Genomic DNA, 57,671 nt, shown 5'->3' on the forward strand with positions numbered 1-57,671 from the left:
ATGGAGTCCTCGAGGAGTTCGAACAGGAACTGGGGTTGGGCGCGGTGGAGGATGAACAGCTGGTCCCACGGGACGGTTGAGGTGGTTCGAGCGTTGCGCAGATGGTTGAGGAGGCGATGGGTGAGCTTGCGCACGGGGACGGAGCGGCGCGTGTTCCAGCGTGCCAGCACGCCCGGGGGCGGCTCGTTGCGTAGGAGATAGAAATGATGATCGGCCAGGACCAGGGGCGGCTGGATGGGGAAGAAGCTCAAATGCTCCAGTGGATGGTGCTGGCCATCGGGGTCGCGGAGCCGATGGGTGAGGTGAGGTTCGCCACCGAGGGTCTCGATGTGGGGTTCGAGTTCTGCCACGCGTCCTTCGAAGCGGAGTGGTTGTCCGTCCGGGGCCAGCAGGCGGCCGGTGTGCCCCCATCGTGTCAGCCAATGCAGCAGGTCGTGTCCGGAGAGGAGCAGGACCTCTGTTTCCAGCCGGCGCGGTTTGTAGGTTTCGGCCAGCCAGGTGATGAATTCCCAGTCGGCCGGTGAGAAGAGTTCCTCCTCGTGAGCGGCGCGGGTGTGGAGGTCGAGGATTTCCGTCAGGGTCCGGAGACGTTCGCCGGTGCGGGGTCGGGTGAGGGCGAAATCGATGCGGAGCTGGTGCTGGCCGGGTGCGTCCGGGTGGGGACAGGGGGTGGCGAGCACGCGCAGGGTGGCGCGGGGTTGATCCAGCAGGGCGGGCTTGGGCGGGGCGAGCCACTTTTCGAGTTCCTCGACGAGGGCGCGTTCCTGGGCATCCTGCTCGGCACGGGCGAACCTTTCGGTGTCGGCGTGGGGCTGGAGTTCGGGCGGCAGGGACCGTTTGGCGCGGAGAAAGAGGAACGCCAACAGTTCCAGACGCGCCTCTGCGTGGGCCTGGATCATTCGGGGCCACCAGTCGTCGCCGGGGAAATCGCGGCGGCTCAGGCCGAGGCGTTCGAAGTAGTCTTCGAGCAGCAGCCAGGCACGCTGTGCGTCGGTGCAGAGGGCGAACTGCTGGAGCAACTGGCTGCGCTCGGCCACCAGGGCCGGGGTGTCGGAAAGTTCACGGCGGAGATCAGCCAGGGCACCGTAGGCCTGGGAGAGGACGGAATGATGGGCGTCGTACCTGCTGCCCGCCGTGCGGCGGGCTCCGTTTCCGCTCTGAGTGGCGCGTCTCGGCATGGTGCTGCGATTCCCAACCGTATTCTCCTACTGTCCCATCATCTCGGCACAAAACAAACCGCCGGGTCAATCTCAAATGGAGAAGGACCCAACCACCCAACTTTGGAAGGCGGTTTCGCACCCGTGCGCGAGTCCGCCGGTGCGCGGTGCAATCGGTTGGATACGCCCGGGCACGGGACCGCTTCGGCGGCCCGGTTGGGGAGGGTGCCTCCGGTCCGCCGGGGCCGTGAACCGGCTTGCGTTCGGCTTTTCCGGGCCGTGGCGGTGCCGGTTTAGGGGCGGCGCGGGGCCTTCACTCAGGAACCCGTGGATGGGGCGAGGGGTTTGGGGGTGGCGGGCCCGGACTCGATGGTGGCGCGCACACGCGGCAGGGCGGCCGGGTGGTGTTTTTGGAGGTAATCGAGGAGTTTTTCCCGGATCTCGCAGCGCAGGTTCCACGCCTTGGGCGCATCGGCCGCGGTGGCCAGCACACGAAGTTGAACGGCGCGGTCGGTGGCTTCGGTGACCTGCAGGTTCCAGAAGCGTTTGTCCCAGTCGCGGCAGCTGGCGACGATCTCGCCTGCCACGCGCCGGACCTCGTCCACTGGCACGGTGTAATCCACCCAGACGAAAACGGAACCGAGGATCTCGGCTGATGTGCGGGTCCAGTTCTGGAAGGGCCGCTCGATGAAATAGGTCAGGGGTACGATGAGCCGGCGATCGTCCCAGATGCGGACCACCACGTAGGTGAGGGTGATTTCCTCGATCCGTCCCCATTCGCCTTCGACGATCACAACGTCGTCCACGCGGATGGGCTGGGTGAGGGCCAGTTGGAATCCGGCGAACAGGTTGGCCACGGCGCGCTGGGCAGCGAAGCCGAGGATGATGCCGACGACGCCGGCCGATGCGAGCAGGCTGGTGCCCAGTTTCTGCAGTTCGGGGAACATCAGGAGGCAGGCGGCCACGGTGAGGACGCCGATCACGGCGTAGAGGACGCGGGCCAGCACCCTGACCTGGGTGTGCACCTTGCGTGCTTCGAGGTTGTCGGGCCGGTTGACGTCGAACCGGGACAGGAGGATTTGCTGGCCGATGTTGACGATCTGGATGAGCATCCATCCGAAGGTGGCGACCAGTACCAGGCTGGTGCCGGTTCGGAGCCAGTTGTCGAACCGTTCGGGCAGGCCGATGATGGGTGCGATCCACAGCAGGCCCACCACCGGCAGGAATACGCGGGCGGCGCGTCCCAGGATGCGCAGGACGAGATCGTCCCAAACGGTGTGGGTACGACTGGCCACCTCCAGGAAGGCACGTTCCAGCTCCCGGGTCACACCGGCGAGCGTCCAGACCACGACGGCCACCCAGCCGAGTGCCGCCAGCCGGAGGGCCGAGGCCGCCCAGAAGGGCGGGGTTGCCCCCGCCGGCTGGCCTGAGGTGAACAACCAGACGGTCCACTGGAGCCCGAGGATCCAAAGTGCCAGACGCAGCGGTCTGTAGACCGCACTGGACAATCGTCCAAGCCAGCGGCGGCGCAGGTCGGGAACCTCCCGCCACCGGCTCCAGCGCCTGGCGAGCGCTCCGACCACTCCGTGCAGGGCGAACAGGATCGCCACCAGGGTCGCCGCGGTGAGGAGCTCCGCCACTGTGACGCCCGGCAGCAGGGGGCGGTGCACGCCTGACCCGAACACGTATTCCCACAGCCGGTTCAGGCTGTCCGGAAGTGAGCTCTGGCTCGTGGCAAACGTCTCCGACAGGGGGCGTACCTGGTTGGTCATGGGCGTCAGGCTAGCGTTGTGCGGGTGGAACAACAAGGGTCGGCGGCTGGTCAGGACGGAGTTCCGGCGGCGGCCAGGCTCTGGAGAAGGAGCCGCACGGCGCGTGGATGGGGGAGATGGTACCGGGCGGCGGTCTGGACCAGGCCCACCCGGATGCTCACCGCATCGGGTGGCAGGGACTGGAACAGGTCTTCGTCGGTCCAGTCGTCGCCGATGGCCAGGAGGAAATCCGGCTGGATTTCGGGTACCCAGGTGGTGGCCACGATGCCCTTGTGGGCGGCCACGTGGCGGACCTCCACGACCTTGTGGCCGCGAAGGACCTGGACTTCGATGTTGCGGGTGAAGTCTGCCAGGTCGTCGCACAGTTCCTTGGCGCGCTGCGAGGCCAGTTCGGGGTCGGACCGCCGGTAGTGTAACACCAGGGAGAACTCTTTCTCCTCCACGAAGGCGCCGGGGAGTCGGTCGGCGTAGAGTTGGAGGATGGGCCGGATCTGGTCCTTCCAGTCATTCCGGGCCGGCACGAGCATCCTCCAGGGCTCTCCCGGCGGGCGGATCCAGACGCCATGCTCGGCGACGAGGGTCAGGTGGAGGTGCCCCAGCCAACCTTCGAGTTGTGCACGCGGCCGGCCGCTGACGACGGCCACACGGTTGGCAGGGTCGGCGGTGAGTTGTTGCAGCACGGCCAGCAGATCGGGATCCGGTGCCGCTGCTTTCGGGTTGCTCACGAAGTCCACCAGTGTTCCGTCGTAGTCCAACAGCAGGACCCGGCGTCGGGCGTTTTTGTAGCGTTCCAGGAGCTGTTCCCGGGCGGGGCCGGTCAGGGTTCGGGCGCGTTGGGGGGCCAGGGCCTGCTCGGTGTGTTGCAGGGCCTGGAGGAAGTCGCCCGCCCACTGGTGGACGTCGTAGCGCCGGAGCCGTTCCTGGAGGGCGGCCATGCGGGTTTTCTGCTCGTCCTCGGGCATGGTGAGGGCGCGCTCGATGGCCTCCGCGATTTCTTCCGCATGCCAGGGGTTGACCGAGAGAGCCTCGCCCATTTCCCGCGCGGCCCCCGCCAGCTCGCTCAAGATGAGGCAGCCGGTCTGGTCGGTCCGGCAGGCCACGAATTCCTTGGCCACGAGGTTCATGCCGTCGCGGAGCGGGGTGATCAATCCGACGTCGGCCGCCCGGTAACGAACCACCAGCTCCTCGAAGTCCAGCGGGCGGTACTGGTAGATCACCGGCGACCAGTCTTCGCGGGAGAACTGTCCCTGGATGGAGCCGACGAGCTGTTCCAGCTCGCGTTTCATGGCCTGGTAGGCATCCACCCCGGTGCGGGACGGGGCCACGACCAGCATGAAAACCACGCGCCGATGCCACTCGGGGTGCCGGCGGAGGAACAGTTCATAGCCGCGCAGGCGGTTGATCAGCCCCTTGGTGTAGTCGAGGCGATCCACCGAGAAGATGATCTTCTGGTCGGGGAAGGCGGCCCGCAAACGTCGTGCCCGTTCCGCGGTGGTGGCCGAGGCCGCCGCACCTGAGTAACGGGCGTAGTCGATGCCCATCGGGAAGGTGTCCACCTTGACGGTCCACTCCGGCAGGTTGAGCCGGCCCAGATAATGGTCGAGTCCAAGGATCCGCTGGACGCAGCTGAGGAAGTGGCGGGTGTAGTCGTGGGTATGGAAGCCCACCAAGCCGGCTCCCAAGAGTCCTTCCAGGATCTGGGATCGCCAGGCTGTGGGCAACAACCGGAACACCTCGGACGAGGGGAAAGGGATGTGGAGGAAGAACCCGATGGGGAGGTCGGGAAAGCGTTCGCGCAGCAGCCGCGGCAGCAGCATCAGTTGATAGTCGTGAACCCAGACCAGGTCTCCCGGCCGCATCTCCGCACAAACGGCGTCGCAGAAACGCTGGTTCACGCTCCGGTACTCCGCCCAGTACGACTCCTCGAAACGGGCATGGGAAGTGAAGTAGTGGAACAGCGGCCAGATGGTGCGATTGCAGAAGCCCAGATAGAACCGGTCCATCACCTCCGGTTCCCAGAACAGAGGCAGGGCGCGGTATCGGCTGCGGGCTTCCTCCAGGATGGCGGGGCGGTGGGCTTCTGACACGACTCCGCCGGCCCAGCCGATCCACAAGTAGTCGTGCTCAGCCGGGTTTTGCTGGTGCCAACCTTCCACCCAACTGGCCAGGCCCGTGGTGACACCGCCCGGGCTGGGTCGGAACTGGGGTGGGGTGCCGTCCCGCCCGCCGGTGACAGTGAAGGGCAACCGATTGGAAACCAGAATCAGCCTCATAAAAACGTTCGAGCCCGCCGGGCAATGTGCGTTCGGGCGGGCAACCCACATTTATCACGGTGGGCCGGCTGTCCCAAGCTTTTTCGGACCGCGGCGTTGTTGTCCTGTGCGTCCTGCCCGGGCGAGGGTGCGGTGGTGGATCGGCTGCGCAACCGGCCGGTCCCCAAGTTGGAAGGTCCGCCCGCCCTTCTGTGTGGAGGCTCCTGGGAGCTGCCCGGAGGGCAGCGACTCCCGTGAAGTTCTGCAGGGGTGGACGGGACGTGCGCACCGGCCCGGGCCCTGCTCCGACTCAATAACCGCGCCAGAACCGGAGTTCGCGCCTGAGGTTTTCCACCTCCTGGAGGAGGCCAAGGAGGAGTCGGATGGCGGCGGGATTCAGCCCGCACACGCGGTGGAGGTGATCCACCCGCCGGAGGGTCAACAGTCCCTCGTCATTGAAGAACCAGCCTCCCAGTTCGGGGTCGTGAACCGGTGAAACCAAGCCGTACCGGTAGTAGAGGGCGATGCGGCGGCGCGGGATCCGGGTGAGCTGCTCGGCGCGTTCGATGGAATAAAGCAGGTCGGGCTCCGGTTGATAGCACTCCAGGGCCAACGTGGTGGAGGTGAACGACTGCGTGTTCATGGTTGATTTCGAAGAATGGGATGGGGCCGGGAACAAGAGGTTGGGCGAACCGTGCCAACCGGCCGGTTGGCGCATCGGATGGCATCACCAAGGCATGTCCTCGTCCACATAGTTTCGCCGGTAAAAGTGTTTGACCTTCACAATGCTACACAGGAGAGCGCCGAAGACAAACCCGCCGATGTGGGCCCACCAGGCGATGCCCCCGGCCGCCTCAGGGTTGGACAACAAACTGAGCGTGCCGTTGAAGAATTGGAGGATGAACCACCAGCCCAGGAAGATCACGGCCGGCACCACGAAATAGGGCCCAAGAAAGAACGGTGGGATCATCATTTCCACACGGGCACGTGGGAAGAGGCGGAAGTAGGCGCCCATGACGGCGGCGATGGCGCCGCTGGCGCCGATGGTGGGCACGGGCGAAGTGGCGTTGGTGTAGACATGGAGGAGGGCGGCCGCCACCCCGCCGGCCAGGTAAAACCAGAGGAACCGCAGGTGACCGAGGCGGTCCTCCACGTTGTCGCCGAACACCCACAGGGTCCACATGTTGCCGATCAGGTGGGTCCAGCCGCCGTGGAGGAACATGGAGGTCAAAAAGGGCAGGAGTTGTTCCTGCCAGTCGAAGAGGCGGGCGATTTCCGGGATGGTGTACCGGACCGGGACAACGCCGTAGAGAAGGAGGAAATCGCCGAGATGGTGCCCGAGGCTGAGCTCCCAGAGGAACGCAACCGCATTGAGGGCGATGAGCAGCCGGGTCACGATCGGATAGCGGCGGCTGGGGATGTCGTCTCGGAGGGGGAACATGGACGGCTCCTTTGTGTTTGGTTTTTCAGAGGTACGGGGCGAAGAGGCGGGTGACGCCGTCCCGCAACTTCACGAGCAGCGGCCGGCCGTCCACTTCCGCCTTGGTCAGGGCCCGGGCGCCGGCCCGGGCATGGTCGAACAAGCGGGCCAGGCGGGTTCCGAGCCCGGAGTCGTAGCACTCCACGTTGAACTCGAAGTTCAGCCGGAGACTGCGGGCGTCCCAGTTGGCCGAGCCGAAGCAGGCCCATTGTTCGTCCACCAGGAGGAGTTTGCTGTGGTCGAAGGGCGGGGGACGCAGCCAGACGCGGCATCCGTGTTCCAGGACCTGCCAGATGTGGGCCATGCAGGCCCATTGCACAGAGGGATGATCGGACTTTTCCGGCAGGAGGATCTCGACCGAGACATCGCGCAAGGCTGCGGCGTTCAGCGCGGCCACCAGGGCCGGTTCGGGCAGGAAATAGGGTGTCCAGAGGCGGATGGAGCGGGTGGCGGCGTGGATGGCCCCGAGGAAGACCCAGCGCAACCGCTCCAGGTGCTCGTCCGGGCCGGCCTCGATCCCGCGGGCGGGAATGGTCCCGGCGGGTTCCGGGGCGACTTCCCAGGGAGGGCCTTCGAGTCGCTCGCCGGTGGTGAACAGCCAGTCTTCCTGGAACACCGACCACAACTGGGCCACCACCGGTCCCTCCAGGCGGAAGTGCAGGTCTCGCTGGGCCTGGTCCGGTCGGTCCGGACACCAGTAGGGTCGGTGGATGTTCAGTCCGCCGGTGAAACCGATCTGTCCGTCCACGATCAGCAGCTTTCTGTGATTGCGCAGATGCGCCGCGTGGAGACGCGCCGGGACCAGTGGAGGATTGAACACCGCCACGGGCACGCCGGCGCGGAGGAGAGGTTTGTAGGCCGAACCCATGGCGAAGCGGACGTACACGTCATCGATCAGCACCCGCACTTGTACCCCCCGCCGCACCGCGGCCGCGAGGGCTTGGACGAACTCGGTGCCGATGCCGCGGCCGTCGAAGATGTAGCTGGCCAGGGCGATGAAGCGGCGTGCCGAGCGGATGGCCTCCAGCATGGCCGGGAACGCCTCCTGCCCGTTGACCAGGGGCGTCACCGCATTGCAGGGAGTCAACGGTTGGCCGGTGATACGCTCCACCAGCAGGGCCAATCCGCGCAGGCCGTGGGGGACCCCGTATTCGACGGGGTCGGGGCAGGTGCGCGTGGCGGTGGGTGCGGCGGGTGCCTCGCCCAACCGATCCTCGCGCAGGGCGGCGGCCCGGCGCCGGACCCGGTTGATGCCCAGGAGGTAGTAGAGCACCGGACCGGCTGCCGGGATCAGCCAGATGACGATCACCCACAAGGCTGCGGAACGGGCGTCACGCTTGAAGATCACGGCGTGACCGGAGGCCCAGAGTGCACCCGCCAGCGCCAGCGCACTGCCTGGAGCGGAGAGCAGTCCCCACGGCGTGGTTTCCGGCCATGCGAGTCCGATCGTCATGACAGTCTGTACAAGCGCCGGGCGCGCGGCGCCCGCGGGGTGGCGTCCGCGTCCGGTCTTCTTGCGGCCCTTGACCGCGGGTGCCGCGTGCGGCAACCAGCGTGCTTCATGAGCGGCAGCCGGGGCACGAGCGATCGCGTGGGATCCCTTTCAGGACGTGCGCGGTTTTCACCCCGAGGTGCGCGGTTGAAAGCGCGAGATGTCGCGCAACCGTTCCCACAAGCGTCGTTCCTCGGGTGTGAGGCTCGCAGGATCGGGCACCTGGATGTGGATGACGGCATAAAGATCTCCGCGCTCGCCGGAGCTGCCCTTGGGCAGGCCACGGCCGCGGACGCGCAGTTGACGTCCCGACCCGGAACCCGGCGGCACGCGAATGGTGACGGAGCCGTCCGGCAGCGGGATGGCCACCTGACAACCGAGCACGGCCTCCCAAGGGGCCAGGGTCAGGTCGTAGTAGAGATCCGCCCCGCGCACGCGGAAATCGGGGTGGGCCGCCAGGCGGACCCGGAGATAGAGATCGCCCGATGGCCCGCCTGCGCGGCCTTCGCCGCCCTTGCCGGGCACGCGGATTCGCTGGCCCTCCTGTACGCCGGGCGGGATGCGCACCTTGAAGGTGTGGGTTTCGGTCTGACCGGTACGCGGATTGACCCGCTGGAGTGTGACGGTCCGGACCGACCCGTGGAACACCTCGTCCAAGGTGACCAGTATGTCTCCCTCGATGTCGGCGCCCCGGCGGGAGAACATTCGGTCTGCGAAGCCTTCTCCGGCTGCGCCGAGTTCCTCTTCCATCCAGGGTTCGAACCCGTGGAAGCGGCCACCGCCGAAATAGCGCTCGAAGAAGTCGCTGAAGCCTGTTCCACCGAAGTGGAACTCGAAATGCGAGGTGTCGTCGGGGCTGGTCCAGCGGCGCGCTTCCCAGCCCGGCGGCGCGGTGAAGGGTTCGCCGGCACGGCCGCCGTAAGCCCGGAGGGCATCGTACCGGCGCCGTTTCTCCGGGTCGCTCAGGACCTCGTAGGCCTCATTGATCTCCTTGAATTTTTCCTCGGCGGCCTTTTTGTCCGTGGCCACGTCCGGATGGTACTGGCGCGCCAGCTTCCGGAAGGCCTTCTTGATTTCTTCCTCGGAGGCATTTTCCGGCACGCCGAGGATGGCGTAATAGTCCTTGAATTCGACCGGCATGAGTTCAAATGAATGGCTGTGACCGCCGCCCTGGTCCCCGTCGAGCCCGCTGCGCGCTCGGCGGGGAGCGGTCCGGCCTGCGCCCCTCACGATGGCGCAAACGGCCGACCGCTGCAATGTTCCGCACTCGGCCTGTCAATGACGGGAGATTCCCGGTTGCGACGCCCGTGTTCAGAGGGCGGCCAGTTCGAGCAGGGCGTCGCGGATTTTGTCCTGGATCTGCTGAATCAAGGCCCGGCCTTGCGGGGCGGTCAAACCGAGGATCATGGCCACCTCGTCGGGTTCGAACCCCTCGACGAAGTGCAGTTCGAACGCCTCGCGCTCGAGCCGTGGCCAGCGGTTGACCAGCCGGCGCAGTTCGCCCAACAACTCCCGCCGAACCACCCACTGGTCGGGCGGCACGGCGGAGGGATCGGGCACGAGATCCGCCGTGGTCGCCACCGGCGGCTCGATCTCCCGTTCGATGAGATCGAGCGGCTGATCCGGATCGTACCCTTCGGCCAGCAATTGCTCGGGCACCTCGGTTTCCACTTCCAAGGGGACCGTTTCCTTCTGGCGCTTCTGGATTTCTTTTCGTCGCCGATTCAGCTCCTGCCGGGCCAGGAGGAACAGCCACAAGACCCAGCTGATTCCGGCTGGTTTCCTGCCGGGTTGACGCAGGGCGCGCCGGGCCACTTCGTCCACCACGGCGCGCGGATCGATCGCTCCGGCGGGCAGGTCACCCGCCCTGATGTCATGCCAGAGCTGACGGCGAACGAAGCGCAGGAGCCGGTCGTGATGCTCGGCCAGAAGGGCCCGGATGACGTCGCCCAGGTTTTGCGGGCCTTCGCCCTCGGGCTGGGGTTCTGCGGCGAATCCGCTGGCCTTCATCTGATGCAGGGCCGCTCGACGGGCCTTGCGCCTGTAGAAGGTCTCCCGGCGCAGCTCGGCCTTCAGCGACTCCAGCTCGCGCAGCAGGGTCTTCACCGCCGCATCCAGGGCCTGGATGACGTCTCTGCAGGTCTTCTCCGCCCGGAGGATGTTCGAAGGGACACGCAGGGTCAGTCCGGCGGTGTATTCCTCCTTCTTGGGGTTTTTCTCCAGGGCGACCAGCAGATGAACCGTGCCGGGTGGAAACCGACGCAGGTGGCGGGAGAGTTTCTGGATCTTCTGCAGCAGCTTTTTTCGCAACAACTCGTGGCCGTGCAGGTTTTTCGTGACGAGATTCCAGGGAATCGTGAACGGTTGTTTTGTCTCGGTTTTCATGGAATGGGGGTTTCTTGGGATGGATGGCCTCATGACCCCATGGGGGCCACGCGCCGCCACGCGGGCCGCGCGCCCGCGGGCCGCAAGGATTGCACCAGCATCAGCTCGCCCACGTTTTCGGGTGTGATCAGCCCGACGAACCTTCCGGACGCGTCCACGACCGGGAGGGCGGGGCATCCACACTCTTCCATTCTGCGAAACGCCTCCTCGAAGGGCTCGTAGGCGTACACCACGGGCAGGTCGCGCCGCATGACTTCGACAACCGGCACCTGGGGCCCGTGGCGTTTGAGCGCTGCGATGAGGTCGTCGCGGGTGAGAACTCCCAAGACCCGGCCGTCGGCATCGAGGACCGGGAATTCGTGCTGGGAGGTGCGGAGCAGGGCCTCGACCGCATCGTCCAGCACGGCATGGGGTGGCAGGGGTACCAGGTGCGTGACCATGGCCTCGGCCACCGGCAGGCCGGTGCTGATGTCACGGATCTGCGCGGCCGCCGCCTCCTGTTGGGCGCCCAGGAAGACGAAAAAGGCAATGAAGATCAGCATGGGATTGGTGAACAGGCCGATGAATCCGAGGACGAACGCCAGTCCTTGTCCCACCGTGGCCGCGATTTGTGTGGCCCGGCTGTAGGGCAGGGCCATGGCCAGGAGCGCTCGCAACACCCGGCCGCCGTCCATCGGAAAGGCCGGGATCAGGTTGAAGAGCACGAGCATGATGTTGACGGTGGCGAGCTTGGCCAGCAGGGCCGCCCCCGGCACGTTGAGCCGCTCCAGATGCTCCATGGAGAGGCGCTGGCCCAGCAGGAACACCAGCACGGCGGCGATGATCACGTTCACAAGGGGTCCGGCCACTGCCACCACCAGTTCCTGCCAGGGTTTGTCCGGGATCCGCTGGAGTCGGGCCACCCCGCCGATGGGCAGCAGGGTGATGTCCGGCGTGCGGATGCCGAAGGCCATGGCTGCGAAAGCGTGGCCGAACTCGTGGAGAAGGACACAGCCGAACAACGCCAGCATGAAGACCACGCCCCGCACGGCTGCCCCGGGCCCGCCGAGATGATAGTAGCTGAATCCGATCCAGGCCAGGAACAGGAGGAAGGTGATGTGCAGCCGGACCTCGATTCCGGCCACGCGAGCGATGCGAAGGGACCAGCGCATGAGAGAAGATCAGTGGGTTGGGGACGCCCGCTCCCGGCGGACAGGGCCCGGTTGATCGGCCCGGCTCCGCATGGCGTCAACTGTTCCGGAGTCTCGGGAAGGACGAGAGCACTTCCCGCTGGCCTGCCTTGGTCAGGTCCCGGGCCAGGTTGGCCTCCACGCGCGTGCGCAACGTGTGGGGCAGTTCATCCAGGATCAGGTGGTTGATCTCGGAGGGGGCGGCCAGCCAGAGGGGCATTTCCGGATGGGCGCGCATCAGTCTGGCGATGCGGTTGGCGATGTTTTTGACGATGCGGCGCTTGGTTTCGAGTTTCAGGTTGTGAGCGTCGGCCATGGGGGCGCCCCAGTGTTTGTTGCCCGGGGCGGCATGGCGTCCGGCCAGATCCGTGACCTTGTCCACCACACGGTTGGGGTACGTTTCCAGACGGACGTCCTCGAGCCATTCCAACCGCGGGGTCCCGCGCAGCGTGGTTTCCAGCCGCGCCACCTTGAAATGGCCCAAGTCCGTCAACACCACCAATCGAGGCATTTTCATACGTGGGCAGGGTGCGACAACCTCCGGGGGGTTGGCAAGGGCCGCGTGGGCGGCGGTGGCGGCCGGGGCGGAACGGCCGGCCGGTGTTCAGCCGCGCTGTTCGATCGGCACGTAGTGTCGCAGAGTGGGGCCGGTGTAGACCTGCCGGGGCCGGTAAATCTTGGCCTTCGGCGCGAACAGGATTTCGCGGAAGTTGGCGATCCAGCCCGGCATGCGGCCGATGGCGAAGATGACGGGGAACATCTCCTTGGGCAATCCGATGGCGCGCATGATGATCCCGCTGTAGAAGTCCACGTTCGGATAGAGTTTTCGCTCGATGAAGTACGGATCGTTCAGCGCCGCCTCCTCCAGCCGCCGGGCGATGTCCAGCAGGGGATCGTGCAGTTGGAGGGCCTGGAGGAGGTCGTCGCAGGCCTTTTTGATGATCCTGGCACGTGGATCATAGTTTTTGTAGACGCGGTGGCCGAAACCCATCAGGCGGCGCCCGCCCTTTTTGCTTTTGACGGCCTCGATCAGCTCCCGGCCGTCCCCGCCGGAAGCGTGGATTTCCTCCAGCATTTCGATGACGGCCTGGTTTGCCCCGCCGTGCAGGGGGCCCCAGAGGGCGCAGACCCCGGCGGAGGCACTGGCGAACAGGTTGGCCTGACTCGAGGCCACCATGCGCACGGTGGAGGTGGAACAGTTCTGCTCATGATCGGCGTGCAGGAGGAAGATGAGGTCGAGGGCCCGCACGACCTCGGGCCGCATCGGATAGTCCTCGTACACGTCCGAGAACAGCATGTGCAGAAAGTTGGCGGTGTACTTGTACTTGCGCCTGGGATAGATGATGGGCAGGCCGCGGGACTTGCGGTAGGCGAAGGCGGCGATGGTCCGGACCTGCGAGATGAGTCGGGCCGCGTGCACGTCGAACCGTTCACGGTTGGCCGGCCCCATGAGGCCGGGGTAGAAACAACTGCTGGCGTTGATCATGGAGGAGAGGATGGCCATGGGATGGGCCGTGGCCGGGAACCCTTCGAAGTGGTGTTTGAGGTCCTCGTGCAGCTCCTGGTTCTCCGTCAGGAGATCGGAAAACCTCTGGAGTTGCTGGCGGGTGGGCAGTTCGCCGTAGATGAGCAACCAGGCCGTTTCGATGAAGGTGGACTTTTCCGCCAGTTCCTCGATGGGATAGCCGCGATAACGCAGGATCCCCTTTTCGCCGTCGATGTACGTGATGGCGCTGGCGCAGGAGCCGGTGTTGGCGTAGCCGTCGTCGAGGGTGATGTAGCCGGTCATTTCACGGAGCCGGCTGATATCGATGGCCTTTTCGCCCTCCGATCCGATGACGATGGGCAGTTCATACACCCGGCCCTCCAGTTCCAGTCGGGCCACCTGTGCGCCTGGTATGGTTTCCGTGCCGTTGGACATAAGTATGATTTCGTTTTGGCCGACCTGTCGGGTCCGGCGGTTGCGCGCGGGGGGACCGGAACTTGTCACCGGTTTCCCCGGCGGGGCGGCCCCGGCGGGCACTCTCGTTTCGGAACGCTCCCCGGTGCTCCGCTGGCCGCGATGTCGGCGGCGGGTCGGGGCCGTGGTACAGGTGTTCCCCGTGGGATCCGGCACCGGCCGCGGGCCGCCTGCAACGGGGCCCCAGAGTAGGCCGCGCGGTTGCGATGTCAAACGGCTGTTGGAGGATACCGGCGGGCGCGGCGGACGGGCGATCGGGGCAGAACCCGGACGAACCGGCGGACGCCGAGGCGGCCGTGCGTGAGGGCGGGCGCGGGTGGTTTACGGATACACTCTGCGCCCGGCCACGATGGTCATGACGACCTGTCCCTTGAGCGGCCAACCGTAGAACGGGCTGTTGCGCGATTTGCTGCGCGTGTCCTCAGGGGTGAACACCCATTCGCGATCCGGGTCGAACACGGTGATGTCCGCGTCCGCGCCGGGACGCAACGTGCCCTTGTCGAGTCGCAACACGCGTGCCGGTCCCACGGTGAAGCGCGCGATCAGGTCCGGCAGACTCATCCGGCCGCTGTGGTAGAGTTGCATGAGCGCCAGGGGCAGGGCCGTTTCGAGCCCGGTGATGCCGAACGGGGCATAGTCGAACTCGACCTCTTTTTCGAAGCTGCAGTGGGGTGCGTGGTCGGTGGCCAGGACCTCGATGGTTCCGTCGGCGATGCCCTCGAGGATGGCCTCGCGATCCCGTGCCGAGCGGACCGGGGGGTTCATTTTGAAACGGGTGTCGTAGGCCGGCCAGTGGGGCAGGTCGGTTCGTCCGGCCAGCCCCCAGACGCCGGCCCCGTCGTGTGCCCAGAACTTTTCGCTGCCGGCCAGCGCGGCGTCGGTGAGGACGAAATGATGGGGGCAGGCCTCGGCGGAGACGGGCACGCCGCGGCGGCGGGCCTCCCGGATCAGGGCCACGCTGCCGGCGGCGCTGAGGTGCTGGCAGTGGACATGGCATCCGGTGAGTTCGGCCAGCAGGATGTTGCGGGCCACGATGAGGGTTTCACCCACGGAGGGCCAGCCGCGCAGGCCCAGGAGGACGCTCCAGAGCCCTTCATGGGCCACGCCGTCGTTGACCAGGGAGTAGTCCTGACAATGGTCGAGCACCGGCAGATCGAACATGCGCGCGTATTCGAGGGCCCGGCGCATGAGCTCGTGGTTTTGGACGCAGTGGCCGTCGTCGGTGATGGCCACCACGCCGGCCCGTTTGAGCGCGCCGATGGGCGCCAGTTCTTCGCCGGCCAGGCTTTTGGTGATGGCACCGGCCACGAACAGGTGGACATGCGCCTGCTCGGCGGCCCGTTGTTTGATCCAGGCCACCGTGCCGGCGTTGTCCACGGCCGGCGAGGTGTTGGGCATGCAGACGACGGAAGTGAACCCGCCCCGGGCGGCCGCGGCCGTGCCTGTGGCGATGGTTTCCTTGGCGGTCTGGCCCGGATCACGCAGGTGGACGTGGATGTCAATCCAACCCGGGCTGACCACGCAGCCGTGCACGTCCACCCGCTCGGCATCCGGCGGGCAGAGGGCGGCGGCTTCGTTTCCGATGGCCCTGATTTTGCCCTCCTGAATCAGCACGTCGGCCGGACCGTCCCTGCCCTCGGCCGGGTCCACCACCCGTCCCCCGGTCAACAACCACGCCTTCATCCGGCTCCCGAGCCTAGGGTTGCCCCGTTGACAAAGCAAGCGTCGGGGTTACGATGACGGCGGTAACTGGATGCGGGCGTAGTTCAGTGGTAGAACGGGAGCCTTCCAAGCTCCATGCGAGGGTTCGATTCCCTTCGCCCGCTCCATTCTTCTTTTCGTCCGTCCCGGCTGGCATGTGCGCCGGCCGGCGCGGCCCCGGACGGCCGCGCAGGCCGGGCTCAGATCTGCACGTCGGGTTCCTGCCTCGTGTGTTCGCCCTTGCTCATCACCCGGATGTTGGCGTCTTTCTGGACGACCAGGGAGCGCGGCGGCACGCTGGTGGTCAGGAAGACGTTGGCGCCGATGGTGCTGCCGGCGCCCACCACCGTGTCGCCGCCCATGATGGTGGCCCCGGCGTAGATGGTGACGTGATCTTCGATCGTCGGGTGGCGTTTTTGTCCCCTCAGGGCCTGGCCGGCGGCCAGTGAGCGCGCGACCAGGCCGACGCCCTGGTACATCTTGACGTGGTTGCCGATGATGGCGGTTTCGCCCACGACCGTGCCGGTGCAGTGGTCCACGAAGAAGTGGGTGCCGATCTGGGCGCCGGGGTGGAGGTCCATGCCGCTGCGGCTGTGGGCCCATTCGGTCATCATGCGCGGGATCAGCGGCACCTTGGCCAGGTAGAGTTCGTGCGCCAGCCTTTGCACGGCGATGGTCTCCACGAAGGGGTAGGCCAGGATGACCTCTTCCCGGCTCAGGGCTGCCGGGTCACCGTTGTAGGCGGCTTCGATGTCCGTTTGCAGGATTTCGCGCAACCGCGGGAGGCTCTCCAGCAGTCCCAGGGTGATGGACCGGGCGGCGGGGCGCAGGCTCTTTTTCGGGTATTCGGGCGGTGGCAGGTAGACCAGGCTGCGGTGGATCTCGCGTTCCAGCGCCGTGGCCACGCTGCGGAGCCGCCTGGCGGTGACGGCACGGACCTCATCCGTCCGCAGCGGTCGTTCTTCGAAGAATCCCGGAAACAGCAGACACAACAATTCCTGGGTGATGCGGACGATGACCCGTTTGGATGGCAGGTTCTGGCCGTCCAGGTGGTTGATGGCACCCACCTCCTTGTAAGAGGTGAGCAGTTTGTCCGTCAGTTGTGCGATGCTGTTTTCCACGGGCGCAGTATCTGGCGGGGCGGCTGTTCCTGGCAAGATGCGCATCGGCCGTGCGGAAGAGAGGACGAGGGCCGCCGCTCACCGCCCTGCATGGGCCCTGCCGGGGGTTCGGGGAGGCCGACCGGGGCGGGGCCGGCGAAGGTTGCGCGGGGATGAGGGCCGATTAATGTAAACGGCATGCCGATCTACGAGTTTCATTGCGAGGATTGCCAGCGCGACAGCGAGGTGCTGGTACGGTCCACGGACTGGACCGGCACGAAGTGTCCGCACTGCGGGTCCACGAGGTTGACCAAGCAGTTTTCGGTGTTTGCGTCCGGTTCCGGCAGTGGCGCAGGGGAGGACGCGTGCTGTTCTACCTCGAGCCGTCCGCGCGGGGGCGGTTGCGGCTGCGGCTGCGGTTGCGGTCACTGACCGGGCAGCCCGGCCCTTACCCGGGCACGGGCAATCCGGTCTTTTGGGCCGGTCATGTGTCGGTTGGCTGTCCGGGCCCGTGGAAGGCAATGGCGGGCTGGGGCGGCCGGTGGCGGGGGGAGATTTCAGTTGTCGGGCAGGGGGGTGAGTGTGCCGGACTCGACCCTCCATCGCCGCAGGCGGGGTGCCAGTTCGCGTGGCCAGTTCTCCTCGGTCGCGGTCATGAAGACCTGCGAACGCGCCTGATGGGCCCGTTCCAGCAGGGGCAGGAAGGCTGCGCGGCGTGACCGGTCCAGCTCGCCCATGACGTCGTCCAACAGCAGGACCGGCGGAACGCCATGGACCTCGGTGAGGTATTCGGCCTGTGCCATTTTGAGCGCCAGGGCGAGGGACCGTTTCTGTCCTTCGCTGGCGAAAGCCGCGGCCGGCCGGTCTGCGAGCAGGATATCCAGGTCGTCGAGATGCGGGCCCACCAGCGTGACCTTGCGAGCCAGTTCGCGCGGCCGGACGCGTGCCAGTTCGGAGGCCAGGTCGCTGTTGACGGTGGATTGGTACCGGAGCCGGACCTCTTCGGCGCCGCCAGCGATGCGGTGGTAGGCCTCTTGCACCCGTTCGGCTACGCGCGGGACGAGGCGCCTACGCCGGTCCAGCAGGATCTGGCCGGCGGTCACCAGTTCCCGGGTGAACCCCTCGAGGGCGGTGGCGTCCACGGCAGCCTGTTTGAGCAATGCGTTTCGGGCGCGGAGGGCTCGCCAGTAACGCTGCCACCAGGCCAGGTAGTCCGGTTCGGTCTGGGTGAGCAGCAGATCCAGGAAGCGGCGGCGGTGCCGGGCGGTTCCTTTGATCAGGAACAGGTCCTCGGTGCAGAAGACCGTCACCCGGAAGGTCCCCAGGAAATCGGCCAACCGCCGGACCGGCTGGCCGTCGAGGGTGATTTGACGTTCCCGGCGCGACCAGTAGATGCGGATCTCGTGGGTCACGTCGCTCACCACCCCGGCGGCCACCAGATAACCGGATTGACCGAATCGGACCAGGTCTGGGTTCCCCACTCCGCGAAACGAGCGGAGTGTGGCCAGTAGATAGATGGCTTCGAGGATGTTGGTTTTACCCTGTGCATTCCGGCCCAGCAGCAGGTGAAAGCCCGGCTCGAACGTGGCGTCCAACCGGGCGTAATTCCGAAAATTCCGCAGCCGCAGGCGGGCCAGATGCACATGCCCAGTCTGAAAACGGCCCTGCTGTCAGACCAGACTTTTTCACCTGACCGGACGGCGGCGGGATTGCGGTTTTTCTCCACCAGTCAGGGCCACCGGAATGGGATGGACCTGCGAGGTCGGCATGGGAACGGTTTTCCTCCGGCGGACCCAGGGTGGGAACAAAGGAGTGGTGTCCTTTGACGGCTCGATCTGGTTGGGACAGAGTTGCCGCAACAAGGAGAGACAAGATGACCACTAGAAGACAGGAACGGGTGCGGGGAATGCTCGCGCGCCGGAGGACCGGATTCGGGTTTTCTTTGGCGTTTTGTTTCGGAGTCCTGGCTGCGGAACCGGACATTCGAACCTTCCATGGGATGTGCGAGGCCTCGGCGGTGGAGGGTCTGGACGCGACCACGTTCGTCGTGGCCAACGACGAGGACAATCGGCTGCGTGTATATGACTGGACGCGGCCGGGACCGCCCGTGCGGGTGGTGAACCTGAACCCGCACTTGCCTGCCGGGCACGGGAAAGGAGAGCTCGACCTCGAAGGCGTGGCGCGGGTGGGTCAGGAGTTGTACTGGGTCACTTCCCATGGGAGGAACGCGGCGGGCGAGCCGGCACCCCGCCGGCAGGCGCTCTTGCGGACGCCGCTCTCGTGGTTTCTGGGTGGTGACCAGCCGGGTGGCAGGGTGGAGGTGTGCCCCGGCCTGCTCGATGCACTTTTGGCCGATCCACGGTATGCGCGGTTGGGATTGGCGGGTGCCGCGACGCGCGCGCCCAAGGCCCCGGGCGGGTTCAACATCGAGGCGTTGGCGGCGGGTGCGGATGGCTCGCTCTGGATCGGTCTGCGCAACCCGTTGTTCGAGGGGCGGGCATTGTTGGTCCCGCTCTTGAACCCCGACGGGGCCGTGCGCGGTATGCCACCGCGGTTCGGCGATCCGGTGTTTTTGGACCTGAACGGTCGCGGATTGCGCGGTGCGGTGGAGTGGGCCGGGGGTTATCTGTTGCTGGCCGGCTCAACGGACGGGGGAGGATCGCCTGCGTTGTACTTTTGGAGCGGTCGTGAATCAGACCCGCCGCGTTTGCTGGCCGGGTATGATTTTGCCGGGTTGAACCCCGAAGGCCTGACCATCTGGCCGGGGATGAATCCGCCCAGGCTGTGGGTGGTGAGCGACGACGGGACGGAGCAGGTTGCGGGGGAAGACTGCAAAGACGCGCCGGCACGCGAGCGCCGGTTTCGGGTCCTGAGTCTTCCGGCGCCGGGGCTCTAACACTTGGGGCTTGTCACGGGAAAGGGCAGGACCGTCGGAGGGGAAGCAACGGCGGAATGTGTTCACTGTGGCCAACGATAGAGCCTGACGTCGGCCGGGCGATGCCGTTCCCGTGGTGCCGCCACGTACAAGGTGCCGGTCCGGCCATCGTAGGCTGCGGTGGTACGTCGGGAGACCAAGGGCAGGGTGCCGCGGAGGGTGTGGCGGCCGTCCTCTCCCGCCTGCCAGACACGGGCCTCGCCTGCGTCCGTGCCGGCCACCAGGCGGCGCCGCGCGGGATCCACGAACAACCACCGTACGCTGCCGTTTGTGGGCAGGCGCAGCACTTCCCGAATCTTTTGTGTGTCCCACACGAGGATCCCGGTGGGTGACTCACATGCGACGTACAGTCGCGCGCCTTCCTCGTCCAGGGCCAGCAGGCCGGGCCCGCTGACGCCCTCGAGCTTCCAAAGTGCGGACATCTCGCGTGTCAAGCGGTCCACCATGGCCAGTGCGTTGGATCGGGGCAGACTCACGAAGATGCGCGAGCCCACCCGTTCGAGGACCAGGTCGGCCGCCCGGTCCGGCAGGAGAATCGAAAGGGTGTGAACCCCGGTGTCGGCGTGGATGACTGCCAGGGCACCCTCCCCGTAAGCGGCGTAGATTCGAAACGAGGACAAATCCCGGCGAATCCGCACGACATCAGGCAGGCGGCCGATGGTTTTCAGGGGCCGCTCCGTTTCCACGTCCAGGATCTTGATCTGACCGCCCGAGGCATCCGTGCCCACGTAGAGGAGTTTGGGCCGTTCCTCGTACCACAACGCCCGCGGGCGCGGTACCGACAATTGACGCGGCGCCGAACCTCCGGGCACGTCCCACACGGCCACGCTGTCTTGATCCGGCAGCGCAACGAAAAGACGGGCTCCGGCCGTGTCCACCGCCACCTCACCCACCTCGGTCGTTCGGGCGGGCAACGACAGGGTTCCCACCTCTTCGAGCTCCGCCGGCCGGGGAGCCGTCTGACCCCATGCGTTCACAGCCCACAGGGCCAGGACTGCTGTTGCGCTCAACGATCGGAGAGTCTTCACAAGCCAAACTTAACCGCCTTTTCCGGGGCCGTCATCCCCGAAGTGTGCGGTTCCCCGCTCCCGGCGATCGTCCGGGGTTACCGTGCCGCCACCGTTTCCAAGGCGCGTTGCAAGAGGGGGGCGGTTGCTTCGATGGTGTAGGTGGATTCGACCTTGGCCCGTGCCTGACGCGCCAGTGCCCGGGCTTCGGCCGGGTTCTGCAACAGGCGCATGATGGCGCGGCCCAGGGCGACCGGGTCGCCCCTGGGCACCACCAGACCGGTGCGCTCGTGCTCGACGATTTGTCGCGGCCCCTCGCTGTCGGTCACCACCAAGGGAACCTCATGGGCCATGGCCTCCAGCATGACCCGCGCAAACGCCTCGTGGTGGGAGGTGAGGCAAAACACGCCCAGCGAATGAAAAAACGCGGCTTTGTCGTCCACCCAGCCCGGGAACGTAACGTCGGTTTCGAGTCCCCATTCGCGGGTCCATCGCTGCAGCGGCTCACGCAGTTCGCCGTCGCCTGCGAGGACGGCCTGGAAGGGCACCCCCTGATCTTTGAGCCAGCGCAGGGCGCGCAGGAACACGTCGAGACCCTTGACCGGGTGAAAACGGCCCATGGCCCCGACCCGGGCGGGCAGGGGGCCTTCCACACGGCGGGCAGGGAGCCGGGGCAACATGCTGGGGATGGTGAAGATCCGCTCCTCCGGAACGCCGGCACGCACCAGGGCGGTTCGCTGGTCCGGCAGGATGGCGATGAACCCGTCGCATCGCAGCAGGCGTTGGAACCGGTAGTTGGGCAGGCGGGCGATGACCGGCCAGCGACCGCGGGCCGCCCGCAGCAGGAGCCGTCCCGCGCGGTTTCCATGGACCAGGATCACATCCGGGTTCCACCGCCGCAGGATGCGGCGGACCCGCCACACGGTCAGCGGGTCCCATCGGGTCCAGGTGCGGACCGGCAGCAGGGGCACCTCGAGGCGCCGGACGTCATCCAGCACCGCTGCGCGTGGGTCGAGCAGGGAAGCCACCTCGTGCCCGGCCGCCCGCAGGGCCTCGTGATAAACCACGAAGCTCTCCTCCAGTCCGCCCCTTCCCAGGCCCAGCATGGCATTGACGACCCGCATGTTCAGGTTTGCTGCAGCGTAGGGGAGCGCATCGCCCGCTTGCAACCTCGTGCAACCGGCCCCGGCCAGGACACGTGCCACGCCGGTTCCCGCGACCTTGGCCGGTGCAAGCAGGTTCGCCCCAACCCGGGTGAAATGAACTGGCTTTCCCATCCGGACCGACGGTAAGAAATGCGGCCATGGAAGAGCGCCCCGACCAGTCCCGGCCCTGCTCGCGCAGGGATTTCCTTCGAGCCACCCTGGCCGCCACCGCCGCCGGATGGATCGTCCCTCGTTCCCATCTGTCGGCAGGTGCGGCGGAGCGGCCGCGCCTGAAGCTTGGATTCGACAACTTCGCCGTACGCGCCATGGGGTGGAAGGCGCCGCAACTGCTGGACTACGCGGCGAAGTTGAAGGTGGACTCGCTGTTCATCAGCGATCTCGACGCCTTTGAAAGTCACGACTCCCCGTATCTGCGGGAGCTGCGTGCCCGCGCGCGGGATCTGGGGATCGAATTGTATCTGGGTACCTGGAGCATCTGTCCCAGCTCGCGCGTCTTTCGCGATCGGTGGGGAACGGCCGAGGAACACCTGGCCCTGGGCATCCGCATGGCACGGGATCTGGGCTCGCCGGTCCTGCGGGTGGTGTTGGGCACTCTGGAAGACCGGCGCACGCCCGGCGGCATCGAGGCCCGGATGGCCGATACCGTCCGGGTGCTGCAGAGCTGCCGGAGCCGTGCGCTCGATGCCGGCATTCGCATCGCGGTGGAGAATCATGCGGGCGACATGCAGGCACGTGAACTGGCCGATTTGGTGGAGGCCGCCGGGACGGACTACGTGGGCGTGAACTTCGACTCGGGCAATGCGTGCTGGACGCTCGAGGATCCGCTCCGCAGCTTCGAGGTGCTGGGGCGCCACACCGTGTGCACCAGCCTGCGCGACGCAATGGTGTGGGAATCGGAAAAAGGGGCCAAGGTCCAATGGACCGCCATGGGAGAGGGATGTCTGGATCTGAAGACGTTCTTTGAGCGGTTTGCACAAACCTGCCCCGAGGTGCCGGTACACATCGAAACCATTTCAGGCTTCGCGCGAGAGTTTCCCTACCTGGAGGCCGACTTTTGGGACGCCTATCCGAAGGCGCGCGCGTCCGATTTTGCCGCGTTCCTGGCCCTGGCCAAACGCGGCAGGCCCCTGCCGACACGGCGGTTCGCCCGACCCGATGAGGAACAGGCCTATCAGCGAGAGGAGCTGGAACGCAGTCTCCGGTATTGCCGTGAGGTGCTCGGGATGGGCCGGCGGTCTTGACATTTGACCGGACTGACCCGCCTGGCCGCCCGGCTCGGATGCCCGCCCAGGTCTTGCGGCTGCGGTCGGGAAGGCCGACCGGACACGCCTATCGCTTCGAAAGACCTTCGAGCAACTCGTCCACGGCCTGCACCACCTCTTCCACGGGGAGCGACCGGATGCCGCGCGGTGACCGGACCAGTCGGACCTGCTCGCCCTGCGGTCGCCAGACCGCCTCGGGTGTGTCGGGCCACAGGACCACCACCGGCAATCCGACAGCGGCAGCCAGGTGTGTGATGCCGGAGTCGTGTCCCACGAATGCCGCGCAGCCCTTCAGCCGCCGCGCCAGTTCGGTCAGCGGGCGACTCTGGCACACCTCGCGGCGTGCCGGCGGCGCCGCGGCGGCCAGGTGTTGGAGCCGCTCCCCCTCGGCCTCGCCGCCCACCAGGAGGAAGCGGCGTGGCGTGGCGTGGAGCAGGTACTGGAAAAGATCGGCCCAACGGGCCTGCGGCCAGTTCTTGCGTTCGCTGCCGCTGCCTGGATGAAGGGCCACCGGGGCGTCGGGACCCGGCTCGGGATCGGGCAGGTGGAGGCGCGGTACGGGATCGGCATCGAAAATGGCCAGCCGCTCCAGCGGTTGGAGGAAGACCCGTGTGGCGTGGATGCCGGCCGAGTCGTCCGGCCGGTGCGGGCCGGCGATGAACTGGGCCGGCGAGCAACGCCGGACGTTGCTTTCGAAGATCCGGTCGGGATCGTACAGGTAGGACAGGATGAGATCGAACTCGGAGAAGTAGTCGCACCAGTTCTCGGCCAGCGGCCCGTTCCGCGCGAAGAAGCCGGCCAATGCCCGTGCCTCGATGGGCCGGACGGCGTCCACCCAGCCACCGGCGAGGGCCAGTTGGGCAATATGCGGGTACCCCAGGACCTCCAGATGAGCCCGCGGAAAATGCTGCCGCAGCGCCGCAATGGCCGGCAGGGTCAGGATGAAATCCCCGATTGCTCCGCCTCGAATGACGAGGATCTTGCCCTGTGCACCGTTCACGTGCGTGCGTCTCGTTGGGTCACAGTCCGCGATAGGCGGTTTCTGCCAGGACCATCAGCAGGAGGCCGACGGCCAGCAACCCGATGCTGACGATTCGGAAACGGGTGGTCCCGGCGGTGCACCAGCCGATTCCATCCCGCAACCGAAAGGGCGAGATGGTGAGCCACATCCCGGCCAGTACGAGCGCATAGGCCAGGGTCTGATTGACCAGGACCCAGGGGGTTTCGCTCAGGTGGGGCCGGCCGGTGTCCACCATGCATTTTGCCAGCAGCAGCCACACCACGGCCAGGCCGCGGGCGCCGAGGTAATCCTTGACAAACAGGCAGGTGCCCACCCCCACCGCGCCGAACGCCAGCATCAGATGCGGCTTGATGGGCGCAAAATCGGCGATGTTTTCCTGCGCGACGTAGTACAGGAACCAACCGGTGGCCAGCAGCATCAGGAGCGTCCCCCAGCCCACAGACCGCGGAAACCGCTGCCAGGCCCGGGCCGCCTGTTGCGGTCGAGCCAGGCTCCACCCGCCCAGCAGGGCCAGAAGCAGCCCCAGTCCCAGTGACAACCATGCCAGTTTCATGAGTCGCCCGAGTTCCAAGCCCGTCGAGCATGCCGCATCCCGGCGCCGATGCAAGCTGCAAGCTCCTGCAGGCTGCACGTCAACGGTGTCGAACCGTCGCCCGAGCGTTGCGGGCGCTTGGGGATCCCCGGACCTGCAGGCGCCCTTCTGCCGCCAAAGCCGCCCAGTCGAACAGGGGCCGCCCCGTCGGCACCGGCCCGGTGCAAGCAGCAAGCAGTGGCTCGGCGTGCGCAGCGGCAACGTGGGCTTTTCGATGTGGCGGAGCGGGTGCGATCGGACGGCGGGCGGGGGGGTGAGTCGCTCCGGCGGGGATCTCAGCGCTCTTGCCGGGCGGAGTCTTCGCGCGGCAGGAGGTAGGACAGCAGGTCGGCCAGGTCGGCCGGGGTGAGCACCTGGTCCCAGCCCTCGGGCATGGCGGAGCGATCGAGCGAACTGAGGGAACGCAGGTTGGACCTCGTGACGGTGAGCGTCTCGCCGTCGGTGGTTCGGATCCAGATGCCGGCGGGGTTTTCCGAAACCACCGCGCCCAGCAGGTAGCCGCGGTCGGTTGTGTCCACCCAGCGCAACATGGCCCGGGTGGAGACGTGTCGGTTCGGCTGGAGGACGCGGTTCAGGAGGTGGTCCCGCCCGCGCATTGCGGCGGCTTCCAAGTCCGGGCCGAAAGCCTCGCCCGAACCTTGGAACCGATGACAGGCTGCGCAGTGTTGTTGGAACAGGAGCCGACCGCGGGTGGCGATTCCCTGGGAGGGCAGGTTGGTCCGGACGGATTCGAGGCGCTCCACCCGGTTGGTGTCCAGGGCGGGGCCGAAGAGTTTCTCGACCCGGCTGTGCACGGCGAGGGATGGATAACGGCGGAGCGCATCCACTTCCCAGGGGCGGAAGAGGGTGATCGGCAGCCGGCCGCTGCCGAGGGCGTCCAAGAGGACCAGGACGGACTCGGGCCGCTCCAGCCACACCCTCCAGGTGACGGGCCGGGCGGAGGGTGCCAGTCCGGGCCAGGCCTGTACAGCCAGCCTGGCCGCATCGGTGCCCTCGTAGCGGCCCAGCGTAAGGAGCGCGGCGGCCTGGAGCGGGGCGGGTTCGGCCGGCAGGAGGCGCGCGGCCAACACCTCATGGGTCAGGGCATAGGGGAGCGCCGAGAGGAGTTGGACAGCCTCCAGCCGGAGGGGGATCGGCAGGCTGCGATCGTCGGCGATCAACAGGGCGCGTTGCCAGGCGGCGTCGAACACGTTGGAAGCGGCGTGGCGGGCCAGGGTGTCGCCGCGTTCCTGGAGTCCGTCGTTGAGTGCGCGGAGCAGGCCCAGCCCGAGCGCCAGGTCCTCGCTCTGCTGGACGAATTGGAGGGCTTGTTGGATGCCCGGCGCGTATGCCAAGCGAGCCAGCAGCTGCGCCAACTCCAGGAGGAAAAGGCGGCCGCCGGGATGGCGGGTCAGCACCGGATCCAGCGCGGCCAGTGCCATGCAATCGCCCGGCTCACGCGACAGCGCCAGCAGGACAGCCGCCCGGGTGTACGGACTGTCCGGCTGTCGGCGCACGATGTCCATCAGAGGCAGTTCGCGGTGTGGCACCACATACCGCGCCAGCAACAGGGCCAGTTCGTAGCGCACACGGGGCGAGGGATCGGAGCTGAGCCGGCGCAGCGGGACCCAGAGGTTTTCCGGCACGCGCGAGCCGGTTTGGCCCATGACGGAGAGCCATCGCACGGCTTGAAGGCGGACGCCCGGGTTGGTGTCTTGCAGGGCGCGGCTGAGGATCGCGGGGTGCAGGGCGTTCAAACCGGCCAGTGCCTGGAGGGCATGTTCACGGGCCAGCGGGCTGCGGGCCACCACGACCATGTTACTCAGCAGGGGGACGGCGGAGCGATCCTGTCGCTGATAAACGATCCGGGCGGCGGTTTCGCGCTGCCAGACATTCGGGTGGGCCAGCGCGCGCAGCACCTCCACCAGGCCGGCGTCCTCCAGCCGGGGGGCGGGCGGGTTTTGGAATTTTTCCGGGACGATCCGAAAGATCCGCCCCCGATCGGCGCCGCGCCGCAAACGGGCCCGGTCTTGCGCGTCGCCGGAAAGTTTCGCCGGGTCGTCCAGCGATTCGCGGTGCAGGTCCACCACGTACAGGGCGCCTTCGGGTCCCACACCCAGGTGCATCGGCCGGAACCATGGATTCGTGCAGACGAGGAATTCCACACGGTCGGCGGGCGGACGGACTGCCTGGCGTTCGGGTCCCGCGCCCACCAATTTGTAGCGGCGGATGATCCCGGCGCGCGCGTCGGCCACGAAGACATCGTTGCTGTAGGCGGGTGGAAACAGGGCGCCGCGATACACCGTCAGGGCCGTGATGTCCGAAAGCCAGTGCCGGACCGGACCGGCCTCGGACTTGCGGCCCTGACGGGCCTCGGTGTGGCGGGGGATCAACAGCGGTTGATCAGCGAGGGGACCGGTCAGGTCGTGGAGCGGCGGCGGCAGGACGTAACCGCGCGCCAGATCCGCGTGCACGGCCCGCCAAAGTTCTTCCAGCAGCGGGCGCTCCGGTTGGGCCACCAGCTTGCACCCTTCTGCGTCAAAGGCCACGGCGCTGGATCCGTGGGCACTCTCGACGGCGGCCACACCCGAGAGCGGATCGAGTGCAAGATCGTGTTCGTCCAGCCCGGCGCTCAAGGGATCCTGCGAAGGGTCCGGCAGAAAGGTCAACCCGAGGTTCCTGGCGGCGGCGTGCAGGCGATTGTCCCAGCCCCAGGCCCAACCCCGGATCACCATGCCGCCCGGAACCGAGCGGTCCGGCCTTGCCGGCCCGGTGTAAACGACTTCCCGGGTGTCGGCCCGGCCGTCGTGGTTCGTGTCCTGACAGGAGATCACTTGGTGACCGGCCGCCACGAGCACGCCGTCGCGCCAGCAGAAGACCGCCGAAGGCGCCGGAAGATCGTCGGCGAAGTCGTGACTGACGTCCATCCGGCCGTCAGCGTCGGTGTCGGTGAGCAGGCGGACCCGGCCGAGGTGCGGGGGTGCCTGATCGGTTTCGGGGAACGCGCGGTGTTCGGCCACGAACATGCGGCCGTTACCGTCGAACGCGAGGGCCACCGGATCGAAGACCAGCGGCTCGGCGGCCACCAGTTGGATGCGGAAGCCCGGTGCCAGCCGGAACTCGGCCTCGATTTCGGCGGCGTTGGTCGGTTGGGCGGCGGCCGTTCGGGCGGCAAGCGCGAGCACCAGGGAGGCGGTTCCGAGAACCCTCCCAGCCGGCGGGGAGGTACCGGAGCTGTGCCCGGATCGCTGGCGGGGCCCCCGCGCGATGGTCCTGTGGAAGGTGCGGGGAATCATGACGGCTGAAGGAAACGGTCGCCAGCGGAGCCGGGGTGTGTCAGCGGGCAAACCCGCGCTGTTTCAGCCACGCTGCGCACGCCACCGTCCACGGATGGCGGCGGGCCGGATCCCACTCGCGGCTGCCCAGGCCCATGCCGTGCGGACCTTTCTCAAACAGGTGCAGTTCGAAGGGCACGCCGGCCTGGCGCAGCGCGCGGGCGAAGGCGAGGCTGTTCTCGGGCGGGACGGCGTGGTCTTCAACCGTGTGCCAGAGAAAACAGGGCGGGGTGTTGCTGGTGACGTTGCGGTCGTTGGAAAGGGCCCGTGCGGCCTCCTCGGTCGCGTCCTGTCCGAGCAGATTGTCACGGGAACCGCGGTGGGCATGCGGGCCGGTCAACAGAATCACCGGATAACACAGGATGCCCAGGTCGGGGCGCGAGCTCTGGCGTTCGACCGGATCGGCGGCGTTCGGCTGGCCCTGGTCGAAATGGGTCAGGAGGGTGGAGGCCAGGTGTCCGCCGGCGGACGAGCCCATGATGCCCACCCGCTGCGGATCGAGATGGTACTCGGCGGCGTGGGCGCGGACCCAGCGGAGGGCCCGGGCGGCATCCTGAAGCATGGCCGGGTGATGGTACCCGTCCGATCCGAGCCGGTATTTGAGCACAAACCCGGCGATGCCGAGTTCGTTGAGCCAGCGGGCGTAATGACTCCCCTCATGGTCGGCGAGGCGGGCATAACCGCCGCCGGGACAGATCACGATGGCCGCTCCCGTGGCGTGCCCGGGGTCGGGCAGCCAGGGCGTCAGCGTGGGAACATCCTGCGGTGCGTTTCCCCGCGCGCCTGGTGCGCCTTCCGGCCACAGCGGGATGGGTTCAACCGTTTGCGCCAACGCGGAGGTGACCGCGGCCAACAACCAGAGGCACAGGATCGACTTCATACGAGCCGAATGTAGGAGGCGGAACGACTCCCAGCAACGCAGGAACCGGGACCGGGGGCAGGACAGCCGCTGCGCGGATTCCCCACTTGGCGGATCGGGGGAACTGCAAAAGGAACGCGCGGAGGGAAGCCTGGTGTCCCTCCGCGCATTCGCGTGGCGTGGGATGGGCGGTTCGGTTTACGGAGAAATCCGGAAACGCGGCACCGGATTCGGATCGGGCGGCGGCATGGGGATGGGATCATCCACGAAACTGCCGGCCAGATCGTCTGTCGTGACCGTCACAGGCTCCCTGTCAACGGCCGGTCTCGTGGCCAAGCCATTGGACGCGCCGCCCTGTTTCCACCGCTTCAGAGCCGTGATCAGCTCAGCGGAACAGCGAGCGTACGATCCGCCGTGCTCGAGGCTTTGCTGGGCCTCCGCCCGCCGACCGGCGAGTGCCAGTTCGAGGACTCTCGCGGCTTCCTTGTGGAACTCGGCGTGCAGAGATCGGACCTGTTGCCAGTGCTCGGTCTGACGAAGTTCGGCCGGTGCGCTGTAAAGCCATTTGCCAAACTCGCACTGGTTGTCCTTGGCGACCTGGGCAGGATCGAAATCAGACCGGCCGGTTCGGATGGCCTCCGCCAGACGTTGCTTCCACGCGTTGTGTGCGGCCATGGCCCTGGTGACTTGGCGATTCAGATCGTTCTCCCCACCGTTGTGCGTGGGGCAGGTGGGTGCGGCAGCCGTTGTGCGCCCGGAGAGAGAGGGATGCACAGGCTGGTCTTCCGTCTCCCGGGTCGGAGTGGAGGCCGGCAGGGACCGGAGGCCGGAGGCGCCGACCATGGCCTGCAGTTGGACCACGGCTTCCCGGAGTGCATCGGCCTGGGATTGGAGCTCCCGCGCGGCCGCGGCGCTTTGTTCGGCGGCGGCGGCGTTGGCCTGGGTGACCTTGTCCATTTGGCTGACGGCGGCATTGATTTGGCCGATGCCCTGACTTTGTTCTTGGGAGGCGGCGGCGATTTCGGCCACCAGTTCGTCTACGTGCCGTGCTTTGGTGAGGATGTCCTGCAGATGCTGGGCCACGCGCTGGCTGATGTCGGCGCCGGCTCGGCTTTTGGCCACGGAGTTTTCGATTTTCTCTGCGGTTTCGCGGGCGGCAGCGGCGGCGCGTTGGGCCAGGGCGCGGACCTCGTCGGCCACGACGGCGAAGCCCATGCCGGCTTCGCCGGCGCGGGCGGCTTCGACGGCGGCGTTGAGGGCCAGCAGGTTGGTTTGGAAGGCGATTTCGTCGATGGTTTTGATGATTTTGGAGATTTCGGCGCTGGCGGTTTGGATGTCGTCCATGGCGCGGGTCAGTTGGGACATTTCGGACTGGCCGGCTTCGACGGCGGTGCGGGTTTGGGAGGCCAACTGACGGGCCTGTTGGGCGTTGGCGGCGTTGCGCTGGGTCATGGCGGTCAGTTCTTCCAGCGAGGCGCTGGTCTCTTCCAACGAAGCCGCCTGCTCACTGGCCCCCTGCGCCAAGGACTGACTCGAGCTCGAAACGTGATCGGCCGCCACGGCGGTGGCCTCACTGGCCAGGTGCAGATTTTGCGCTAGGGCCTTCAACTGGCCGGCCAGGCGATTCTTGAGCCGCCAGGCCAGAGCAGCAACACCCACAACGAGCACGGCCATGATGGTCAGGCTCCAGAGGGCAGTCTGTCGTGCGGCACGGGATTGCGCGGTAATCCGGGCCTCGATCGCGGCCTGCAAGCGCCCCATTTGAGAGTCCACTTCCTTCAAAAGGGCTTCGTAGTTCGGGGTGTAGTCGGTGAGGAAGATCTCGTAGGCACCGCCGTTGTTGCCCCGCAGAAGGGGGTCCAGAACCCGCTTTTGCGCAGTTTCAAACCCTTGAAGCGCTTCGCGAAGTGCGGGGTTGGCGGAGCCGGTGTCGCTCGAGCCGGTCATGGTGTTCACCTGCTCGGCCACTGCGGCAGCGACTTTCTGAAGGGATTCCAATCCCTGTTCCAGTCGGTCGAGATCTTTTTCGCGCAGCAACGCCTGCAAGAGTGAATGTTCGCGGGCCAGATCGGCGATGAGCTGCTGGCCGCGCTGCATTTCTGTCATGGCGGTCTGACTAAGGGATCGCGATTGGTGCAGGAGATGCTGGATGGTGACGAAAAAAACGGCTGTGCCGAGCACGGTCACACTCAAAGCTAGACCGATCAGGGTGAGCAACTGCCTGGGAATGCTGGATTGACGGGCCATGGTCACTTCTCAAAGAGGCACGGTTTTCAATGGGGGGCGAATGACTGTTCAGGAGCGGGGGCCGGGAGGCGGCTGGGAGCCGCCTCCCGGGCCGGCGATGGCATCTAGGAGCCGAGCTTGTTGAGGCTCAGGCCGACCACCAGGGAGCCGATGGGTTTGCCTCCGTCCAGGACCGGCACGGCCACCTGTACCTGTTGCAGGCCGGTGGACTCATCCACTTCCGGCTCCCCCTGCCAGGTTTTCCCGCTCATGGGAACCTCGTGTTTGTCCTTGCCTTTGTGGCTCCAGTTGGAGGGCTTGCTCAGGAACGCCACCTTGGTGCCGTCGGCGCCAGAGATGAAGGCCTCGGTGACGGTGTCATCCTTTTTGGCCTTCAGTCGTTCGGTCGCGGCATGCTTGGTGAAGGAACGCACGAACGGATCCAGCACCGGCAGGGTTTTCCACTTTTCCTGGGTCATCGCTTTGGCCTCCGGCGAGGGATTAGCGTTGTGTTCGCGTACCGCCTGAACGATGACCTCATCCGCGGCCCAGGTCTGGATCTGCTTGATTTTGGCGTCGATCTTGGCCTGGATCTCGGGAGTGATTCCCTGGGCTTGGAGGAGCGCCGCGGTCCCCACAAGAGCCCCCGTGGAGACCAACCAACGAGCGATGCGGTTCGTAGCTTTCATGGTCATAGGTTCCCCAGTATGGTTTCGGTTGTGAACAGTTCTGCTTTAGCTCTCAGAACACCGCCGTGACCTGGACGTAGGCCCAGTCGGCGTCGGCGGCGCCACCAACGGACTGTTTCGACTGGTCAATGTAATCGCCAGCAAAGAAGTGGCTGTAGCCGGCGCGCAGGTTCAGCCATTTGTTGGCTGACCAAACCACTTCCAGGTCAAGTTCGGATCCGAGGTAGTTGTCATAGGACGGGTTGCGGCCGTAACCCAGGCCGTTGCGGCCGGCGCCCGATTGCGGATAGAAGAAGTCGGCAGTGTCTGCCAGCCAGAAGAGGTGATAGTCCAGGCTGACGGTGAGGGTGGCTGCCGGATGGAGCCGGAGTCGGGCCATGAGATTGTGGATGTTGCGCCAGCCTACCACGTCCAGGATCCCGTAGAGCTTGTGGTTAGTCGGAAACAAGTTGTCCAAGGTTTGGCTCTTGTCATCGTTGGGGTCGCTGTCCCCGGTGGAGAAGTTGTACTCGAAACCGAGACGCGGCCTGCCCCAGAAGTGCTTCCAGGTGTAACCTGCGGCAATGCTGGTGGCCCAGGCGTCCTGCTGGAGCTGGCGGCCGCCCTGGGTGACGTTGCCGAACTGGTGGAGCGCTTCGACCGCATAGTCCCAGTTGCCGAGTGAGTTCCTGGGCGAGGTCGCCCGGAACCCGACGGTGTAGATGTCCCGGGACCCTATGTTGCCGCGATTCGGGGCATCTGTGTTGCGACCCAAAAAGTAGAGCTCAAGGTCCTGCCAGGGAAAGAGCTTGTATACCCCGCCATACAAGCCCCAGAAATGGTCTTTCTCATTGGACTGATTGAATTTGCCATCTGCCGGGACTACCACCCGACTGACGAAGGTGTCAGCCCACAACGGATTGTGTTGAAAGCGCAGACGCACTGTATCGAAGGAACGGGGTACGTTGCCCCAGTCTGACCGACCGATGAGTCGCTCATCCGCGTACACGAATTCCATGCGTCCTACCTGCAGCTGCACGGGAAAAGACCGTAAATCACCGAGGGATACATAGGCCTGCTGAAGGTCCAGGCGGTCTTCCTCGGGACGACCGGCTCGGTCTTCCCCAGAGCTATTGCTATTTCGCAGCTGTGCATAGACCTGGAGCCAGGAATGTCTGTAGCCCACGTGTAGTTTTTCGCGGGTGAGGATGTAGGTGTCGTCGTTGTCCACCCCTGACTTCTGGAAATGCCGATTGGCAGAGGCCGGGGAGGAGTTGTGGAAGGTTTCCACGCGCGTGCGGAACTCGCCGCCGAGATCCCAGGCGTTCCAAGCCGGTGACTGTTCGCGCAGCCATTGGTTGAGCAGAGTTGTGGATTTGGCGGCGGACCCCTGGCCGAATACTGTCAGGGGCAGCAACAGGCCCACACAAGCCGGCCAGAAAGCCTGTGCAGAACATTGCCGGCTCGATGTCCGCTCCGCAGGGGGGGTCTGCGTTGTGCCGTTCGTACTATGTGTGTGTCGCTTCATGGCTCAGTGGGTTCGTTTCTCGATCCTGGTGGACCGATGCATTGCCTTGGTTGGTTTTCACGCGAGAGAGGTCAGGCAGTGCGCCCGACCAGGGCCGGCTCGGGATCAGACCGTTGAGCCGGAGAGTTGACTCCGAGGCTTCCACCGGGTGTGTGGGTTTCGTGGTTCTGCCGGTGGGAGCGCTGGGAAAGGGAGGCTCTCGGTTCCTGGAACGGGGAGGTATCCGAGCAGTTGCCCACCAAGAGGAGCAAGGCCTGGACCGCCTGCCGGAGGGAGGCTGCCTGGGCATTCAGTTCCTGGGCCGCCGCGGCGCTTTGTTCGGCGGCGGCGGCGTTGGCCTGGGTGACCTTGTCCATTTGGCTGACGGCGGCATTGATTTGGCCGATGCCCTGACTTTGTTCTTGGGAGGCGGCGGCGATTTCGGCCACCAGTTCGTCTACGTGCCGTGCTTTGGTGAGGATGTCCTGCAGATGCTGGGCCACGCGCTGGCTGATGTCGGCGCCGGCTCGGCTTTTGGCCACGGAGTTTTCGATTTTCTCTGCGGTTTCGCGGGCGGCAGCGGCGGCGCGTTGGGCCAGGGCGCGGACCTCGTCGGCCACGACGGCGAAGCCCATGCCGGCTTCGCCGGCGCGGGCGGCTTCGACGGCGGCGTTGAGGGCCAGCAGGTTGGTTTGGAAGGCGATTTCGTCGATGGTTTTGATGATTTTGGAGATTTCGGCGCTGGCGGTTTGGATGTCGTCCATGGCGCGGGTCAGTTGGGACATTTCGGACTGGCCGGCTTCGACGGCGGTGCGGGTTTGGGAGGCCAACTGACGGGCCTGTTGGGCGTTGGCGGCGTTGCGCTGGGTCATGGCGGTCAGTTCTTCCAGCGAGGCGCTGGTCTCTTCCAACGAAGCCGCCTGCTCACTGGCCCCCTGCGCCAAGGACTGACTGGTGGAGGTGACCTGCGCGGCTGCGGAGGCGACCTGGGTCGCGCTTTCCTGCAACACACCGACCATCGGCGCGGTCAGGCGGAGCACCTTCCGGTGCGTGTACAAACCCAGTCCTGCGGCGGCTCCCAAAGTCAGTAACGCGAAAACCGACGCCGCCAACAAACCTTGACGACTGGCCCTTTGGTGGTCTTGAGCCGCAGTGATCATATCCTGGGTGGCCATGTCGACAATCGCTCGAACCGAAGCGAGATAGGCATCCAGTTGGGGACGCACGTTGCGGGCCTTGAATGTGAAGGCTTCGTCCCGGCCGCTGTTGCGACTAACCTCCAGGAGCTGTTTGCGCGCTGCCACATAGGAGTTTCGTTTTTCCATCACTTCTGTGAGGAGTCGTTTGTCCTGATCGGTCTTTACGAGTGCATTCAGCCGGGCTGCGGCGTCCGCCGCCCGAGCGGTCAGCGCCTCGATTTGCTGTTCGATCTGCTGTTTCGAAGCGACATCGGATGTCAGCAGGTGGGTGATGACGAGTTCTTCGATTTCGAATGTCAGGCGATAAAGTTGGTTGGCCTCCTCGTTGACTGGTATGGCATGTTCGGCCAAGTTGGTGCCCTGTTGATGGATGCTGAGCAGAGTCAGGGCGACGATGCCTGAGAACACAAGAACAATGGAAACAACCGTTGCGAACGCAACGGCCAGGCGTTTGCCCAGAGTGAGCGTCCCGTAGGGTGCGTGTTTGTGGAGGTTCGTTTTCATGGTCAGGTCAGTGTTGTTGTTTGGCATCATAGCCGTTCAGGCAATGCCCGGGTGTGCGGGGGATCTCAGGATTACAACGTGTTGGGCATCTGTTGAACCAGCTCACTGAGCACGACCCGCCGTGTGTCCAGGAGCGTCACCACCCGTTTGTCAGATTTAGCCATGGCCAGCAGGCCGTCGGTCAGCAGGCCGATGCCGAATTCGGGCGGGGGTTCCAGGTCGCGGGCATGGATCTGGACCACGGCCTCCACGGCGTCCACGATCAGGCCCATGAGAACCGGTTGTCCGGCCGTGGTGCTGACCTGGACGACGATGATGCAGGTGAGGTCGGTGACCTCCGTTTCCGGCATGCCGAAGCGCAGCCGCAGATCGCTGATGGGAATGATCTTGCCCCGCAGGTTGATGACGCCTTTGACGTGCGGCGGCATCTGCGGCACGGGGGTGATGTCCGTGTGCCGGATGATTTCCCGCACGTCGAGCACGGGGATGGCGTACCATTCGTTGGCTAGGCGGAAGGTCAGATACTTGCCGGCCAGGCTTTCGAGTTTGGGTTCCCTGGATTCGTGTGTGGCGATGCTCATGTTGGTAACGGACTTGATGGTTGAACGATTTCAGTTCCAGGCGCGTGCTGCGGCGGCCGCGTGCGGCCGGACCAGCGCGTCCACGTTGAGAATGAGTCCCACACGGCCATCGCCGAGGACGGCGCCGCCGGCGAGCATGGGATTTTCGCGGAGGGCGGCGCCCAGGCTTTTGATGACCACTTCCTGCTTGCCCAGCAGTTGGTCCACCAGCAGGCAACTGGTGTGTGGCCCGGACTCGACCACAACCACGATGCCCCGCGTGGGGTCGGTGCATCCGGAGGGTTCACCGAACAGGGCGTGGAGCCGGACCAGGGGCGTGAGACGGCCGCGGACGTTGATCATTTCGCCGCGTTGCTGGATGGTGGCGATCATGTCGGGCCGCGGTCGCAAGGACTCGCGCACGGTCAGGGTGGGGATGATGTAGCGTTTTTCACCCACGCTGACGATGAGGCCGTCTATGATGGCCAGGGTCAGGGGGAGGTAGATGGTGAATGTGGTGCCCTGTCCGGGCCGGGTTTGGATTTCGATTTTGCCCCGCAGTTTTTCGATGTTTTTTCGCACGACGTCCATGCCCACGCCGCGCCCGGAGATCTCGGTGACCTGCTCGGCCGTGGAGAACCCGGGCGCAAAGATCAGTTCGTACGCCTCCTTGTCGGTCAGGGTTTCATCGGGCTTGAGCAGGCCTTTGGCCCGTGCCTTTTCGATGAGCTTTTCCTTGTTCAGCCCGCGGCCGTCGTCCTCGATCTGGATGACGATGTTGCCACCCTGATGGAAGGCCCGGAGATGGATCGTGCCGTGGGCAGGCTTGCCTGCGGCAGTGCGGACGTCCGGAGGTTCGATGCCGTGGTCCACGGCGTTGCGGATCATGTGAACCAGGGGATCGTACAGGGCTTCGACGATGTTGCGGTCCAGTTCGGTGTCCTCGCCGCTGAGGAGGAGCTGGACCTGTTTGTTTTGTTTGGTGGCCAGGTCACGGACCAGGCGATGCATTTTTTGGAAGGTGGCCCGGATGGGGACCATGCGGAGGGACATGGCGGTGCGCTGCAGTTCGCTGGTGATACGTCGCAGTTGGGCCAGATTGCGTGCCAGGGTGCGCGAGGCCATGGTCTGGAGCTGGGGATCCTGGACCACCATGGATTCTGCGATGACCAGTTCGCCCACCAGGTCGATGAGGGTGTCGAGTTTGACGGTGTCGACCTTGACATAGCCGGTGGCCGAGGCGGTGAGGCCGCCTGTGGGTGGCCGAGCCCCGGCCGGGGTGGGAGCGGGCTGGCGGGCCTGTTCCCGAGCGGTCAGAGCGGGTGGCGATCCGGCCGGGGACGGAACGGGTGCTGGTTCGGGTGCCGGAGCTGCCGCACCGGTCGGACCGGACGGTGCAGAGGCGTCTGTGACCGATTCAGGCCTGCCGGCAGAGGCCGGGGAGGTCGGGACGGTGGCCGCACTGTTTTGCAGAAAGGCGCGAACCCTGCTGATGATGTGGCGGATGGGCACCACGATGGGAGATGCGTGGGCCAGGTCGTCCAGGCGGGCGGTGATCTCCTGCACGTAGGTTTTGAGTGCGTCGCCCCCTTCCAAGATGAGTTCGATGGCGGTGCGGTCGAGGATCCGTTCGCCGCGGCGGGCGGCGTCCAGGAGCGATTCCAGCTCATGGGCCAGTTCCTTGACGGGCTGGAGGTCCAGGAACCCGGCGCCGCCTTTGAAGGTGTGGAAGGCACGGAAGATCGCGTTGAGGGTGTCTCGGTCTTCGGGGTTTTCCTCGAGGACGAGCACGCCCTGTTCGATGTTCTGAAGATGCTCGGCCGACTCGGCGAGGAACTCGCGCAGCAGACCGGCGTCTGCATCGGCCGGCAGTTGCAGGACCGGCTCTTCCACGTCTGCGCCCTCCCAGGCGGCGCCGTTTGCTGAAGGAGTGGGTGCGGTTTGGGTGGGGACTGGTGTCTGGGGCTCCGGCTCGGGCGGGATGGGCCGGGCCTCGGCAGCCTCCGGATTCAGGATCGCATCGAGGCGTTTGGCCCATTGTTGGAACCAGGCCACGCTCTCGGGAGTGAACAGGCCGCCCTGTTCGAAGACCTTGTCGATCTGCCGGGACGCTTCATCGAGGGCGGCGCGCAGGGAGTCGGGTGTGCCGCTTTCGCCGAGTGCCTCGCGAGCTTCCATGAGGAGGCTGTTGAGGGGCAGGAGCCCCTCGTCGGAACCGGGCCGGAGGAAGGCGGCTTCGAAGGCCAGTTTGTGACCCAGTTCGATCCACCTGGGTGGCTGGTCCTGGGGATGGTTCGTGGGTGTGGGAGATGGGGTTTCCATGGCAGACTCAGACGGATCGGCATGCGAACCGCGGGCCCCGGACGGGACCTGCTGCTGGCCGGCCGGATCCGGTGGGGCCCGGCCGGCAAAACCTGCCCGGGGATGGGTGTCCGCCTGGCAGGGTTTGCCGGGGAGGCCGGTTCCGGTTCGGTTGCTTCATACGGGGTCCGTTCATGCACGGGGTGGGTTTGCGGGAGCGTGTGCTCCAACATTCAATCCGCCCATGGGTTGACGACCATGGTGACGAAGACCTCCACGCCCTGACCCCGAAAGGCCATGCGTTCGAGGCCGCCGACAGGCCCGGACAGGGGGGTCACCTCGGAGGCGATGGTGACCTTGGGCGGCTGGATGCGGCAGTCGAGACCGGCGTCGCAGAGGTTGGACTTGAAGTTGCCGGTGACGATGTTGAGCAACTCGCCGATGGTGTCGGAGACGGCATGCGGGTCCTGGAGTTCCTGCGGATCCACACCGAGGACGGCTCCGGCCACGCGCCGTGCCACGGGCAGTGCCATGCGGAGTTCGACCCTTCCTTCGGCCTTGCCGGAAAATCCGATGCTCCCGCAGACGTGCTCGCCCTTGAGGGGCGCCACAGAGCGCGGATGCACGCTTTGGAGCTGGATTCCGGCCATGGTTTTGAAGGTCTTGATGATGGCGGTGGTCAGCGGCACTCCCATGGCCAGCAACAGGACGCAACCGACCCCGGTCCGCATCAGGGCCTCTTCCACGGTTTCGATGGCGAACTCCTCGTCACTGGTCGCCCGCGGGTTGGCCACCCGCAACAGACGGACGGTGAGTTCAGGATCCGCGGTGACCACCCGCGCAATGGCTTCCAGCTCGGCGTCCTGTTTGGCCAGCAGCTGGGTGAGGCGGGTGACGCTGTCCGGGATGGGTTCCAGCCCGTATTTTGCGGCCAGTTCCTTGTAATCGAGCGTAGTCATGCTTCAGGGATCAGGATGCGGGTGCCGGTGTACCGGCCCTGGGTTGCAGGGAAACAATCCGTGTAACCTTGCCGATGAGCTGGTCTTCTTTGAACGGTTTGACCAGGTAGTCGCGCGCGCCCAGGCGGGCGATATGAATGACGTTGTCACGGCCCGACTCCGCCGTCAGCATCACCACGGGAATGTGTTTGAGCTCTGGATTCTCCTTGAGTTTGGTGAGCATGGTTACGCCGTCCATCACGGGCATGGTCACGTCGAGGATGATGAGATCCGGTTTTTCGCGTGCCGCCACCGCTAGGCCCTCCTCGCCGTTGCCGGCCTCTAAAACGGTCGCGTCGTAGGGTCGGAACGCCTTGGCCACGAGCATTCGGATGGTTTTGCTGTCGTCCACGCTGAGGATCTTCAAAGGCATAAGCGTCGTTCTGGGATGCTGGTTGTCAGTTGAGCTTGAGATGGACTTCCACCAGGACGGGTTGATCCGCGGCGCGCAACGGCAGACAGGTCCGTTGCACGTCCGGCATGACCTCGATTTCGTAGGCGTTTCCCCGGATGATGGTGGGGGTACTGACGGCGCAGGGCAGGCCGCGGTCGCACAGTGTGGATTTGAGCCCGCCGGCCAGCATGTTGGTGAGTTCGCCGGTTACGTCGTTGACCGCGGTTTCCTCCAATGGGTCGCCCGGTTCCATGCCGAGCATTTGCCGCGTGATTTGCTCGGCCAGGGCCAGCGGCAGGTGGAGATACACGGCGCCGGTGACCTGTTCGCCTCCGATGCCGACCACGCCGGTGATGCGTTCACTCTGAAAGAGACCGTTGGTGCCCGGGGCGGTTGCGACGTCCAACGAGGCCATGGTGGCAAACACGTCCTTGGCCTGTTGTTGCAGGAAGGCCGTCATGTCGAACTGTTCCAGGATCGGGCTCATAAAGCTCTTGGGTTTCCGGCAGTTTCCGGTGCCGTCGGGGTGGCAGATGTGGCTCCACTGCAGGGCCGCGGAGGTCGGGCCACCGCTTGGAGGATTGCCTCCGGGATTTGCGACAGAGACAGCACGTGATCCACCATGCCGAGCTTGATCGCAGCACGGGGCATGCCAAAAACCACGCAGGTTTCTTCGTTCTGTGCGATAGTGATGCCGCCGGCGCGTTTGATGGCCTGCATTCCTTCCGCGCCGTCGGAGCCCATGCCGGTCAGCAGGACGGCCGTGGCGTGGCGCCCCACGGCTGCTGCGGCAGAACGAAATAGGTGGTCCACCGCAGGCCGCGTGTGATGCAACGGCGGAGCTTGGTCGAGTCGGACGCGCAATTGTCCGGCCGACTGGGTGAGGTACATGTGATAATCGCCGGGGGCCACGAGTGCGGTGCCGGGCCGGACCAGGTCATTTTGTGCCGCTTCCCGCACCGGGAAGGCGCTACACTGGGCAAGACGTTCCGCGAACGCCCGGGAAAAGACGGGTGGAATGTGTTGCACGATGAGGATGGGAGGCAGGCCGGCTGGCAGGCGGCTGAGCACTTCGCGGATGGCTTCGGTGCCGCCGGTGGAAGCGCCGATGAGGATCACCTGCCACGGGTGGATGTGCGCACCCGACGGGGGGGCGAGCCTGGGAGGCCCCGCCGGAGCGGCGCGCAAGGCCGTGCGAGGCAGCCGGAATCGCGCCTGGGCGGCGGCCTTGACCCGTTGGATGAGCTGGGGACCGAGGTTGCCGATGGACCAGGCCGAGGTGGGCTTGCCCAGCACATCCACGGCACCGGCTTCCAGTGCGGCCAGCGCAGCCTGCGATCCGGTCTGGGTCAGGGAACTGACCACGATCACGGGCAGGGGATGATGCTGCTGGAGGATGCGGAGGAAGGTGAGCCCGTCCATGCGCGGCATTTCCAGGTCAAGGGTCAGGACGTCGGGCTTGAGTTGGAGGATCTTTTCGCGGGCGACGTAGGGGTCGGACGCGGCGCCGACGACCTCGATCTCCGGGTCCCGGGCGAGGGCGTCGGCGAGGGCCTTCCGGACCACGGCGGAGTCGTCCACAATGAGGACACGGATGGGCTTGGCAGAGGGGGTCATGGTACCTCCAGGGATGCTTCCACTTTGGCGATATGCCCGGCCAGTTCGGCCACGAGACCTTCCAGCTCTCTGGTTTGCAGTTGCCAGTGCTCGGCTGCGCCGGTGTCCACACATTGCGCCAGGGCGTGCATGCCGGCGTCGGCGCCGACGACGTGGGCGAGGCAGTCGGCCAGATGAATCAGTTCACACAGCGGCGGGTGGCAGGTGCGACACGGCTGATGGTGGGCGGCCACCGCATGGATGAGGGGTCGGGGCAGTTCCCAGCGTTCCAGCAGGGCGGCGCCCACTTCGGCGTGATCGGTTTGGAGGGCCTGACGCTCGGCCTCGATCCACGGCCGGCCTTCCACTTCGAGTGCATGGCGGATGGCGGCACAGGCGGGTCCGTCCATGACCTGGGCCAGGACGAGCTTGCCGATGTCATGGAGCAGGGCGGCCGTGAAGGCGAGGTCGGGCGGCGGCGCCTCATTCGGGCATTTTTCGGCGAGCAACTCGGCGGCGCGGGCGGTCACGACGGAGTGTCGCCACAGGGTGCGAGGTTCGATGGCATAGGGAGGCAGGGCGGCGCTGAGCGCGTCGCCCAGTGCCGCCTGCACGGCCAGTTCGTGGAGTGTTCGGTACCCGAGCAGGAAAAGGGCCTGGTCCACGGAGACCACTTCTTGCGGCAGGCCAAGGGCGGCCGAATTGCACAGGCGGAGGAGCCGGGCGGTCAAGGAGGGATCGTGCTTGAGGCAGCGAAGCACGTCGGTGGCGTCGGCGTCTCCACGACCCAGCAGCCGCATGAGTTGGAGCGCCGCCGGGGAGACGGCGGGCAAGGCCGGGACAGCTTGCAAGACTTTCTGGGCGGTCATAGGCGTCGGGTGGGTTGGCCCGGGCTTTGGATGGTGACCTCGCCCGTGGCGATATTGAGGCGCAGGGTGCGGGAGAGGACGCCGCCGACCTCCCAGGCCGCGACCGCGAGGGAGTGCGCGGCCAGGACCCGCTGGAGGGCCTGGACGTTGCGCTCACCGATGCGGAACACGCCCTTTTCATCCAGCATTTGGGCACCTCCGGCCACTTTGATGCGGGCGTGTCCCGCCACACCGCCGACGCGTGCGAACATTTGGAGGAGACGGACGAAACCGGTATCGACGAAGAGGCACGGGTTCTGGCGCGCGCGAGCCGGGTCGATGGACGAGTCCGGCAACATCACGTGGAGCAGGGCACCGACGCGGGTGACCGGGTCGTAGAGCGTGACGCCGAGGCAGGAGCCGAGGGAGTGGGTGACCAGGTCGGCTCCGGTGTCGTTGGAGGCGGCCGCGTCGGCGACCTTGACCACCACCGTCTTGCGCGGGGGCGCAATGACCCATTGTGTCGAGATGGCCATCAGTCGGAGGACGTTGCAAAGTTTGTGGTTTCATGGGTGACGAGACCGGGCAGGCCCGGCCACCCCGGGCTTCCTCGAATGGGTCGTTCAACCGGGTTCATGTCGGTACACACTGGGTTTCAGCGGTCGCAGGTGCGGGTGCATGCCCAGGAGGCTCTCCGAGTGGCCCACGAAGAGGTAACCGCCGGGGCGGAGTTGTCCGAGCAGGTTCCGGAGCACGGTTTCCTGCACCTTGCGGTCGAAGTAGATCATGACGTTGCGGCAAAAGATCAGGTCCATGGGTGCCGGGAAGGGATAGGGGGTCTCCAGCAGGTTCCAGCGTTGGAAGCGGACGTGGTTTTGGATTTCGGGTTTGACGCGCCAGTAACCTTTCCACGGGCCGATGCCCCGTTGGAAGTAGCGAGAGCGCCATGTGGGCTCGGGCAGGTGCAGATCCTCCTCGGCGTACACGGCGGCGCGGGCCTTCTGGAGGACGCGGTTGCTGATGTCCGTGGCTTCCACGCGCCACCGGAAGCCGGGATGACGCCGCTCGTGTTCGGCCAGGATGAGTGCGATGGAGTAGGGTTCTTCACCCGAGGAACAGGCGGCGCTCCAGCTGACGAACTCCCGTACCGGCCGGTGTGGGCCGGCCCATTCCTTCCCGAGGATCTCACGGGCGAGGAACTCGAAATGCGCGGGTTCGCGAAAGAAGTGCGTGACGTTGGTGGTCAGCAGGTCCAACATGACCCCGCGTTCCTCCTCGGCTTCGGGGCGCCGCAGCAGGGCGCAGTACTCGGGCAGGCCGGTCAGGCCCAGCTGGCGGACACGTTTCAGCAACCGGTGGACCACCAGGGACCGTTTTTCTGGGCCGAGGGTGATGCCCGCCGCATGAAAGACCCAGCGGCGGATGAACTCGAAATCTTCCGCGCTCAACGAGTCACCCGCTGCTGTTGCCACGCTGGTGGATCGCACGCTCTTCATGAACGTTGTCTCGAACAGGCTCGCGTTTTCTTATCGGCAATCTGGTCCCCTTCTTGAGTGGGATTTTGGCAACGGTTGGTGACGAGGGTGCTGCGCTCAGGGGGCGGACAGCCGGCTGGCAGGGGTGGTCGGGGTCCGGCACACGGGGGAAGGGCCGGCTCACCAAAACCGTTGCCCGCGGAGGCCGGATTGCGTATGGTGAGGGCGGGTGCGCGAGTAGCTCAATTGGATAGAGCGTCGGCCTCCGGAGCCGAAGGTTGTGGGTTCGACCCCCGCCTCGCGCACCATGCTGTTTCAGGTTGCCACGGTGGTCTGAGCAGAGGTGGCGGGCAGGGGGTGCAGCGGGCGGTTCTCCGCTTCCCTTCGGATCTGGGCGGGTGTTTTACCCGTCCGCTTTTTCAAGACGGCGCCGAGGTATTCCTGATGATGGAACCCTGCCTCTTCGGCCACTTGCGCGATCGGCAGGTCGGTCTCCCGCAGCAGCTGGCAGGCGCGTTGGATGCGCACCTCGAGGATGGCCTGATGGACGGTGCGGCCCAGGACCGCCCGGAAACGCCGCTGCAAGACGCTGCGGGACAGGCCGGCGGCGCGGGCTACTTCGTCCACACCCAGGCCCTGACAGGCGCGCTCCCGGATGATCTGCAAGGCACGCGCCAACCGGGGGTCGGAGACGGCCAGGACGTCCGTGGACCTGCGGGTGACGACGGCAAGTGGCGGCACCAGCACGGGTTGGGGCGGGGGCGGTTCGCCGGCCATCAAACGATCCAACAAGGCCGCTGCTTCATAGCCCACCCGTTGGTGCGCGGGCCAGACACTGGAAAGAGGGGGGTAAGCGATTTCACAAAGGGCGTCGTCGTTGTCCACACCCACCACGGCAATCTCCTCCGGTACGGCCACGCCCGCCTGGCGGCAGGCCTCGAGGAACCCCAGACCCAGCTGGTCACTGCAGACCATCACGCCTGCCGGTTTGGGAAGGGCACGCAACCACCGGAGAAGCTCCTGTTCCCGTTCCGCCCAGCGGGCGCCGTCCCCCTCCAACCTGGGCCGTTCGTAGACGGAGACGGTGCCGCCCCGGCCGGTCACATACTGGCAGAAGGCGTCTCGCCTGCGCAGCGACCAGTTTTCGCTGCTCAGCCCGTAGAAACCGAAATGGCGAAAGCCACGCTCCAGAAGATGCTCGGCGGCCAGGCGGGCGATGGCGCGGTCGTCCACGTGAACCAGCGGCAGGCCGGCGCCCGGCACCAGGCCCAACACGTCCACTGCCGGCACACCGATCGCGCGCACGGCCTCTGCCAGGGCGGCTGATTGGATCCGCGCGATGATGCCGTCGCCCCTCCATTCGGCCAGCCAACGGGGCGGTCGCGTGTCGAGTCCACGCGGTTCATGAAAGAGCACCCATTGGCCACGTTCTCTCACGTAGCGTGCGATGCCGCGCAAGATGTCGCGGCCGGAGGCGAGGGAGGTTTCCACCAGCAGAAGCACGCGGCGGCCGGGAGAAGGTCCGAGCGTGACCGTGGCCGTCCCGTCCTGCTTGGACGGCCGGCGTTCCGGCTTGGCAGATGAGGTTCTCGGTTTCATTGCAGGCGCGGGCGTTCTCTTCATGAGCATGCCTGTTCCCGATGCGGCCGGTTTCCGGCGGCGGTCCCTGCGCGGTACCCGGACCGGGCCACCGACGCCCTCCCAAGTTGCTTGGTAGCAGCAGGTCGCGTCCAGTTTTTTGACCGGCCTCTTCGGCCGGCCGCCCGGGGCGCTTCCCCTCCCGGCCGCCGGGTTCGGTCCCTGCCGGCCGGGTTGCAAGGATCTGCCGGTAGACGGGTTCCAATCGAATGGGCATTGTCCGGGAAACTCGATGTTGTCATGGTGCAGGCCATGGCGTTGCCGGTGCACAAGACCAAGATTGTGGCCACGATCGGCCCGGCTTCGGCGCGATCGGACGTATTGGAGGCGATGTTGCGGGCGGGCATGGCGGTGGCGCGCCTGAACTTTTCGCACGGAGACCTGGAGGAGAAGGCCGGGAAAGTGGCGATGCTTCGCGCGGCGGCCCGGGCTGCCGGCCGGCGGTTGGCCCTTCTGGCCGATCTGCCCGGCCCGAAACTGCGGATCGGTCAACTGGCGCGGGAACCGATCGAGCTGCAAAGCGGCCAGCCGTTTGTGCTGAGCACGGATGGTCGGGTGGGGGACGAGCATGGGGCCAGCGTGGACTACCCGGCGCTGCCGCGGCTGGTGCGCCCCGGCCAGTGGTTGTTCCTCAACGACGGCCTGGTGCAGATCGAAGTGGTGGAGGTGGCGGGCGACCGGATCATGGGGCGCGTGCGGGTCGGCGGGGAACTCCGGTCGCGAAAGGGGTTGAACGTGCCGGGGCTGGATTTGGGCGGGTCGGCCTTCACAGAGCAGGACCGCGCATGTTTGGAAGCGGCGGCGGGCCTGGGGATCGAGATCGTCAGCCAGTCGTTCGTGCAGCGGGCGGCCGACGTGCGCGCGGTCCGTGCGGCGGCCCGTGCGCTGGATTACGAACCCATGGTGATTGCAAAGATCGAACGGGCCCTGGCGCTGGAACACTTGGACGAGATCCTCGATGAGGCCGACGGCGTGATGGTGGCGCGGGGCGATCTGGGCGTGGAGGTGCCGATCGAACAAATCGCGCTGGTCCAAAAGCGGATCATCCGCGAGGCCAACCGCAGAGGCAAGCCGGTCATTACCGCCACCCAAATGTTGGAATCCATGGTGCACAGCCGCCTGCCCACTCGTGCGGAGGCCACGGACGTGGCCAACGCGATCCTGGACGGCACGGACGCCGTGATGTTGTCGGCCGAATCAGCCGTGGGCCGTCATCCTGTGGAGGCGGTGGCGATGCTCGCGCGGATTGCCGCCGCGGTGGAACCGGTTGCCCCCCGGCCGGCCGGGTCGCCTGCCGACTGTCCGGCGGGGCCCGACGGTGTGCCGGACTTCCGCCAGGTGGTGGCCCGGGCCGTGGCAGAGACCTTCGACTGCACCGGCGCCGTGGCGGTGTTGGTGCCGACCCTGAGCGGGGTCACGGCACGCAGCGTGGCACGCTACCGGTTGCCCGGATGGGTGGTGGCCGTCAGCCCCAACGAGTCCACCTGCCAGCGGCTTTTGCTCAGCCGCGGTGTCTGGCCGGAACACGAACCGGTGCGACCGGCGGATTGGCGCGTGTACGCCCGCAACTGGCTGGACCGTCACGGTCTGCAAGGGCGGACCCTGTTGCTCACCGAGGGCCCTTCACGCGCGCATCCGCATGCCCGTCACAGGATGGAAATTCTGGACCTGGGCTCGAACGGAGCGGCTGGAACGTGAAACGCCGCTGACGGATCCGCCGCCCTGGCGGGGAGAGATCAGCGTGCCAGTTCCTGCCAGAGCCAGGCGCTCATCCGCTGGCCGCGGGCGAAGACCTCCAGGTCGAACTTCTCATTTGGCGAATGAGCATTGTCGTCCGGCAGTGCCAGTCCGAGCAACAAGGTCTCCGCACGCAGGATTTCCTTGAACCGGATCACGATGGGGATGGAACCGCCCTCGCGCATCAGGACCGGTTTCCGGCCGAACGCGCGTTCCAGGGCACTCCGCGCGGCCCGCGCCCACGGATGGGCCGGGTCCAGCCGGTAGGGCGCGCAGCCATGGCCGGGTATGAACTCCATGCGCACCGAGCGCGGGCAGTGTTTGCGGAAAAAGGCACGGACCCGCCGGAGAATGGTCGCTGGTCGCTGTCTGGGTACCAGGCGCATCGTGACCTTCGCACGGGCCCAGGCCGGGATGATGGTCTTGCTGCCCTCGCCCTGGTAGCCGCTGGTCAGGCCGTTGATCTCAAAGGTGGGGCGGGCCATGCGCTGTTCATTGGGGGTGTACCCGGCTTCGCCGAACAGGGCGGGCACACCCAGCAGCTTCCGATAGGCTCGCTCCGAAAAAGGCAGGCGGCGCAGTTGTTGCCTTTCCCCGGCGGTCAGGGGCTCCACCTCGTTGTAAAATCCGGGGATGGTTACCCGACCCCTTGAATCGTGAACCCGGCCCAGCAATTGACACAGCACGACCGCCGGGTTGTGGACCGAGCCGCCGAAGATGCCGGAGTGCAGGTCGCGGTCGGGCCCGTGGATCACCAGTTCGAATGCGGCGATGCCGCGAAGCGCGTAGGTCAGTGCGGGCAGGTCGCGAGCGGGCAGGCCGGTGTCCGAGACGACCACCGCCTCACAGGCCAGTTCCTTCCGATGCCGGTGCAGAAAGGATTCAAGCGACACGCTGCCCACCTCTTCTTCACCCTCGATGAGAAAGGTCAGGTCGCACGGCAGCTCCGTGCCGGTCCGTAGGTAGGCCTCCACGGCCTTCAGATGGGCCCAGTGCTGGCCCTTGTTGTCGCTGGCGCCCCGGCCGTAGAGCGCGCCGGCCCGGATCTGTGGCTGGAACGGCGGTGTGCTCCACAGCTCGAGTGGTTCGGGCGGTTGCACGTCGTAGTGGCCGTACACGAGGAAATGGCGGCGGCCGCGTCGCCGCGGCGTGCGCGCCACCACGATCGGGTGCCCCGGCGTGTCGTGGACGCGCACCTGCAGACCGAGGTCGCGACAGTGTGCAGCCAGCCAATCGGCGCAGCGCTGCATGTCGGCGCGGTGATCGCTCTGGGCGGACACGCTGGGATGGCTCACATACTCGCGGAGTTCTTCCACGAACTGTTGCTGACGGCTCTCCAGGTAGTTCAGTACAACCTGCATGGCGGGGAGTATCCGCAATGCGCCGCGAGGGCCAAGCCGGAACCTCAGGCGCGAACGACACGGCCGCTCAAGTCCAACCGACGCCTCGCCGCGGGTTTTCCGCCGCACTCGCGAGCCTTGCAGGCGAAAACGGTTCCGGACGTGGACCACAGGCCCGTTGCTCGCGCGCGCCTCCTGCTTTCTTGGACTCGTGCATCAGGAACCTGCCCCGGCACGAAAAGGGGGTACGGGCCACCAAGGTTGTGAAGGATCCACGGTGCCGGGAGCAGGTGACCGCTCCGGGGCGGGATGCGAATCCGCCCGATGCACGAAGCCCCCCGCGGCTTCGAAAAAACACCATTACGAAGGGCAGGGCCGCCCTGATGCGCAGTGGCGGGCCCTGTCTCTCGCAGACCGAGGACTTCCTGATGCACTGGCCGGAGACGGGAGACGCTGCCAGGAGCTGCGCATGGTCGGAGGTAGGGACCCACACCGCCGATCCCCGGCACCATCCGTGGAACAACCACGGGCCCCGGTGGGTCATTTCATGGTGCATCTGCCGGACCACACCAAGTACCCAAGCAACATACGCATCTGACAAGATCGGTCAGCTTCCGCCCATCTCCACCGATCTGGCCCTGACTCTGGTCGTATTGACCCGGCGGGTGGGGGATTCGTACGGGAGCGACCGACCTGCGGTCCGGGATGGCGCACACCTCTTGTAGCTGGAGTTATCTGTGAATGATCCGCAGCTGATCCGGTTCATGTCAGCCTCGTACCGGGCAGTCCCTCTGGCCTCGCACCGCCGGCAGAGGGAATGCTCGTCCGAAACTCGGGCTGATGCGGCAGACGATGGCGCTCCTGCCTCGGGGGAGCCGGGAGTTGCGATGGTTTCTGCGACCCAGAACAGTTCGTTGGAGCCGTGTGTTTTGCGGCCGCTGCCATCCGGGGGCCCGAACCTCTTTGCCCGGAGCTGCATCCCGGTTTCATTCGAGGGTTCTGTCGAACGCCCGAGCGACTGCTGGTTCTGGAGCTTCACCTTTTCTACCATGCGATGTGGGGCCCACTTGGGCCGGGGCCCCTGGACCGTGAAGAAACCGGACCTCCCCCGCATGGACGTGGGGGCGTGGACGCCCTCATCACTGCAGATTTTGGTTACAAGCTGTGGGAGGAACGTCTCATCAGCTTTTATCGGGACTTTCATTTCCAGGGCCGCTTTCCGGACTGTTGGCTGTAGCCCCCGCCCGGTTGGTCCGTCCGGCGGATCGAGCATCCGCTCTACTTGGGCCCGGTGGGACGGAAGGCTCTGGAGCTGCTCCACGGTTCACACGCGCCGGCTTGCACGTACCGAGGCTTGAAGAAGGCGGTGATGGAGGCCCGTAGAGGAAAGTCGCCCATCCGGTCCTGAGGTCTCAGCCTCCAATTGGCCTGTCGGGCAGTTCGTCGCGCTTGGCGGCGTCGGGACGCCTCATCCGGGGTGGACAGGTTGGGCGGTGGGAGACAGTGGTGGCGCTGGTGGGTTTCACGGCTTGCGAAGGTCAACCCGCCGGCTGGGTCATGTTACACCGGGCGAAGTCGCAGGCCCTTTTCACATCAGGCGCGGGCCGAAGCGATCCTGGCCCTGCAGCGCCGGCCTCAGGGCCCGGATTTGGGCTTGCACACGAGCCCTTTCGTGGGGATTTTTCTTCGACCCAGCGGAAGGGTGGCTGAGTGGTTTAAGGCACCTGACTCGAAATCAGGCGTAGCCGCAAGGCTACCGTGGGTTCGAATCCCACCCCTTCCGCCAGTTTTCGTTGCCGGACAGGCCCGCCGCACCGGGGTCTGGCGGTGGTCGGACGGACCCGGCCTTCACGGAAGTTTTGGGGACTGCGACGTGGAACGTCCGCCGTGGCCGGGCGCCCCGGGGACAAGCGGTGAAGGCTGGACGACTGGCGGGTGCGGAACGGGCCGGGACCCATGCACGGCCGGATCGAAGGCGGATGCCCTCCTGAGCGTGTTTCTTCCGAACCTTGGCGGTAGCGGGTGGGTCAACTATGATGGCGGCGTGAAGCTGCTTGTCTTCGCACACACGCCGCCCCCGCACCATGGCCAGAGCTACATGGTGGAGTTGATGCTGCGGGGATTCGGTGGCGACTGCCGCCGCCGGCGCCGGTCCGAAGGACCCCACCCGTTGGGAATCGAGTGTTACCATGTCAATGCACGGGTGTCCAAAGACCTCCAGGACATCGGCGAGTTCCGGCCGGGCAAGCTCCTCCTGTTGCTTTTTTATTGCCTGCAGGCGCTGTGGATTCGGTTCCGCTACGGGGTGGAAAACCTCTACTACGTGCCGGCGCCGGGAAAGTACTCGGCGCTGTATCGGGACTGGTTGGTCCTGGGATTGTGCCGGCCGTTTTTCAAGAGAGTGATCCTGCACTGGCACGCCGCCGGGTTGGGAAGATGGCTGGAGACCGTGGGGCGCATGCCGGCCCGGGTCTTGACGTGGCGCGCCTTTCGCAACGCAGACCTGTTCGTGGTGCTGTCGCGCTTCAATCGCGGTGACGTGCAGAAGTTCTGGCCCCGACGGGTTGCGGTGGTGCCCAACGGGATTCCCGATCCCTGCCCGGCGTTCGAACAGGAGGTCCTGCCGCGCCGGCGGGCGCGTCTGGCCGTGCGCCGCGCGCTGGTCGAAGGGGCCCGGCCTGCGGCCGCCGACCAGGCCGCGGCCGGGGCGGACCCCGACGAGGTGAAAATCCTCTTTCTGGGACACTGTCTGAGGGAAAAGGGACTCTTCGATGCGATCGAAGGGGTGGTGGGCCTGCAGCGCCGACTGAAACGGGAGGGCAGTCCCCTTCGGGTCCGGCTCCTCGTGGCCGGCAGCTTTCCCCGTGTGGACGAAGAGGCCGAGTTCCGCGCACTTCAAGCCGATGCCGAGGTCGGGCCGTTGCTGACCTATCTCGGGTTCGTGAGCGGGGAACGCAAGGAACGTGCCCTGCGCGAGGCGGATCTCATGTGCTTTCCCACGTTTTATCCGGCGGAAAGCTTCGGCCTCGTGATCGTGGAGGCGTTGGCCTTCGGACTGCCGGTCGTGACCACCCGCTACCGGAGCATCGCCGAGGTGTTGCCGCCCGACTATCCCGGTGTGGTGCCGAGTCGCAACCCGGCCGCAGTGACCGAGGCGCTGGCGCGTCAAATGTGGGCCGGCGATTTTACCGCGCTCCGGCGGCATTTCCTGGAGCAGTTCACCATGGAAAAACACTTGGAACGGTTGGCGGCTGCGTTTCATCGGCTGGAAAACGGCGATCCGGCCGATCTCACCGAGTTCGCCGTGAACTGGGCCGCGGGGACCCGGCCAGACTGAAGACCGGCGGACGTTCGGCCTCCGTTCGAGTCCCCTCTGGCAGTGACGACCGCCGGGGCGTGACCTTGAAGACGGACATGCACAACGCCACGCCCGCTGCAGACCCACACCCGGTGGGCGCCCACCCCGGGGTGCTTTCGGCCGCCGCCTGACACGGGAGATGTCCGTCGTCGGCGCTGCCATCCCGCGCGACCGCGTGGTGAACTCGACGGTTTTCGGGCCGGTTTGCGGTGCCGAATGGACCTGGTGCGTGAGCCGATCCCGGGCCGTTCCCAGACCGGGCGCAAGTTCGCGCCGGCGAGCCGCCAAATGGCCGTCCGCGGGGTGACCTCATGCGAATGGCCACCCTGCTCGAAAAGTAGGGAATCCGTGGACCTTGGTCTGGGGGCAATCAGGCGTTCCCTGGCGCTGCAGCACGGCTGTAGATCCGCGACTTACTTGTGGCCTGAGCCCGGCGTCGTTGGCCTGCTCCGACACTTCTCGGGTGGCCACTCCAGACGCAATGCCAATCGTGCGAAAACCTCGTGGAACGGTCACGGGGCTTCGCCTGGTTGCGTCTCCCGGCCCGAAGGTGCGAAACGACCGTTCGTGCGCGGACCTCGCAAAGCTGTGCCGGCGCGTCTTTTGCGTCCGTGTTCACACGAAAGGCGGTTTCGAGATCCCGGTTTTGTTTCAGAAGGTTCGGGGAAGTGGCCGAAGCGGTCATGTGGCGGCAGCAGCTCCACTGGTTCGGCGCAGAAGGTTTCTCGAAAGGACCGGAACCGCCACTGAGTTGGTGGAGGGCCGGACGGGGGCTAACAGGTCGTTACCGGGGCGGTGCCCGTCGGCGCGCCATGAGACATCGGCCCCGGCATTGTCCGGGCCCGGGCGGTGGGGCAGCTTGGAGGCTGTGATGCATCTGAGATGGTCTGGCATGCCGTACCCCGGGTGGGATCCACGCACCGGGGCCCGCTCCAAACGTGACGTCAGGACGTGGCGAGTCCTGCTCCTGGTCGGTCTGGCAGCCCTGGCCGGATCGGGTCGGGCAGCCACGAAACCTTTTGGCGTGCAGGTGGTGGAGGAGGGGACCGGCTGGCCGGTGCCGCTGGTGGAACTGCGGACCACGCATCAATTGCGCTGGATCAGCGACAACGGCGGTTGGGTCGCATTGGACGCACCGGAGTTGATGGGCCGGGAAGTTTGGTTGGAAATCCGCACCCCGGGTTACGGAGTTCGACCGGATGGTTTCGGTATGCGCGGTGTGCGGGTCCGGCCGGTGCCCGGGGGCCGGACCACCGTGCGGGTTCGCCGCGAGATCCTGGCGCGCCGGCTCGGCCGCCTCACCGGTGCCGGCCTGTTCGCCGAAAGCCGCAAGCTCGGCATCGGACCGGACGAACCAGAGACGGGTGTGTGGGGATGTGACAGTGTGCAGATCGCCGCCCATGGCGGTCGGCTCTACTGGTTCTGGGGCGACACCACCCTGTCACGGTATCCGCTGGGGATTTTCCACGCCACCGGAGCGACGACCCCATCGGAACCGCTCATGAAGCCGGAGCCGCCGTTGATCGTCCGCTATCGGATGTTCACCAATGCGGAAGGTCAACCGCGTCCGGTGGCGGAGATGCCGGGCGAGGGGCCCACCTGGCTCTCGGGGTTGGTCAGCCTTCCAGACCGGAGCGGCCGGGCACGGCTGGTCTCGGCCTATGCGAAAATCAAACCGCCCTTGGAGGTTTACCAGTGGGGCTTGTGCGTCTGGAACGACGAGGCCCAGCGGTTCGAGCCTCTCAAGGTCGTCTGGACCCGGAAGGGCCCTGGTGAACATCCGCCCCGCGTGCCGGAGGGCCATGCCGTGCAGTGGACGGACGGCGCGGGGCGGCACTGGGTCTTGTTCGGCAATCCCTTTCCGTTCCTGCGCTGTCCGGCCACGTTTGAGACCTGGCAGGACCCCACCACCTGGGAACCGCTGTCTCCGCCCGAATCCTTGGAGTCGGTTCAAGGAGAGCGGGTTCGACCGCACAGTGGCTCGATCGCCTGGCATCCGTGGCGAAGGCGCTGGGTGGCGGTTTTCATGGAAAAGTTCGGGAAACCGTCGCCATTTGGCGAGGTGTGGTACGCAGAGGCACGTTCCCCCCTCGGCCCGTGGGGGAAGGCCGTCAAGGTCCTGACGCACGAGAACTACACCTTCTACAACCCGCGCATCCACGCGGAAACACTCCGCGAGGATTCGCCCGTGCTGCTGTTCGAGGGAACATACAGCCGAGAGTTTGCGAACCGGCCCGAACCGACACCCCGCTACGACTACAACCAGCTGCTTTACCGGCTGGACTTGGACGATCCCGACCTGCAGCCGGCCCGGGTTCCCTGACCGGTCGCAGCTGCGGCCGGTTGCGCCCGGCGAGCCGGACGATCCGGGCTGGGGAGAACCCTTGGGGGAGGCGGCCTGTTTGAGAGGTCCGTACCTCCGGGGATTCGTCAGGACGCGTCACCCAGGGCGGTTCCTCCGGCAGAGACGAGCCTCCTCAGAATGGTGAAGAAAAAGGTGGTGGGTTGGCAGGGACTCGAACCCTGGACCAACGGCTTAAAAGGCCGCTGCTCTACCGACTGAGCTACCAACCCACGGAACATCCGCAGCAACAGCGGAGGCCGAGCTCCTGTATTACCCACACCAATATGAACATGCCCCGAGGCTTGGCAAGCCGGCATGCAGTTCCTGTGGCGATTCGTTGTGCCCCTGATGACCCTGTTCCCTGCGGTGTGGTCCTTGCCGTGGACCATCCAGAGGGCCCGGGGTGGTCCCCGAGGCCCTTGGGGGCGTCAAGCTGCGCGGTTGGGCACTGAACACAGAACGAATGTCCCGTGGACGGGAAGATGCCCATCCCATGTGCTCCGGGAGGCTGGCAGATGGACCATCCGCATCAATCGAACCGTAGCCCGGCCGGAATCATCTGGCCGAAACGCTGCCGCACTGCAGCCAAGGGATGTATTTGAATCAAGGGACTTCGAAACACCGCGGCATACGCCACACCGCCCCGATGCGCGCTGTCGGCCCCGGTCAGCCGCCGCGGGCAAGGGCCCTCGCTTCACCAAGTTCCCATCCAAAAACCAAGAGCCGGGGGAGGTCCCCCGGCTCCGGGGTGATGAGGTTTCCACGCCGTCACCCGCGGCGCTCAGAAGGGTGGTGCGGCCAACTCGGAGGGTCGCTGTTCGCACCGCACCACGGTAAAACCTCTATACCAACCCTTAGCGAACAGCGAAGCCCTTGCGCAGCTCCAAAAGTTTAGACGGTATGGAAGACCTTTTGTTCAATGCTGGAGCCTGCTGGTTGAACGCTTACTCCCCTAGCAACACAACAGGTTGAGGCCGAGGATGTTGGCCTGTGAACGAAGGCTCCCTGACCGCATACAGGTGCCGGGCGGTTTGTCCACGCGCCTGCATCGGAGGGCCCTGGCCCATAAGCCGCCAGCATCCACCTCCGACCGGCCGACCCAAAGCGGGGATGGCATAGGTTTTCCAGAGAACAGATCTGGTTCCGGCCCGTGCGACCGACCGGGTCCAGCAGCTCGTAGGTCTCGGATGCCCGCCCGGCCGGGTCCCAAAGAAAGATGCGTGTTCCCCCGGGTGCCTGAGGGGACCGGGGAAATCCGGTGACTCTTGGGTGCCTGCGCGATTGAACAAGGCCGACCCCAACTACCGAGGAGCATCGCCAGATCGCGCAGGCATGAGTCGTCCCCCGGATCAGACGCCCTTGCTGCACTTACTGCGCGGAGGGCTGCCACGGTTGACCCTCCTCTGCAGGACCTCGGCAAACCCGGAGCGGAGCGGTCGTGGGGCACTCTTTTGAACACAGTTGCAGGAGGTGGAGTCGAGGCCCCACCCAGGGCGCTTCCGGATACTCACCAAATGCAGAGCGCCTTCGGTGGGACAGGCCGAGCGCGAAGCGATGGAACCGATGGCCCTTACGCGGGGTGGGTTGGGCGCGTGGCAAGCCATTGGCGTACCCAATACTCATCCGAGGGGCGGCCGTCGGGGTGTGTAGAGCATGACCTACCCGGACGAATCCCGTAGGTCCAAGGGGTCTGCAACACGGTGGGTTCGAACAGACCCCTGATGCGGGGTGACTCTGACCGCCCAGTCCGAGTATTCGGCTCGTACGGTTCCGCAAAGCCGCCGTTACCATGCCAGGGACGAGGCGCGGCCGCCCCGGGCTCGCTCCTGGTTCCTCAAGGGTCCTCGGGCACACGGTCGCGACAGGGCCGGGCCTCCACGAGACAACAGGTCCGTGGGAATCTCGTTTGTGCATGCCGCGGCACGCCGGTTGTGGGGTCCGCTGAATCGGAATCAGCGCGTGGAGAAAGCCTCGTTTTTCGGCGGTTATCCCGTTGCCACGGTGCACGCTTCCCTGTTCTTCGTTTCTTCAAACGGCAACCGTTTTTGAGGCGATTGCCGGTAGCTCTGGTCCCCTCGAGGACGGCTGCATGCCAGGTTGTCCGCGCGGAAAAGGTTGGCCGTGAGCCCTTGAGGGGATAGTGTCGTGCGCAAAGTGGCGATCGGCCTGCGCGAAATTCCCGCGAAAAATTGTTGACAGAGTGGTCACATGCGCTCACATTTGGGACGTGAACAGAAGTCCCGGGTCAGGTGAAAGCGTGCCGTGCGTGCGAGCCGCACGTGCTTCATAGCGCCTCTCTCCGGCTTCTGTTCCGAGCCTGAACCCATCAGGAGAACCGAACCCTGACGGTACAAATGAAAACCAACCACTCAGCGAACCACTGCATTATGAAACCCATGCGCAGTCTCCTGGCACTCTCTTCCCTGGCCATCGCGAGCCAGGTTGCCGCCCAGACGTGGACGGGCCGAGACGTCGGCACACCTGCTTTGCCCGGCTCTCACACCGGTTCGCCCCCCGGCACCATGACCATCATCGGTGGGGGCAACGACATCTGGAATCAGAGCGATAATTTCTATTTCTTCTACACCACGGTCGAGGGGCATTCGTGGGATGCGAAAGTACGCGTTCACGATCTTCAAGGTCCGGACTGGTGGACCAAATGCGAACTAATGGTGCGTGTGCCCGACGCCAGTGGTCTGCCGCAGGGGCCGGATCCCTTCATTGCGGCCATGACCACTCGGAGCGCAGGGCAGAACCAGGTAGCGCCTCAGTGGCGTGCCACCCGAGGAGGGAATGCCGATTGGAATACGTTCAACCGATCGGTGGCGCCCAGTTACCCCAACACCTGGTTGCGGCTGACCCGCCAGGGCAGCGTGATCACCATGTGGTACGGGACGGACGGGGTGAACTGGACGAAATACGCGGACATTGACACCGCCAGCACGCAGTTTGGGTTCGGCCAGGCCTTCCCGGCCAAGGTGCTTGTGGGAGTGGCGGTCACGGCCCACAATGACGCCGACCCCAACGGTGGCGTGGCCACCGTTTCAGACCTCAGCGTGACCGTCTCTCCGCAGGCTCCTAATCTGCAAGTTCTCACCGACCTGCAGAACCGCACGGTTTATTCCCACACGGCGGTGACGTTGAGTTTTGTAGTGACCAACGCAGCCGTCGCCAATGGTTCTCTGGGCGTGGGTGACTACCAGTGGTACAAGAACGGCCAGCCCATTCCCAACGCAAACGGGCCGACGTACACTTTCGTAGTGGCGCCTGAGGATAACAATGCGCAGTTCATGTGCCGGGTCACAGTCGGAAGCACCTCGGTGAACAGCGCCACGGCCACGTTGACGGTGCAGGCGCCTGTGGAAATTGCCGATCACCTCAAGTGGGAGTATTACCCGGGGGTGAGCCTGGCCGGGATTCGAACGGGTAACCACGGTCCGGCTGCTCAGGTGCGGGCGCTTCAGGCGTTCGATTCCCCGCAGAACTTCGCCGACAACTACGCCAGTCGCGTCAGCGGCATGTTCGTCCCTCCCGTTACGGGCAACTACGTCTTCTGGATTGCTGCCGACGATGATGCTGACCTGTACCTGGGGACCAATGCCAGTCCGGCCAGCAAACGCCTGATCGCCCAACAGGAAGGTTGGTCCGGCCGCAACAACTGGATGACCCACGGGGGTGGTGGTGGACCGCTTGCTTCTACACAGAGGCGATCGGATCTGTGGACGCCGGACAATGGAGCCACTCAACCCTACGCCCTCGGCATCCCGTTGGTGGCCGGGCAGAAGTACTGGATCGAAGCGATCCACCGCGAGGGCGGTGGTGGGGATAACCTGGGGGTTTACTTCCTCACGACCGACAGTGCCGAGTACCTGAGTGGCGGGCCTGTGGATGGCACGCCTTCGAACCTGACCAACGGGTTGATCCGGTTGCTGACCTGGCAGCCGACCACGTTGACGATTGTGGAGCAGCCGCAGTCGGTCACTCAGTGGGAGGGTCTGGATGTGACCTTCCGGGTGCGGGTGCAGACCGATTCGGAGCTGAGCCCGGTGTACCAGTGGCAGCGGAACGGCGTGGACCTGCCGGGGCGGAACTCCGATACACTGAGCTTCGTGGCCTCCATGGCCGACAACGGAGCCAACTATCGTTGTGTCGTCACCATTCCGGGTTCGACGCTCAGTGTAACCAGCGACGCGGCTACGTTGACGGTGCAGCAGTCGGTCTTTGTCACGGGCATTGTTCGCCGGGAGGTCTGGGGACCCGACCGGCCCGGGGTCACCCGGGTCATGGTCGAGCAGGGCACTGCCGGTCCGCCGGACATTCGGGACTTCATCACAGCAATGGACGTGACGGACTG

At 65.9% G+C, this 57,671-nt stretch carries 43 protein-coding genes and 4 tRNA genes (2 of these 47 running past the window's edge); 11 read left to right on the plus strand and 36 right to left on the minus strand.

Annotation, left to right across the window (positions count from 1 at the left end; translation table 11 throughout):
- The 12 genes from ACPDIX_RS07835 to ACPDIX_RS07890 form a co-directional block, all read right to left on the minus strand.
- On the minus strand, positions 1–1,178 hold the beginning of the coding sequence (locus tag ACPDIX_RS07835) for an SNF2-related protein (RefSeq protein ID WP_423431230.1). 2,089 nt of this gene lie to the left of the window's left edge; 1,178 of the gene's 3,267 nt are visible here — the first part of the coding sequence; its start codon is at positions 1,176–1,178; the stop codon falls past the left edge of the window.
- A gap of 296 nt (positions 1,179–1,474) precedes the next feature.
- Positions 1,475–2,929, minus strand: a complete 1,455-nt coding sequence (locus ACPDIX_RS07840; RefSeq protein WP_423431231.1) for a mechanosensitive ion channel family protein — start codon at positions 2,927–2,929, stop codon at positions 1,475–1,477.
- A gap of 50 nt (positions 2,930–2,979) precedes the next feature.
- Entirely contained in the window at positions 2,980–5,202 is a 2,223-nt protein-coding gene (locus ACPDIX_RS07845) for a bifunctional alpha,alpha-trehalose-phosphate synthase (UDP-forming)/trehalose-phosphatase (RefSeq protein ID WP_423431232.1), read from the minus strand.
- Positions 5,203–5,491: 289 nt separating this feature from the next.
- Entirely contained in the window at positions 5,492–5,824 is a 333-nt protein-coding gene (locus ACPDIX_RS07850; protein WP_423431233.1) for a chaperone modulator CbpM, read from the minus strand.
- 84 nt (positions 5,825–5,908) lie between these two features.
- Positions 5,909–6,622: a rhomboid family intramembrane serine protease gene (locus ACPDIX_RS07855; RefSeq protein ID WP_423431234.1), complete on the minus strand. Its 714-nt coding sequence runs from the start codon at positions 6,620–6,622 to the stop codon at positions 5,909–5,911.
- A gap of 25 nt (positions 6,623–6,647) precedes the next feature.
- The gene (locus ACPDIX_RS07860) at positions 6,648–8,114 is read right to left on the minus strand and encodes a phospholipase D-like domain-containing protein (protein ID WP_423431235.1); all 1,467 of its coding nucleotides are present in this window, start codon (positions 8,112–8,114) and stop codon (positions 6,648–6,650) included.
- Between the two features lie 168 nt (positions 8,115–8,282).
- Entirely contained in the window at positions 8,283–9,293 is a 1,011-nt protein-coding gene (locus ACPDIX_RS07865) for a DnaJ C-terminal domain-containing protein (RefSeq protein WP_423431236.1), read from the minus strand.
- 171 nt (positions 9,294–9,464) lie between these two features.
- Positions 9,465–10,538 carry an HPF/RaiA family ribosome-associated protein gene (locus ACPDIX_RS07870; RefSeq protein WP_423431237.1) on the minus strand — a complete coding sequence of 358 codons (1,074 nt, stop codon included), beginning with the start codon at positions 10,536–10,538 and terminating at the stop codon, positions 9,465–9,467.
- A 29-nt stretch (positions 10,539–10,567) separates the two neighbouring features.
- Positions 10,568–11,689, minus strand: coding sequence for a site-2 protease family protein (locus ACPDIX_RS07875; protein WP_423431238.1), 1,122 nt, complete (start codon positions 11,687–11,689; stop codon positions 10,568–10,570).
- Between the two features lie 76 nt (positions 11,690–11,765).
- Positions 11,766–12,224, minus strand: a complete 459-nt coding sequence (locus tag ACPDIX_RS07880) for a host attachment protein (RefSeq protein ID WP_423431239.1) — start codon at positions 12,222–12,224, stop codon at positions 11,766–11,768.
- Positions 12,225–12,311: 87 nt separating this feature from the next.
- Positions 12,312–13,628, minus strand: a complete 1,317-nt coding sequence (locus ACPDIX_RS07885; protein WP_423431240.1) for a citrate synthase — start codon at positions 13,626–13,628, stop codon at positions 12,312–12,314.
- Between the two features lie 360 nt (positions 13,629–13,988).
- Positions 13,989–15,350 (minus strand): dihydroorotase, encoded by a 1,362-nt coding sequence (locus tag ACPDIX_RS07890; protein ID WP_423431241.1) that lies wholly within the window; start codon positions 15,348–15,350, stop codon positions 13,989–13,991.
- 72 nt (positions 15,351–15,422) lie between these two features.
- Between ACPDIX_RS07890 and ACPDIX_RS07895 the strand changes: the two genes are divergently transcribed.
- Positions 15,423–15,496: transfer RNA gene (locus tag ACPDIX_RS07895), tRNA-Gly, on the plus strand.
- Between the two features lie 72 nt (positions 15,497–15,568).
- Here ACPDIX_RS07895 and ACPDIX_RS07900 read toward each other — a convergent pair.
- The gene (locus ACPDIX_RS07900; protein ID WP_423431242.1) at positions 15,569–16,489 is read right to left on the minus strand and encodes a serine O-acetyltransferase; all 921 of its coding nucleotides are present in this window, start codon (positions 16,487–16,489) and stop codon (positions 15,569–15,571) included.
- Positions 16,490–16,666: 177 nt separating this feature from the next.
- On the opposite strand from ACPDIX_RS07900, the gene ACPDIX_RS07905 reads away from it, so the two are divergent.
- Positions 16,667–16,900, plus strand: a complete 234-nt coding sequence (locus ACPDIX_RS07905; RefSeq protein ID WP_423431243.1) for an FmdB family zinc ribbon protein — start codon at positions 16,667–16,669, stop codon at positions 16,898–16,900.
- A gap of 125 nt (positions 16,901–17,025) precedes the next feature.
- Here the strand turns inward: ACPDIX_RS07905 and recF are convergent, their stop codons facing one another.
- Positions 17,026–18,111 carry a DNA replication/repair protein RecF gene (gene recF, locus ACPDIX_RS07910; protein WP_423431244.1) on the minus strand — a complete coding sequence of 362 codons (1,086 nt, stop codon included), beginning with the start codon at positions 18,109–18,111 and terminating at the stop codon, positions 17,026–17,028.
- Between the two features lie 356 nt (positions 18,112–18,467).
- On the opposite strand from recF, the gene ACPDIX_RS07915 reads away from it, so the two are divergent.
- A complete protein-coding gene (locus ACPDIX_RS07915; RefSeq protein WP_423431245.1) occupies positions 18,468–19,364 on the plus strand; it encodes a DUF3616 domain-containing protein in 897 nt (298 codons plus the stop codon).
- Between the two features lie 62 nt (positions 19,365–19,426).
- On the opposite strand, the gene ACPDIX_RS07920 is transcribed toward ACPDIX_RS07915, so the two are convergent.
- Together ACPDIX_RS07920 and ACPDIX_RS07925 are read right to left on the minus strand one after the other, a co-directional pair.
- Entirely contained in the window at positions 19,427–20,431 is a 1,005-nt protein-coding gene (locus ACPDIX_RS07920; protein WP_423431246.1) for a YncE family protein, read from the minus strand.
- 77 nt (positions 20,432–20,508) lie between these two features.
- Positions 20,509–21,615, minus strand: coding sequence for a glycosyltransferase (locus ACPDIX_RS07925; RefSeq protein ID WP_423431247.1), 1,107 nt, complete (start codon positions 21,613–21,615; stop codon positions 20,509–20,511).
- Between the two features lie 98 nt (positions 21,616–21,713).
- Here ACPDIX_RS07925 and ACPDIX_RS07930 point away from each other — a divergent pair, with 98 nt between their 5' ends.
- Positions 21,714–22,817: a sugar phosphate isomerase/epimerase family protein gene (locus ACPDIX_RS07930; RefSeq protein ID WP_423431248.1), complete on the plus strand. Its 1,104-nt coding sequence runs from the start codon at positions 21,714–21,716 to the stop codon at positions 22,815–22,817.
- An 88-nt stretch (positions 22,818–22,905) separates the two neighbouring features.
- On the opposite strand, the gene ACPDIX_RS07935 is transcribed toward ACPDIX_RS07930, so the two are convergent.
- The 17 genes from ACPDIX_RS07935 to ACPDIX_RS08015 all read right to left on the minus strand — a co-directional run bounded on the left by ACPDIX_RS07935 (position 22,906) and on the right by ACPDIX_RS08015 (position 42,921).
- Positions 22,906–23,838, minus strand: a complete 933-nt coding sequence (locus tag ACPDIX_RS07935; protein ID WP_423431249.1) for a glycosyltransferase family 9 protein — start codon at positions 23,836–23,838, stop codon at positions 22,906–22,908.
- Between the two features lie 19 nt (positions 23,839–23,857).
- A complete protein-coding gene (locus tag ACPDIX_RS07940) occupies positions 23,858–24,412 on the minus strand; it encodes a hypothetical protein (protein WP_423431250.1) in 555 nt (184 codons plus the stop codon).
- A 314-nt stretch (positions 24,413–24,726) separates the two neighbouring features.
- Positions 24,727–27,615, minus strand: coding sequence for a PVC-type heme-binding CxxCH protein (locus ACPDIX_RS07945; protein WP_423431251.1), 2,889 nt, complete (start codon positions 27,613–27,615; stop codon positions 24,727–24,729).
- Positions 27,616–27,766: 151 nt separating this feature from the next.
- Positions 27,767–28,645 (minus strand): alpha/beta hydrolase, encoded by an 879-nt coding sequence (locus ACPDIX_RS07950; protein WP_423431252.1) that lies wholly within the window; start codon positions 28,643–28,645, stop codon positions 27,767–27,769.
- Positions 28,646–28,822: 177 nt separating this feature from the next.
- Complete coding sequence (locus ACPDIX_RS07955) at positions 28,823–30,871, minus strand: methyl-accepting chemotaxis protein (protein ID WP_423431253.1); 2,049 nt, start codon at positions 30,869–30,871, stop codon at positions 28,823–28,825.
- Positions 30,872–30,975: 104 nt separating this feature from the next.
- On the minus strand, positions 30,976–31,545 hold the full coding sequence (locus tag ACPDIX_RS07960; RefSeq protein ID WP_423431254.1) for a hypothetical protein: 570 nt from the start codon (positions 31,543–31,545) through the stop codon (positions 30,976–30,978).
- A gap of 46 nt (positions 31,546–31,591) precedes the next feature.
- The gene (locus tag ACPDIX_RS07965) at positions 31,592–32,944 is read right to left on the minus strand and encodes an alginate export family protein (protein WP_423431255.1); all 1,353 of its coding nucleotides are present in this window, start codon (positions 32,942–32,944) and stop codon (positions 31,592–31,594) included.
- Between the two features lie 173 nt (positions 32,945–33,117).
- Positions 33,118–34,728: a HAMP domain-containing methyl-accepting chemotaxis protein gene (locus ACPDIX_RS07970; protein ID WP_423431256.1), complete on the minus strand. Its 1,611-nt coding sequence runs from the start codon at positions 34,726–34,728 to the stop codon at positions 33,118–33,120.
- Positions 34,729–34,799: 71 nt separating this feature from the next.
- Entirely contained in the window at positions 34,800–35,309 is a 510-nt protein-coding gene (locus tag ACPDIX_RS07975; protein ID WP_423431257.1) for a chemotaxis protein CheW, read from the minus strand.
- A 30-nt stretch (positions 35,310–35,339) separates the two neighbouring features.
- Positions 35,340–37,610 (minus strand): chemotaxis protein CheA, encoded by a 2,271-nt coding sequence (locus ACPDIX_RS07980; protein ID WP_423431258.1) that lies wholly within the window; start codon positions 37,608–37,610, stop codon positions 35,340–35,342.
- A gap of 212 nt (positions 37,611–37,822) precedes the next feature.
- A complete protein-coding gene (locus ACPDIX_RS07985; protein WP_423431259.1) occupies positions 37,823–38,548 on the minus strand; it encodes a chemotaxis protein CheX in 726 nt (241 codons plus the stop codon).
- A 10-nt stretch (positions 38,549–38,558) separates the two neighbouring features.
- Positions 38,559–38,960 carry a response regulator gene (locus ACPDIX_RS07990; RefSeq protein ID WP_423431260.1) on the minus strand — a complete coding sequence of 134 codons (402 nt, stop codon included), beginning with the start codon at positions 38,958–38,960 and terminating at the stop codon, positions 38,559–38,561.
- Positions 38,961–38,985: 25 nt separating this feature from the next.
- Positions 38,986–39,468: a chemotaxis protein CheX gene (locus ACPDIX_RS07995; protein ID WP_423431261.1), complete on the minus strand. Its 483-nt coding sequence runs from the start codon at positions 39,466–39,468 to the stop codon at positions 38,986–38,988.
- A complete protein-coding gene (locus tag ACPDIX_RS08000) occupies positions 39,465–40,598 on the minus strand; it encodes a protein-glutamate methylesterase/protein-glutamine glutaminase (RefSeq protein ID WP_423431262.1) in 1,134 nt (377 codons plus the stop codon). The genes ACPDIX_RS07995 and ACPDIX_RS08000 overlap by 4 nt, the downstream gene beginning before the upstream one ends.
- Positions 40,595–41,446 carry an HDOD domain-containing protein gene (locus ACPDIX_RS08005; RefSeq protein WP_423431263.1) on the minus strand — a complete coding sequence of 284 codons (852 nt, stop codon included), beginning with the start codon at positions 41,444–41,446 and terminating at the stop codon, positions 40,595–40,597. Before ACPDIX_RS08005 ends, ACPDIX_RS08000 begins: the two co-directional genes overlap by 4 nt.
- Positions 41,443–41,961: a chemotaxis protein CheD gene (locus tag ACPDIX_RS08010; RefSeq protein ID WP_423431264.1), complete on the minus strand. Its 519-nt coding sequence runs from the start codon at positions 41,959–41,961 to the stop codon at positions 41,443–41,445. The genes ACPDIX_RS08005 and ACPDIX_RS08010 overlap by 4 nt, the downstream gene beginning before the upstream one ends.
- 87 nt (positions 41,962–42,048) lie before the next feature.
- The gene (locus ACPDIX_RS08015; RefSeq protein ID WP_423431265.1) at positions 42,049–42,921 is read right to left on the minus strand and encodes a CheR family methyltransferase; all 873 of its coding nucleotides are present in this window, start codon (positions 42,919–42,921) and stop codon (positions 42,049–42,051) included.
- A gap of 210 nt (positions 42,922–43,131) precedes the next feature.
- Here ACPDIX_RS08015 and ACPDIX_RS08020 point away from each other — a divergent pair.
- Positions 43,132–43,208 (plus strand) — tRNA-Arg (locus ACPDIX_RS08020).
- 7 nt (positions 43,209–43,215) lie between these two features.
- Here the strand turns inward: ACPDIX_RS08020 and ACPDIX_RS08025 are convergent.
- Positions 43,216–44,499 (minus strand): substrate-binding domain-containing protein, encoded by a 1,284-nt coding sequence (locus tag ACPDIX_RS08025; RefSeq protein WP_423431266.1) that lies wholly within the window; start codon positions 44,497–44,499, stop codon positions 43,216–43,218.
- 291 nt (positions 44,500–44,790) lie between these two features.
- On the opposite strand from ACPDIX_RS08025, the gene pyk reads away from it, so the two are divergent.
- Positions 44,791–46,236, plus strand: coding sequence for a pyruvate kinase (pyk, locus tag ACPDIX_RS08030; protein WP_423431267.1), 1,446 nt, complete (start codon positions 44,791–44,793; stop codon positions 46,234–46,236).
- Between the two features lie 38 nt (positions 46,237–46,274).
- Here the strand turns inward: pyk and ACPDIX_RS08035 are convergent, their stop codons facing one another.
- On the minus strand, positions 46,275–47,636 hold the full coding sequence (locus ACPDIX_RS08035) for a dipeptidase (RefSeq protein ID WP_423431268.1): 1,362 nt from the start codon (positions 47,634–47,636) through the stop codon (positions 46,275–46,277).
- Positions 47,637–48,537: 901 nt separating this feature from the next.
- On the opposite strand from ACPDIX_RS08035, the gene ACPDIX_RS08040 reads away from it, so the two are divergent.
- The 4 genes from ACPDIX_RS08040 (at position 48,538) to ACPDIX_RS08055 (ending at position 53,296) form a co-directional block, all read left to right on the plus strand.
- Complete coding sequence (locus tag ACPDIX_RS08040; protein ID WP_423431269.1) at positions 48,538–48,852, plus strand: hypothetical protein; 315 nt, start codon at positions 48,538–48,540, stop codon at positions 48,850–48,852.
- Positions 48,853–49,311: 459 nt separating this feature from the next.
- A tRNA-Ser gene (locus tag ACPDIX_RS08045) sits at positions 49,312–49,401 on the plus strand.
- Positions 49,402–49,659: 258 nt separating this feature from the next.
- The gene (locus tag ACPDIX_RS08050; RefSeq protein WP_423431270.1) at positions 49,660–50,952 is read left to right on the plus strand and encodes a glycosyltransferase family 4 protein; all 1,293 of its coding nucleotides are present in this window, start codon (positions 49,660–49,662) and stop codon (positions 50,950–50,952) included.
- 913 nt (positions 50,953–51,865) lie between these two features.
- Entirely contained in the window at positions 51,866–53,296 is a 1,431-nt protein-coding gene (locus tag ACPDIX_RS08055) for a hypothetical protein (protein ID WP_423431271.1), read from the plus strand.
- A gap of 175 nt (positions 53,297–53,471) precedes the next feature.
- Here the strand turns inward: ACPDIX_RS08055 and ACPDIX_RS08060 are convergent.
- Positions 53,472–53,547 (minus strand) — tRNA-Lys (locus ACPDIX_RS08060).
- Between the two features lie 2,157 nt (positions 53,548–55,704).
- On the opposite strand from ACPDIX_RS08060, the gene ACPDIX_RS08065 reads away from it, so the two are divergent.
- A protein-coding gene (locus ACPDIX_RS08065; RefSeq protein WP_423431272.1) for a PA14 domain-containing protein crosses the window boundary here: on the plus strand, positions 55,705–57,671 show its 5' portion. It continues 1,441 nt past the right edge of the window; only the first 1,967 of its 3,408 coding nucleotides appear in the window; it begins with the start codon at positions 55,705–55,707; its stop codon lies beyond the right edge, outside the window.

It is taken from the genome of Limisphaera sp. 4302-co (assembly GCF_049537155.1).
Lineage (GTDB): Bacteria > Verrucomicrobiota > Verrucomicrobiia > Limisphaerales > Limisphaeraceae > Limisphaera.

What these genes read in the sequence shown, in the direction of transcription:
- ACPDIX_RS07840 (WP_423431231.1), bottom strand. Translation starts at nt 2,929, where the DNA reads ATGACCAACCAGGTACGCCCCCTGTCGGAGACGTTTGCCACGAGCCAG.
- ACPDIX_RS07845 (WP_423431232.1), bottom strand. Translation starts at nt 5,202, where the DNA reads ATGAGGCTGATTCTGGTTTCCAATCGGTTGCCCTTCACTGTCACCGGC.
- ACPDIX_RS07850 (WP_423431233.1), bottom strand. Translation starts at nt 5,824, where the DNA reads ATGAACACGCAGTCGTTCACCTCCACCACGTTGGCCCTGGAGTGCTAT.
- ACPDIX_RS07855 (WP_423431234.1), bottom strand. Translation starts at nt 6,622, where the DNA reads ATGTTCCCCCTCCGAGACGACATCCCCAGCCGCCGCTATCCGATCGTG.
- ACPDIX_RS07860 (WP_423431235.1), bottom strand. Translation starts at nt 8,114, where the DNA reads ATGACGATCGGACTCGCATGGCCGGAAACCACGCCGTGGGGACTGCTC.
- ACPDIX_RS07865 (WP_423431236.1), bottom strand. Translation starts at nt 9,293, where the DNA reads ATGCCGGTCGAATTCAAGGACTATTACGCCATCCTCGGCGTGCCGGAA.
- ACPDIX_RS07870 (WP_423431237.1), bottom strand. Translation starts at nt 10,538, where the DNA reads ATGAAAACCGAGACAAAACAACCGTTCACGATTCCCTGGAATCTCGTC.
- ACPDIX_RS07875 (WP_423431238.1), bottom strand. Translation starts at nt 11,689, where the DNA reads ATGCGCTGGTCCCTTCGCATCGCTCGCGTGGCCGGAATCGAGGTCCGG.
- ACPDIX_RS07880 (WP_423431239.1), bottom strand. Translation starts at nt 12,224, where the DNA reads ATGAAAATGCCTCGATTGGTGGTGTTGACGGACTTGGGCCATTTCAAG.
- ACPDIX_RS07885 (WP_423431240.1), bottom strand. Translation starts at nt 13,628, where the DNA reads ATGTCCAACGGCACGGAAACCATACCAGGCGCACAGGTGGCCCGACTG.
- ACPDIX_RS07890 (WP_423431241.1), bottom strand. Translation starts at nt 15,350, where the DNA reads ATGAAGGCGTGGTTGTTGACCGGGGGACGGGTGGTGGACCCGGCCGAG.
- ACPDIX_RS07905 (WP_423431243.1), top strand. Translation starts at nt 16,667, where the DNA reads ATGCCGATCTACGAGTTTCATTGCGAGGATTGCCAGCGCGACAGCGAG.
- ACPDIX_RS07915 (WP_423431245.1), top strand. Translation starts at nt 18,468, where the DNA reads ATGTGCGAGGCCTCGGCGGTGGAGGGTCTGGACGCGACCACGTTCGTC.
- ACPDIX_RS07930 (WP_423431248.1), top strand. Translation starts at nt 21,714, where the DNA reads ATGGAAGAGCGCCCCGACCAGTCCCGGCCCTGCTCGCGCAGGGATTTC.
- ACPDIX_RS07940 (WP_423431250.1), bottom strand. Translation starts at nt 24,412, where the DNA reads ATGAAACTGGCATGGTTGTCACTGGGACTGGGGCTGCTTCTGGCCCTG.
- ACPDIX_RS07950 (WP_423431252.1), bottom strand. Translation starts at nt 28,645, where the DNA reads ATGAAGTCGATCCTGTGCCTCTGGTTGTTGGCCGCGGTCACCTCCGCG.
- ACPDIX_RS07955 (WP_423431253.1), bottom strand. Translation starts at nt 30,871, where the DNA reads ATGGCCCGTCAATCCAGCATTCCCAGGCAGTTGCTCACCCTGATCGGT.
- ACPDIX_RS07960 (WP_423431254.1), bottom strand. Translation starts at nt 31,545, where the DNA reads ATGACCATGAAAGCTACGAACCGCATCGCTCGTTGGTTGGTCTCCACG.
- ACPDIX_RS07970 (WP_423431256.1), bottom strand. Translation starts at nt 34,728, where the DNA reads ATGAAAACGAACCTCCACAAACACGCACCCTACGGGACGCTCACTCTG.
- ACPDIX_RS07975 (WP_423431257.1), bottom strand. Translation starts at nt 35,309, where the DNA reads ATGAGCATCGCCACACACGAATCCAGGGAACCCAAACTCGAAAGCCTG.
- ACPDIX_RS07980 (WP_423431258.1), bottom strand. Translation starts at nt 37,610, where the DNA reads ATGGAAACCCCATCTCCCACACCCACGAACCATCCCCAGGACCAGCCA.
- ACPDIX_RS07985 (WP_423431259.1), bottom strand. Translation starts at nt 38,548, where the DNA reads ATGACTACGCTCGATTACAAGGAACTGGCCGCAAAATACGGGCTGGAA.
- ACPDIX_RS07990 (WP_423431260.1), bottom strand. Translation starts at nt 38,960, where the DNA reads ATGCCTTTGAAGATCCTCAGCGTGGACGACAGCAAAACCATCCGAATG.
- ACPDIX_RS07995 (WP_423431261.1), bottom strand. Translation starts at nt 39,468, where the DNA reads ATGAGCCCGATCCTGGAACAGTTCGACATGACGGCCTTCCTGCAACAA.
- ACPDIX_RS08000 (WP_423431262.1), bottom strand. Translation starts at nt 40,598, where the DNA reads ATGACCCCCTCTGCCAAGCCCATCCGTGTCCTCATTGTGGACGACTCC.
- ACPDIX_RS08005 (WP_423431263.1), bottom strand. Translation starts at nt 41,446, where the DNA reads ATGACCGCCCAGAAAGTCTTGCAAGCTGTCCCGGCCTTGCCCGCCGTC.
- ACPDIX_RS08010 (WP_423431264.1), bottom strand. Translation starts at nt 41,961, where the DNA reads ATGGCCATCTCGACACAATGGGTCATTGCGCCCCCGCGCAAGACGGTG.
- ACPDIX_RS08015 (WP_423431265.1), bottom strand. Translation starts at nt 42,921, where the DNA reads ATGAAGAGCGTGCGATCCACCAGCGTGGCAACAGCAGCGGGTGACTCG.
- ACPDIX_RS08025 (WP_423431266.1), bottom strand. Translation starts at nt 44,499, where the DNA reads ATGAAACCGAGAACCTCATCTGCCAAGCCGGAACGCCGGCCGTCCAAG.
- pyk (WP_423431267.1), top strand. Translation starts at nt 44,791, where the DNA reads ATGGCGTTGCCGGTGCACAAGACCAAGATTGTGGCCACGATCGGCCCG.
- ACPDIX_RS08035 (WP_423431268.1), bottom strand. Translation starts at nt 47,636, where the DNA reads ATGCAGGTTGTACTGAACTACCTGGAGAGCCGTCAGCAACAGTTCGTG.
- ACPDIX_RS08055 (WP_423431271.1), top strand. Translation starts at nt 51,866, where the DNA reads ATGCCGTACCCCGGGTGGGATCCACGCACCGGGGCCCGCTCCAAACGT.